General features: G+C 71.9%; 51 protein-coding genes (1 of these 51 only partly in view). 19 read left to right on the top strand and 32 right to left on the bottom strand.

The features are described 5' to 3' along the window. Positions 1-144 precede the first annotated feature (144 nt). From ACFKCF_RS02155 to ACFKCF_RS02170, 4 genes are all read right to left on the bottom strand, one after another. On the bottom strand, positions 145-1,302 hold the full coding sequence (locus tag ACFKCF_RS02155; RefSeq protein WP_394490040.1) for a DegT/DnrJ/EryC1/StrS family aminotransferase: 1,158 nt from the start codon (positions 1,300-1,302) through the stop codon (positions 145-147). 105 nt (positions 1,303-1,407) lie between these two features. Further along, positions 1,408-2,121 carry an amidohydrolase family protein gene (locus ACFKCF_RS02160; RefSeq protein WP_394490042.1) on the bottom strand — a complete coding sequence of 238 codons (714 nt, stop codon included), beginning with the start codon at positions 2,119-2,121 and terminating at the stop codon, positions 1,408-1,410. Next, positions 2,118-2,807 (bottom strand): amidohydrolase family protein, encoded by a 690-nt coding sequence (locus ACFKCF_RS02165; RefSeq protein ID WP_394490044.1) that lies wholly within the window; start codon positions 2,805-2,807, stop codon positions 2,118-2,120. The genes ACFKCF_RS02160 and ACFKCF_RS02165 overlap by 4 nt, the downstream gene beginning before the upstream one ends. A gap of 18 nt (positions 2,808-2,825) precedes the next feature. After that, on the bottom strand, positions 2,826-4,793 hold the full coding sequence (locus ACFKCF_RS02170) for a PQQ-binding-like beta-propeller repeat protein (protein ID WP_394490046.1): 1,968 nt from the start codon (positions 4,791-4,793) through the stop codon (positions 2,826-2,828). Between the two features lie 85 nt (positions 4,794-4,878). Between ACFKCF_RS02170 and ACFKCF_RS02175 the strand changes: the two genes are divergently transcribed. The 3 genes from ACFKCF_RS02175 to ACFKCF_RS02185 are packed head-to-tail and all read left to right on the top strand — an operon-like array spanning position 4,879 to position 8,455. Then, positions 4,879-5,730: an amidohydrolase family protein gene (locus ACFKCF_RS02175; protein WP_394490048.1), complete on the top strand. Its 852-nt coding sequence runs from the start codon at positions 4,879-4,881 to the stop codon at positions 5,728-5,730. Further along, on the top strand, positions 5,727-6,455 hold the full coding sequence (locus ACFKCF_RS02180) for an amidohydrolase family protein (protein WP_394490050.1): 729 nt from the start codon (positions 5,727-5,729) through the stop codon (positions 6,453-6,455). The genes ACFKCF_RS02175 and ACFKCF_RS02180 overlap by 4 nt, the downstream gene beginning before the upstream one ends. Positions 6,456-6,499: 44 nt before the next feature. Further along, positions 6,500-8,455, top strand: coding sequence for a hypothetical protein (locus ACFKCF_RS02185; RefSeq protein ID WP_394490052.1), 1,956 nt, complete (start codon positions 6,500-6,502; stop codon positions 8,453-8,455). Positions 8,456-8,524: 69 nt separating this feature from the next. Here the strand turns inward: ACFKCF_RS02185 and ACFKCF_RS02190 are convergent, their stop codons facing one another. From ACFKCF_RS02190 to ACFKCF_RS02210, 5 genes are all read right to left on the bottom strand, one after another. Then, positions 8,525-9,421 (bottom strand): dihydrodipicolinate synthase family protein, encoded by an 897-nt coding sequence (locus ACFKCF_RS02190; protein ID WP_394490054.1) that lies wholly within the window; start codon positions 9,419-9,421, stop codon positions 8,525-8,527. A gap of 10 nt (positions 9,422-9,431) precedes the next feature. Beyond that, complete coding sequence (locus ACFKCF_RS02195) at positions 9,432-10,298, bottom strand: carbohydrate ABC transporter permease (RefSeq protein ID WP_394490056.1); 867 nt, start codon at positions 10,296-10,298, stop codon at positions 9,432-9,434. Then, a complete protein-coding gene (locus ACFKCF_RS02200; protein WP_192786420.1) occupies positions 10,295-11,161 on the bottom strand; it encodes a carbohydrate ABC transporter permease in 867 nt (288 codons plus the stop codon). The genes ACFKCF_RS02195 and ACFKCF_RS02200 overlap by 4 nt, the downstream gene beginning before the upstream one ends. A gap of 33 nt (positions 11,162-11,194) precedes the next feature. After that, on the bottom strand, positions 11,195-12,439 hold the full coding sequence (locus tag ACFKCF_RS02205) for an ABC transporter substrate-binding protein (protein ID WP_394490058.1): 1,245 nt from the start codon (positions 12,437-12,439) through the stop codon (positions 11,195-11,197). An 87-nt stretch (positions 12,440-12,526) separates the two neighbouring features. Beyond that, positions 12,527-13,663, bottom strand: coding sequence for a DegT/DnrJ/EryC1/StrS family aminotransferase (locus tag ACFKCF_RS02210; protein ID WP_394490060.1), 1,137 nt, complete (start codon positions 13,661-13,663; stop codon positions 12,527-12,529). 74 nt (positions 13,664-13,737) lie between these two features. Between ACFKCF_RS02210 and ACFKCF_RS02215 the strand changes: the two genes are divergently transcribed. Further along, on the top strand, positions 13,738-14,943 hold the full coding sequence (locus ACFKCF_RS02215; RefSeq protein ID WP_394490062.1) for a hypothetical protein: 1,206 nt from the start codon (positions 13,738-13,740) through the stop codon (positions 14,941-14,943). A gap of 364 nt (positions 14,944-15,307) precedes the next feature. On the opposite strand, the gene ACFKCF_RS02220 is transcribed toward ACFKCF_RS02215, so the two are convergent. From ACFKCF_RS02220 to ACFKCF_RS02240, 5 genes are all read right to left on the bottom strand, one after another. Next, positions 15,308-16,363 (bottom strand): dihydrodipicolinate synthase family protein, encoded by a 1,056-nt coding sequence (locus ACFKCF_RS02220; RefSeq protein ID WP_394490064.1) that lies wholly within the window; start codon positions 16,361-16,363, stop codon positions 15,308-15,310. 57 nt (positions 16,364-16,420) lie between these two features. Then, the gene (locus ACFKCF_RS02225) at positions 16,421-17,428 is read right to left on the bottom strand and encodes an NAD-dependent epimerase/dehydratase family protein (RefSeq protein ID WP_394490066.1); all 1,008 of its coding nucleotides are present in this window, start codon (positions 17,426-17,428) and stop codon (positions 16,421-16,423) included. An 83-nt stretch (positions 17,429-17,511) separates the two neighbouring features. Continuing rightward, entirely contained in the window at positions 17,512-18,396 is an 885-nt protein-coding gene (locus ACFKCF_RS02230; protein ID WP_394490068.1) for a Gfo/Idh/MocA family protein, read from the bottom strand. A gap of 12 nt (positions 18,397-18,408) precedes the next feature. Continuing rightward, positions 18,409-20,289 carry a hydantoinase B/oxoprolinase family protein gene (locus tag ACFKCF_RS02235; protein WP_394490070.1) on the bottom strand — a complete coding sequence of 627 codons (1,881 nt, stop codon included), beginning with the start codon at positions 20,287-20,289 and terminating at the stop codon, positions 18,409-18,411. Further along, positions 20,282-22,282, bottom strand: coding sequence for a hydantoinase/oxoprolinase family protein (locus ACFKCF_RS02240; RefSeq protein ID WP_394490072.1), 2,001 nt, complete (start codon positions 22,280-22,282; stop codon positions 20,282-20,284). The genes ACFKCF_RS02235 and ACFKCF_RS02240 overlap by 8 nt, the downstream gene beginning before the upstream one ends. Positions 22,283-22,431: 149 nt before the next feature. Here ACFKCF_RS02240 and ACFKCF_RS02245 point away from each other — a divergent pair, with 149 nt between their 5' ends. Next, positions 22,432-23,052: a thymidine kinase gene (locus ACFKCF_RS02245; protein ID WP_394490074.1), complete on the top strand. Its 621-nt coding sequence runs from the start codon at positions 22,432-22,434 to the stop codon at positions 23,050-23,052. Here ACFKCF_RS02245 and ACFKCF_RS02250 read toward each other — a convergent pair. From ACFKCF_RS02250 to ACFKCF_RS02260, 3 genes are read right to left on the bottom strand one after another with little or no spacing between them, the layout of a single operon-like run. Beyond that, on the bottom strand, positions 23,024-23,428 hold the full coding sequence (locus ACFKCF_RS02250) for a MarR family winged helix-turn-helix transcriptional regulator (RefSeq protein WP_394490076.1): 405 nt from the start codon (positions 23,426-23,428) through the stop codon (positions 23,024-23,026). The genes ACFKCF_RS02245 and ACFKCF_RS02250 overlap by 29 nt on opposite strands. A gap of 34 nt (positions 23,429-23,462) precedes the next feature. Further along, the gene (locus ACFKCF_RS02255; protein WP_394490078.1) at positions 23,463-24,359 is read right to left on the bottom strand and encodes a hypothetical protein; all 897 of its coding nucleotides are present in this window, start codon (positions 24,357-24,359) and stop codon (positions 23,463-23,465) included. A 42-nt stretch (positions 24,360-24,401) separates the two neighbouring features. Continuing rightward, positions 24,402-25,040 (bottom strand): carbon monoxide dehydrogenase subunit G, encoded by a 639-nt coding sequence (locus tag ACFKCF_RS02260; RefSeq protein WP_394490079.1) that lies wholly within the window; start codon positions 25,038-25,040, stop codon positions 24,402-24,404. A 95-nt stretch (positions 25,041-25,135) separates the two neighbouring features. Between ACFKCF_RS02260 and ACFKCF_RS02265 the strand changes: the two genes are divergently transcribed. From ACFKCF_RS02265 to cydB, 3 genes are all read left to right on the top strand, one after another. Continuing rightward, positions 25,136-25,999 (top strand): polysaccharide deacetylase family protein, encoded by an 864-nt coding sequence (locus ACFKCF_RS02265; RefSeq protein WP_394490081.1) that lies wholly within the window; start codon positions 25,136-25,138, stop codon positions 25,997-25,999. A 179-nt stretch (positions 26,000-26,178) separates the two neighbouring features. After that, positions 26,179-27,525: a cytochrome ubiquinol oxidase subunit I gene (locus tag ACFKCF_RS02270; RefSeq protein ID WP_394490083.1), complete on the top strand. Its 1,347-nt coding sequence runs from the start codon at positions 26,179-26,181 to the stop codon at positions 27,523-27,525. Positions 27,526-27,536: 11 nt separating this feature from the next. Then, complete coding sequence (gene cydB / locus ACFKCF_RS02275) at positions 27,537-28,433, top strand: cytochrome d ubiquinol oxidase subunit II (RefSeq protein WP_394490085.1); 897 nt, start codon at positions 27,537-27,539, stop codon at positions 28,431-28,433. On the opposite strand, the gene ACFKCF_RS02280 is transcribed toward cydB, so the two are convergent. From ACFKCF_RS02280 to ACFKCF_RS02300, 5 genes are read right to left on the bottom strand one after another with little or no spacing between them, the layout of a single operon-like run. After that, positions 28,430-29,161 (bottom strand): ABC transporter ATP-binding protein, encoded by a 732-nt coding sequence (locus tag ACFKCF_RS02280; protein ID WP_394490087.1) that lies wholly within the window; start codon positions 29,159-29,161, stop codon positions 28,430-28,432. The genes cydB and ACFKCF_RS02280 overlap by 4 nt on opposite strands. Then, positions 29,154-29,885 carry an ABC transporter ATP-binding protein gene (locus ACFKCF_RS02285; protein ID WP_394490089.1) on the bottom strand — a complete coding sequence of 244 codons (732 nt, stop codon included), beginning with the start codon at positions 29,883-29,885 and terminating at the stop codon, positions 29,154-29,156. The genes ACFKCF_RS02280 and ACFKCF_RS02285 overlap by 8 nt, the downstream gene beginning before the upstream one ends. Continuing rightward, a complete protein-coding gene (locus tag ACFKCF_RS02290; protein ID WP_394490091.1) occupies positions 29,882-30,871 on the bottom strand; it encodes a branched-chain amino acid ABC transporter permease in 990 nt (329 codons plus the stop codon). Before ACFKCF_RS02290 ends, ACFKCF_RS02285 begins: the two co-directional genes overlap by 4 nt. After that, a complete protein-coding gene (locus ACFKCF_RS02295) occupies positions 30,855-31,736 on the bottom strand; it encodes a branched-chain amino acid ABC transporter permease (protein WP_394490093.1) in 882 nt (293 codons plus the stop codon). The genes ACFKCF_RS02290 and ACFKCF_RS02295 overlap by 17 nt, the downstream gene beginning before the upstream one ends. After that, positions 31,730-32,959, bottom strand: a complete 1,230-nt coding sequence (locus tag ACFKCF_RS02300) for an amino acid ABC transporter substrate-binding protein (protein ID WP_394490095.1) — start codon at positions 32,957-32,959, stop codon at positions 31,730-31,732. Before ACFKCF_RS02300 ends, ACFKCF_RS02295 begins: the two co-directional genes overlap by 7 nt. Before the next feature lie 103 nt (positions 32,960-33,062). Here ACFKCF_RS02300 and ACFKCF_RS02305 point away from each other — a divergent pair, with 103 nt between their 5' ends. The 3 genes from ACFKCF_RS02305 (at position 33,063) to ACFKCF_RS02315 (ending at position 37,272) form a co-directional block, all read left to right on the top strand. After that, entirely contained in the window at positions 33,063-34,094 is a 1,032-nt protein-coding gene (locus ACFKCF_RS02305) for a LacI family DNA-binding transcriptional regulator (RefSeq protein ID WP_394490097.1), read from the top strand. Positions 34,095-34,210: 116 nt separating this feature from the next. Further along, a complete protein-coding gene (locus tag ACFKCF_RS02310; protein ID WP_394490099.1) occupies positions 34,211-34,933 on the top strand; it encodes a hypothetical protein in 723 nt (240 codons plus the stop codon). A gap of 29 nt (positions 34,934-34,962) precedes the next feature. After that, complete coding sequence (locus tag ACFKCF_RS02315) at positions 34,963-37,272, top strand: PQQ-dependent sugar dehydrogenase (protein WP_394490101.1); 2,310 nt, start codon at positions 34,963-34,965, stop codon at positions 37,270-37,272. On the opposite strand, the gene ACFKCF_RS02320 is transcribed toward ACFKCF_RS02315, so the two are convergent. The 9 genes from ACFKCF_RS02320 to ACFKCF_RS02360 form a co-directional block, all read right to left on the bottom strand. Continuing rightward, positions 37,269-37,688 (bottom strand): hypothetical protein, encoded by a 420-nt coding sequence (locus ACFKCF_RS02320; protein ID WP_394490103.1) that lies wholly within the window; start codon positions 37,686-37,688, stop codon positions 37,269-37,271. The genes ACFKCF_RS02315 and ACFKCF_RS02320 overlap by 4 nt on opposite strands. Before the next feature lie 50 nt (positions 37,689-37,738). Beyond that, positions 37,739-38,161: a hypothetical protein gene (locus ACFKCF_RS02325; RefSeq protein WP_350722606.1), complete on the bottom strand. Its 423-nt coding sequence runs from the start codon at positions 38,159-38,161 to the stop codon at positions 37,739-37,741. 67 nt (positions 38,162-38,228) lie between these two features. Beyond that, positions 38,229-39,236 carry a leucine-rich repeat domain-containing protein gene (locus ACFKCF_RS02330; RefSeq protein ID WP_394490105.1) on the bottom strand — a complete coding sequence of 336 codons (1,008 nt, stop codon included), beginning with the start codon at positions 39,234-39,236 and terminating at the stop codon, positions 38,229-38,231. Between the two features lie 25 nt (positions 39,237-39,261). Continuing rightward, complete coding sequence (cutA, locus tag ACFKCF_RS02335; protein ID WP_394490107.1) at positions 39,262-41,619, bottom strand: aerobic carbon-monoxide dehydrogenase large subunit; 2,358 nt, start codon at positions 41,617-41,619, stop codon at positions 39,262-39,264. After that, positions 41,616-42,092, bottom strand: coding sequence for a (2Fe-2S)-binding protein (locus tag ACFKCF_RS02340; RefSeq protein ID WP_394490109.1), 477 nt, complete (start codon positions 42,090-42,092; stop codon positions 41,616-41,618). Before ACFKCF_RS02340 ends, cutA begins: the two co-directional genes overlap by 4 nt. Further along, entirely contained in the window at positions 42,082-42,912 is an 831-nt protein-coding gene (locus ACFKCF_RS02345) for an FAD binding domain-containing protein (protein ID WP_394490111.1), read from the bottom strand. The genes ACFKCF_RS02340 and ACFKCF_RS02345 overlap by 11 nt, the downstream gene beginning before the upstream one ends. Beyond that, entirely contained in the window at positions 42,909-44,321 is a 1,413-nt protein-coding gene (locus ACFKCF_RS02350; protein ID WP_394490113.1) for a uracil-xanthine permease family protein, read from the bottom strand. The genes ACFKCF_RS02345 and ACFKCF_RS02350 overlap by 4 nt, the downstream gene beginning before the upstream one ends. A gap of 192 nt (positions 44,322-44,513) precedes the next feature. Then, positions 44,514-44,717 carry an RNA-binding S4 domain-containing protein gene (locus tag ACFKCF_RS02355; protein WP_355367490.1) on the bottom strand — a complete coding sequence of 68 codons (204 nt, stop codon included), beginning with the start codon at positions 44,715-44,717 and terminating at the stop codon, positions 44,514-44,516. A gap of 10 nt (positions 44,718-44,727) precedes the next feature. Beyond that, positions 44,728-46,329 (bottom strand): PucR family transcriptional regulator ligand-binding domain-containing protein, encoded by a 1,602-nt coding sequence (locus ACFKCF_RS02360; protein WP_394490115.1) that lies wholly within the window; start codon positions 46,327-46,329, stop codon positions 44,728-44,730. A 130-nt stretch (positions 46,330-46,459) separates the two neighbouring features. Here ACFKCF_RS02360 and ACFKCF_RS02365 point away from each other — a divergent pair, with 130 nt between their 5' ends. The 8 genes from ACFKCF_RS02365 to ACFKCF_RS02400 all read left to right on the top strand — a co-directional run bounded on the left by ACFKCF_RS02365 (position 46,460) and on the right by ACFKCF_RS02400 (position 56,157). Further along, positions 46,460-47,314 (top strand): DUF2877 domain-containing protein, encoded by an 855-nt coding sequence (locus ACFKCF_RS02365; RefSeq protein WP_394490117.1) that lies wholly within the window; start codon positions 46,460-46,462, stop codon positions 47,312-47,314. Then, a complete protein-coding gene (locus ACFKCF_RS02370) occupies positions 47,311-48,651 on the top strand; it encodes an FdrA family protein (protein ID WP_394490119.1) in 1,341 nt (446 codons plus the stop codon). The genes ACFKCF_RS02365 and ACFKCF_RS02370 overlap by 4 nt, the downstream gene beginning before the upstream one ends. Then, entirely contained in the window at positions 48,648-50,024 is a 1,377-nt protein-coding gene (locus ACFKCF_RS02375) for a DUF1116 domain-containing protein (RefSeq protein WP_394490121.1), read from the top strand. Before ACFKCF_RS02370 ends, ACFKCF_RS02375 begins: the two co-directional genes overlap by 4 nt. Positions 50,025-50,145: 121 nt before the next feature. Further along, positions 50,146-52,179, top strand: coding sequence for a protein kinase (locus ACFKCF_RS02380; RefSeq protein ID WP_394490123.1), 2,034 nt, complete (start codon positions 50,146-50,148; stop codon positions 52,177-52,179). A gap of 41 nt (positions 52,180-52,220) precedes the next feature. Next, the gene (locus tag ACFKCF_RS02385; RefSeq protein ID WP_394490125.1) at positions 52,221-52,793 is read left to right on the top strand and encodes a TetR/AcrR family transcriptional regulator; all 573 of its coding nucleotides are present in this window, start codon (positions 52,221-52,223) and stop codon (positions 52,791-52,793) included. 51 nt (positions 52,794-52,844) lie between these two features. Further along, complete coding sequence (locus ACFKCF_RS02390; protein ID WP_394490127.1) at positions 52,845-54,029, top strand: Cmx/CmrA family chloramphenicol efflux MFS transporter; 1,185 nt, start codon at positions 52,845-52,847, stop codon at positions 54,027-54,029. Continuing rightward, positions 54,026-54,841 carry an MOSC domain-containing protein gene (locus ACFKCF_RS02395; RefSeq protein ID WP_394490129.1) on the top strand — a complete coding sequence of 272 codons (816 nt, stop codon included), beginning with the start codon at positions 54,026-54,028 and terminating at the stop codon, positions 54,839-54,841. The genes ACFKCF_RS02390 and ACFKCF_RS02395 overlap by 4 nt, the downstream gene beginning before the upstream one ends. A 152-nt stretch (positions 54,842-54,993) precedes the next feature. Next, positions 54,994-56,157 carry an MFS transporter gene (locus tag ACFKCF_RS02400; RefSeq protein WP_394490131.1) on the top strand — a complete coding sequence of 388 codons (1,164 nt, stop codon included), beginning with the start codon at positions 54,994-54,996 and terminating at the stop codon, positions 56,155-56,157. A 129-nt stretch (positions 56,158-56,286) separates the two neighbouring features. Here the strand turns inward: ACFKCF_RS02400 and ACFKCF_RS02405 are convergent, their stop codons facing one another. Further along, on the bottom strand, positions 56,287-56,808 hold the end of the coding sequence (locus ACFKCF_RS02405; RefSeq protein ID WP_394490133.1) for a bifunctional 3'-5' exonuclease/DNA polymerase. Its footprint extends 1,047 nt past the window's final position; only the last 522 of its 1,569 coding nucleotides appear in the window; the start codon falls outside the window, past its right edge — the gene reads right to left on this strand; its stop codon occupies positions 56,287-56,289.

Below are 56,808 nucleotides of genomic sequence, written 5' to 3' on the forward strand. Positions count from 1 at the left end.
GAGATCCTCCACGCGAGGCGCCGCCGCGACCGCGGGGGCGGCGGCGCCGAGCACGGCGAGGGCGGCCGCCATGCCGCATGCCAGCATGCGCTTGATTAAGATCATGACTGAAACCTCCGCCAATGACGAATTACGGCTAAGGAACTAATTGGAGAGCACCTTCGCGAGGGCCTCGGCGACGTCGCCGGCCGCCTCGGGGGCGTCCATGAGCATGGCCTGGCGTACCCACACCACGGTCGTGGCGGCCTCCTCGGCGCCCGGACAGGGCTCGACGCGGGCGCCCTCGGCGGTGAGGGCGGCCATCGTGCCGAGCGGCGGGTAGCCGGCGTCGAGCGGCACCCCCTCCGCGGCCATGGCGGCCAGCAGGAACTCCCGGTCCATGTCGGTGTCGAGGCGCAGCATCAGCAGGTGGCGCGAGTCGCGCGTCGTGCCCTCCGGCTGCGGCACCACGGTCACCTCAGGGACGTGGTCCAGCTCGCGCTCCAGGGCGGCGCAGAAGGCGTCCCTGCGGCCGATCTCCTCGTCGAGGCGGTCCAGCCAGGGCAGCAGGAGCGCCGCCTGGATCTCGGTGAGGCGCAGGTTCCAGCCGACGGACGGGTGGCCGTACCAGCGGCCGCCGGGCGCGCGGCCGAGGTTGCACACCGACCAGACGCGGTCGTGCACGGCCTGGTCGCGGCAGACGATCAGGCCGCCCTCGCCGGCGGTCATGGCCTTGCTCGCCTGGAAGCTGTAGACCCCGGCGTCGCCCAGTCCGCCCACGGGACGGTCCCGGTACGTGGCGCCGTGCGCCTGGGCGGCGTCCTCGACGACCGCGAGGCCGTGGCGGGCGGCCAGGTCGTTGAGCGGGTCCATGGCGGCGGGGCTGCCCGCCAGGTGCACGGGCATGATCGCCGCGGTCCTGGCGGTCACGGCGTCCCGCACGGCTCGCGGGGACAGGTGCAGGTCGTCCGGGTCCACGTCGGCGATCACGGGGACGGCGCCGGCCAGCAGCACGGCGGTGGCCGAGGCCACGAACGTGTACGCCGGGATGATCACCTCGTCGCCCCTGCCCACGCCGAGGCCGCGCAGCGCGGCGAACAGGCCCAGCGTGGCGTTGCCCACGGCGACGCCGTACGGGACGCCGGAGCGGCGGGCGAACGCGCCGGTCAGGTCCGACACCACGGAACCGCCCTGCGTGGCTCCCCACAGGCCGCTCTCGAGCACCTTGGTGACGAGCTCGCGCTGCGCGGGGTCGAGAGGCGGCGGCCAGGCGGGCCAGGGGGTCGAGCGGACTGGAGTGCCGCCGTGGATGGCGAGCGTCACGGGAGACGTCCCTTCACGAGTGGACCTTCACGGGTGAACCTCGGGTGGGCCTTCACGGGTGAACCTCGGGTGGGTCTGCACGAGCGGACCCCTACGAGCGGGCCTTCACGGGTGGCCGAGCAGGCGGGCCAGGTTGGCGCCCTGGATGAGGGCGCGGTCGGTGTCGGTGAGCGGGGCCAGGGCGACGCGGCCGTAGCCGGTGCGCAGGTCGAGGAAGCAGGCGTCCGAGCCGAACAGCACCCGCTCGGCCCCCGCCAGCGCGGCCAGCCGGGCGATCCACCGCCCGGTCATCTTCGAGCCGCACGTCTCCAGGTAGACGTTCGGGACGTCGGCCACGAGGCGGGCCGCGCGGCCGAACCCGTAGGCCCAGAGCCCGGTGTGACCCATGATCAGCGGCACGTGCGGGTGCCGGGCGGCGACGGCGGCGAACTGGGCGGGGTCGCTCCAGGGCGAGTCCGTCTGGCCGTGCACCAGGACCGGCAGGCCGAGCCGCCAGACCGGCTCGTACGGGGGGTCGTCCAGGCGGCACTGGTGCACGTCGGGGTGGAGCTTGACCCCCCACACGCCGTCGCGGGCGAGCGGGGTGCGGTGGTGCGGGTTGTAGACCTGCCAGACCCCGAACCGGCCGGGGAACCGTCCGGCGATCTCCATGGCGAGCTCGTTGCCGCGCACGGCGTCGGGGCCGACGGCGAGCAGGTGGCTGATGCCCATCGCGGTGACGCCGATGCGGTCCATCGCGGCCACGAGATGCTCGGCGGTGGGATGGGGGATGAGGAAGTCGGGCCAGGTGCCGACGTGGCCGTGGGCGTCGAGGATCACAGCAGCTCCTCCAGCGTCCCGGCGGCGATCCGCTCGACGTCCGCCGGGGGCAGGTCGAGGTGGTCGAGCAGGAAGCGGGGGCCGCAGTCGTCGGCCACCGGCGCGCCCGTGCCGAACACCAGCCGCTCCGCCCCGAACAGCGCCGCCAGCCACTCGACGCCGCCCTGGGTGTTGACGGTGCCGATCTCGGCCCGCACGTTCGGCGCCTCGGCCATCAGCTCGGCCAGCGCGCGCAGCCGGCGGTAGCCGGGGTTGAGCACGAGCACGGGCAGGCTGGGCAGGCGCTCGGCGAGGCGGCGGAGCTGGGCGGGCGAGGTCTCGTCGAGGTCGATCGCGACGGGCAGGCCGATCTCGGCCAGCCACCGCAGGGCCCACGGTCCCGTGAGGTCGAAGCGGTGGCGTTCGGGACAGAGCCTGATCATCCGTACGCCCCACGCCGCCACGTCGTCCGGCCCGTCCGGCTCCCCGGCCCCGGGCACGACGACGGGCACGGGGATGAGCCGGGGGTCGTCGAGCGCGAGCAGCGCGTCGTTGCCCGCCTTCGGGTCGGAGTAGAGGCTGAGCGTGTGGGTGACGCAGGCCCGGTCGATGCCCAGCCGGTCCATCTCGTCCCGGGGGTCCGTCGGCAGGTCGTCGAACGGCACGGGACCGACGAGCCGGTGGGCATCGATCACATATTTCGGCACAGACCGAAACTAGCGAGGTTACGGAGTGACGGTCAAGGCCGGGCAGCGCGGATCGAGCCGGATCCTGGCCAGGTCCCGGCCCACGAGCCCCCATGCCCACCAGGAGCCGGGCTCGAAGTGCAGCTGCGGGTTGGTGTACCACTCGTCGCCGAGCCCGGTGGCCAGCAGCTTGGCCTCGGTGCCCAGCTCGTACGCGTTGCCACCGCCGAAGAACGTGTCAGCGAACACCCTGCCCCGGTGCACGGTCAGCTCGCCGTACCCGGAGAGCTTGCCCTGCCGCACCACCGTCTTGGTGGCCAGGTCCATGGCGATCCAGGTGCCCGAGTCGCGCTTGTAGACGCCGTACAGCAGCCCGTCGTGCACCTTGATGTCCTGGAACGTGCGGTGCCCCGGGATCGGGTCCACCTGCCAGAGCACCTTGCGGGCGCGCAGGTCGAAGGCGGCCACGGACGCCGACGTCTTGACCGGCGGCGTGCCGCCGCCGCCGAGCACGTCGCCGCCCAGGTAGACGACGCCGCCTCGGGGGTCGACCGACAGGCTCATGAGGCTCTGGTCGGGGATGACGCCCTCGTAGACGTCGATGCGGCCGGTGCGGGGGTCGATCACGGACAGGGCGCCGTTCAGCTTGGCGCCGAGCGGGGCGCTGGCGACCACGAGCTTGTCGGTGGCGGGGTCGTACTCGATGTCCCAGGGGCGCTGCTGGCCGTGTCCGAGGTAGCCGAGGCTGCGCACCCGGTCGGTGCGCAGGTCGACGGAGACGATCTGCCCGCTCGGGTAGATGGCGGCGTAGATCTTGTTGCCCTTCCGCACGAGGTCCTTCGGCTCGCCGGGCATCCGGAACCTGCGCTTGTCGCCCGTGCGCAGGTCACGCACCTCCATGGAGAAGTGGCCGCCGACGTAGACGGCGCGGTTCGGCACGACGAGCATGCTCTGCGGCCGCTCCGGCCCGCTGGGCAGGCCGGCGTCGATGAGGTCGACGAACTCGGACTTGCCGGTGCGCAGGTCCAGCCACCACATGCCGCCGCTGCCCGAGAAGCCGAGCAGGGTGTTGTCGTCGAGCTGCTGGATCCGCCTGGTCTCGTCGCCCGGCGACGGCGGTTCGGCGACCTTGGTGAAGGCGGTCTCGCCCGTGCGGTAGCGGTGGACGGCGCCGTCGGGCCGGGAGGTGGCGTAGATCGTGTCGTCGCCCGCCACGGTCAGCATGTCGATCGTGCCGCCGGCCAGGGTCGTCCGGCGCTCGTCGGTGCCGTCCGAGCGGATGTCGATCAGCGTGTCGCCGGCGGCGGCCAGCACCCGGTCGCCGTGCACGGCGATGGCGCCGATGCCGGTCGGGGCGGCGGCCAGCTCCTTCACCGCGCCGTCCGCCCGGGTGATCCGGACCAGCCTGCCCTTGTCGAGCAGCCCCGCGTACACGTAGGTGGCGTCGGCGGCGACCGCGCGCACGTACCGCTCGCCCTGGACCAGCACGCCGAAGTCGCGCACCGCGCCCGTGCCCGGCACGTACTCGCGGACCCGGCCGTCCGGGTAGGTGCCGGCGTAGAGGGTGCCGTCGGGCGCGGCGGCGAGGCTCCAGACGAAGCCGCCGTTCTTCCCGAACGACGCCAGCCGCTCCACCGCGCCCGTGGCCGGGTCGAAGCTGTAGAGGTCGGGCACCGGGTAGGTGCCGGCGTAGATCTTGCCGCCGGACACGGCCGTGGCCCAGGCGCCCTCCGGCTCACCGGCGGCCGGGCCGTCGGGCAGGGTGACGCTCCTGACGACCTTGCGGGTGGCGAGGTCGATGTCGGCCAGCACGGGGGGCTTCAGGCCGCGGGTCACCACGTAGGCGTGCCCGTCGAGCACGGCCGCGCCCACGATGGCGCCGGTGACCGACGCCGGGCCGAACCGCTCCACCGCCGGGGTGTCACAGGCCGTCGCCGCCCGCGCGACCGGGCCGGTGAGGAGCGCGGGTAAGAGCGCCGACAGGATTACCAGGAGGGATCGGAGCATGGGCGCACCTCGCGTTCATTGCTGAGCAATTATGGGCCAGACCGTAACTTTATACGCACAGTTCGTCAATGGCATGATGTCCGGCATGGCGATTGAGGATGGGTCCGGTATTCCGTTCGACGCGTGGCGCCTGGTCGGCGGGCTGGAGGTGGCGCTGGACGTGGACGTGCTGTTCGGGGCGTACCCGGACCGCGACGGCCCGCCCGGCGCCCCGGAGCAGGTGCTGCGGCTGCTGGGCGAGCACCGGATCAGGGCGGCGGCGGTGGCGGGCCTGCGGGCCGCGCTGTTCGACGTGCGCTCGGGCAACGACGAGGTGATCGCGCAGGCATCTCCGGAGGTCGCGCCCTCCGACGCCGCGGACCTGCGATCCCCGGAGGTCCTGGCCGCCGGCGCCGTGGACCCGCGGACGCCGGGGGTCGTGCCCGTCGGGGCCGTGGACCTGCGCGACCCGCTCGGCGCCGCGCGCGAGCTGGAGCGGCTGGCCGCCGAAGGCGTCCGGGCCGTCCGGCTGTTCCCCGACGAGCAGGGCGTCGAGGCGGGCTTCCCGTCCGTCAGGCACGTCGCGCGCCGGGCGGCGCGGCTCGGCCTGGTGGTGCTCACCGGCGGTGACGTGCGCAGGTTCTGGCAGCCCTTCGCGGGGCTCGGGGCGAGCGTGGTCTTCCTCGACACGCACTTCTACCACCTGGGCGACTTCCTGGTGGCGGCCGCGGACGAGCCCGGCTTCCACACCTCCACCCGCCTGCTCAACTCCCCCGACGCGCTGGAGCTCGCCGCCGCCGAACTCGGCGCCGACCGCCTCCTGTACGGCTCGCGCGCCCCCCACTACGAGCCGCTCGTGCCCCTCCTGCGCCTGGCCACCAGCGGGCTGAAGCCGGAGGAGATCGCCGCCGTGGCGGGCGGCAACGCGGAAAGGCTGCTGAGGAGGCCACAGTCATGATCATCGACGTGCACGCCCACTGGGGCCCGTGGTTCTTCACCATGGACGTGGCCGAGGGCAACCTCGCCACCATGGACCGCTACGGCATCGACCGGGCGATCGTCTCGGCCACCGAGGCCGTCATCTACGACGCCGCCACCGGCAACCGCGCCCTGGCCTCCTACCTGGAGACGCAGGAGCGCCTGCTCGGCTACGTCACGGTCAACCCGCGCCGGCTGCGCGAGGCGGAGGCGGACCTGGCGGCGTACCTGCCGGGCGGCCGGTTCGTCGGCGTGAAGATCCACACCGACTACACGGGCTCGCCGGTCGGCTCCGCGCACCTGCGCGAGGCGCTCACGCTGGTGGCCGCGACGGGGCGGCCCGCGCTCGTGCACACCTGGGGCACGTCCGTGCTCGCCCTCGCGGAGGTCTGCGCGGGCATCCCGGACCTGCGGGTGATCGCCGGGCACATGGGCGCCGACGGGTTCCGCCACGCCATCGAGGCCGCGAACGCCTGCGACCGCCTCTATCTGGAGCCCTGCTGGTCGCACTTCCCCGCCGGGCGCATCGCGGAGGTGGTGGCGGCCGTGGACCCGGCGCAGCTGCTGTTCGGCACCGACGCGACGCTGATCGACCCGTCGTCGGCCTTCGGAGCGGTCGCGGCGGCCGGACTCACCGGGGAGACCGCCGAGCGGATCGCCTGGCGCAACGCCGCGGCGCTCTTCGCTCTGGACATTACGGCCTAGCCCGTTATAGCGTGCGGCCCAAACTTCACCAAGGGAGCCCGCGCATGATCCCCCGCCGTCGTTTCCTCCAGGCGGCCGCCGCGACCACGGCGGCCGCCACGTTCACGGCCACCCCGGCCCGCGCCGCGACCCTCGGAACGGCCCCGCCACAGCCCGAGGGCACCCTCACCGACCTTGGGCCGGCGAGCGTCGCCAGCCCGCTGGGCAACGGCGAGTTCGTCGGCGGCGTGCTCTACGCGGGCTCGCGCGGCCTGTCGCCCAACGTGGTCGGCGCGTTCGACCTCGCCCAGGATTCGGTCACGACCCATTTCGACATCCCGACCGGGGTGGGCATCTGGGCGATGTGCAAGGTCGGCACCGACGTCTACGTCGGCACCCACGCGAGATCCGACCTGTACAAGATCGACACCATCGCCGGCCAGGTCACCAAGGTCGCCGAATACCCCGACCACTACATCTGGACCATGGCCTCCTCCCCCGACGGCAAGGTCTACCTGGGCACGTCGGAGCCCGGCCGCGTCTGGGAGTACGACCCGGCCACCGGCACGAGCCGCGACCTGGGCCAGCCCGCCCCCGGAGAGGCGTACGTCCGCAGCATCCAGGCCGACGACACGTACGTCTACGCCGGGATCGGCGCCAACGCCCACCTGATCGCGATCGATCGCAGGACCGGCGAGAAGCGCGAGCTCCTGCCGTCCGCCGTGGCCGACCGCGACTGGGTCTCCAGCATGGGCATGTCGGAGACCCACCTGGCCGGCGGCATGAACTCGCTGGGCGAGCTGCTCGTGCTGGAGAAGGCCGCCCCGCAGAACTACAGGGTCGTCAAGGCCACCGCGGCCGGCGAGAAGTACATCGTCGCGGTCCTGATCCACGACGGGTACGTCTACTTCGCCGGCCGCCCCTCCGGCACGTTCTACCGCTACCACCTGGCAACGGAGAAGCTCGAGGTGCTCGGCGTCCCCTACTTCGAGGCTGCGACCCACCGCCTGCTGGCCCACGAGGGCCGGATCTACGGCATCCAGGACAGCGCGGTCTTCGTCTACGACCCGGCGACCGGCTCGCTCGACTACGTCAACCTCGTCCAGCGCGGCTTCAAGGCGGCCCCCGAGGAGCCGATGTCCGTGCACTCCGACGGCCGGCGCGTCTACGTCGGCGGCAAGGGCGGCGCCGACGTCCACGACCTGGCGACCGGCAAGGTGACCCGGCTCGGCATCTCGGGCGAGCCGAAGACGCTGCTCACCGTCGGCGACACCACGTACCTGGGCGTCTACACCCAGGCGGCCCTGTACGCGCACCACCGCGGCAAGACCGGGGCCGAGCTGATCGCCCGCACCGGCAACCAGCAGGACCGCCCGCGCGACCTCGCCTACGACGCCACGACGGGCCTGATCGTGATGCCCACCCAGCCGGAGCCCGGCCACATGAACGGCGCGCTCTCCCTGTACTCGCCCCGGACCGGCACGTACGAGACGTACCGGCCGGTGGTGGAGCGCCAGACCGTCTACTCGGTCGTCGCCCGGCACGGCGTCGCCTACCTGGGCACCCTGATCCAGGAGGGCCTCGGCCTGCCGCCGGTCACGACGACCGCCCGCCTGGCCGCCTTCGACCTGCGCACGCGCAAGCTGCTCTGGCAGCTGGAGCCGGTCCCCGGCGCCCGCATGATCTCCTCGCTCGCCCTCGGCAGGAACGGCGCCCTGTACGGCATGGCGAGCACCGGCGAGGTGTTCGAGTTCGACGTGCGCAGCAGGAAGGTCACCCGGACGATCAAGGTCGGGACGAAGGGCGGTGAGCTGTTCGTCACCGGCCGGGTGGCGTACTGCACGGACGGCGGCTCGATCTACAAGATCGACCTGGTCGCGTTCACGTCGAAGGCCATCGTGGAGGGGCTGGCCGGGCAGTGGTTCGGCGGCGAGCCCAAGCTGGCGCTCGACCCCTCCCGCCGGGCCCTGTACGCGGTCCGCGCCCGCAACCTCGTCCGGGTGGCCATCACGGGCCGCTGATGCGCCTGGCGCACCACGAGGACCGGGTGGCCACCGCAGCCCGCTGACGAGCCTGGCCGTCGTGGGCCGTCAATGGGCCGCCTGGCTCATCGCGACGATCACGGCCCGCTCCTCCTCCGGGAGGGGCGGGCCGTACGGGTCGTGGGCGTGCGTCGCGGGCACGCGGCCCTCGGCGGCGGCCAGCCAGAGCATGCGCTGCACGTAGCCCTCCATGGGCTCGGTGAACGTGACCTGCGCCAGCCGGTCCAGCCGCCCGGACGCCTCCTCGAACGCGCGCAGGTCCTTGCCCGCGAACGCCTCCAGGACCGCGGCGGTCACCCCCACACTGGCCGCGGCGATGCCGACCAGGGCCGCCTCGGCCCCCCACAGCAGGGACGGGCCGAACATGCGGTCCTCCCCCGTGATCGCCAGCCGGTCCGCCTCCCTGGCCAGCGCGATGGCGCGCTGGCAGCCCATCGCGTCCGACAGCAGCGCCGTCTTCAGCCCCGCCACGCCGGGATGCGCCAGCAGCTCGCGCAGCGTGCCGGCCGGGCACGGGCGCGTGTAGAGGTCGAAGGCGATCATCGGCAGCCGGGCCGCCCGCCACACCTCCTCGTGCAGCGCCACCCGGTCACCGTCCGACGGGAAGACGAGCACGCCGTCCGCGCCCACCTCGGCCGCCACCCGCGCCTGCGCCGCCGGGTCCTCCGCCCCGCCGCCCACGCCCGCCAGCACCGGGACGCCCCCTTCAGCGGCGCAGGCGACCGCGCGCTCGATGACGGCGGCGCGGACGTCGGGGGCGAGGTACGGGCCGCGGCCCGTGTGGGCGAGCACGGCCAGGCCGGTGGCGCCGTCGGCCACCAGGCCGGCGAGGTAGCGGGAGACCAGGTCGAGGTCCACCTCGCCGGATGCGGTCATGGGGGTGGCCGCGGCGGCGATCAGCGCGCCGCGGAGCCGGTGCCGAAGGTTTCGTACAGCGATGTCCACCCGCACGACCCTATTTCAGGCCGGTCATCGCGATGCTGTTGACCAGGTACCGCTGCAGCAGGAAGAACACCAGCAGGCACGGCACCACCGACACGGCCGCCGAGGACATGAGCACCGACAGCTGCAGCTCCTCGGTCCGCAGCGTGGTCAGCCCGACGGTCAGCGTACGGGTGGCGTCGCTCTGGCCCACGACCAGCGGCCACAGGAAGTCGTTCCAGTGCCACAGGAACACGAACACGCCCAGCGTGGCCAGGATCGGCATGGTCAGCGGCACCACGATCGTCCAGTAGACCCGCCACTCGGAGGCCCCGTCGACCTTGGCCGCGTCGAACAGCTCGTCCGGCAGCCCCAGGATGAACTGCCGCATCAGGAAGACGGCCTGCGAGTTGGCCAGCGTCGGCACGATCAGGCCCCAGAACGTGTCCACCCCGCCCAGGCTGTTGACCAGCACGAACGTCGGGATGAGCGTGGCCTGGAACGGCACCATCATGGTGGCGAGGAACGTCCAGAACATGGCCTCGCGGCCGGGGAAGCGCTTCTTGGCGAACGCGTACCCGGCCATGGACGAGGTGAGCAGGATGATCACCACGGAGACCACGGCGTAGATCAGCGAGTTGATCGTCCACGTGACGAACCCCGACGACTCGAGCACCCGCGTGATGTTGTCGAGCGTGAGCGATTCCGGCCACTGGACCGGCACGGTCGGCCGGCCGGCCGGCGAGAGCGCCACGATGAACATGGCCACGAACGGGCTGACGGTCAGCACCGACAGCAGCGCGAGCAGGGCGGCCAGCGGCCACTTGCCCCGCCACCACCGGCGGCGGGCCGCGCGGTCCGCCCGCACCTCGGTGACGGGCCGGGAGGCGGTGATCGTCATGTGTTACCCCGATCCAGGAAGCGGCGCTGGACCAGCGACACGATCAGCACGATCGCGAACAGCACCATGCCCCACGTGGCGGCGTAGCCGAAGTCGAACGATCGGAAGCCGTGGTCGTAGATGCCGAAGATGAGCGTGTAGGTGGCCCTGGCCGGGCCGCCGCCCGTCATCACGTACACGGTGTCGAAGGTCTGGAAGGCGCTGATCGTCTCGATCACCACGACGAAGAAGATCGTGGGCTTGAGCAGTGGCAGCGTGATCCTGCGGAAGCGCTGCCACGCGCTCGCCCCGTCCACCGTGGCCGCCTCCAGGTAGGAGGACGGGATCGACTTCAGCCCGGCCAGCAGGATCAGCATCGAGTAGCCGAACCCCTTCCACACCGACACCACGGCCAGCGCGGGCAGGATCACGGCCGACTGCTCCAGGAACGCCACCGGGCCGAGGTCCGCCTTGGCCAGCAGGCCGTTGATCAGCCCGTCGAACTCGTAGATCCAGCGCCAGATGATGCCCGCCAGTACGAAGCTGGTCACGTACGGCAGGAACAGCATGCCGCGGAACAGCCCGCGCATGAAGACCACCTGGTTGAGCAGCAGCGCCGTGCCGAGCGCCACGAGCAGCGTGAGCGGCACGTAGATCGCCACGTACACGAGCGTGACCCGCAGGCTCAACCAGAAGTTCACGTCGTCGAGCAGCCGGGCGTAGTTGTCCGCGCCGATGAATTCCCAGTCGCCGCCGATGTTCCAGTTCGTCAGGCTCATCCCCGCCGCGCCCAGCGACGGGAAGATCCGGAAGATCAGGAACAGCACGAGCACGGGCAGCACGAACAGCAGGCCGGTGACCGGGTCACGCAGGCGTTGACGCACCAGGTGTTTCCTTTCTGGCGGGGGTGCGAGGGCTCAGCCGCCGCTGCCGAGCAGCTGGTTGGCCTCCTTGGCGGCCGCGTCGAGAGCGGTCTTGGCGTCCTCCTTGCCGAGCAGCGCCGCCTGGATGTGCGGCGCGAGCACGCCCATGACCTGGCGGGCCTTGGGGTGGGTGTCGCCGGGGAAGGCGTACTGCAGGGACTTGGCGAACTCCTTGGAGGCCGCCGACTGGTCGGGCACGGTCACGTCCGTGCGGGCGGGGAAGAAGCCCGACTCCTTGGCCAGCGCGCCGGACACCTCGGGCGAGGCCAGGTAGGTGGCGAACTTCTTGGCGGCGTCCTTGTTCTCGGTGTGCTTTGCCAGCACCAGGGCGCCGGGGATGCCGAACGCGACCCGCTTGGTCCCTTCGAGCGGCAGGCCGATGCCGACGTTGTCGGCCCCGATGGCGGCGCCGAGCTGGTCGGCCATGCCCGCGGTGGCCGCGTGGTACATGGCGGTCTTGCCGGCGGCCAGCGGGCCGCCCTCGATGTCGTTGCCCTTGCTCGCGGTGTTCTCCGGCAGTCCGCCGGCGGCCTTGAGGTCGAGCAGGAACTGCAGGCTGGCCACGCCCTCCTGGCCGTTGAACGCGACGCTCTTGCCGTCGGCGGAGAAGACCGAGCCGCCGTTGGCCCACAGGATCGGGTAGAAGCTCTGGTTGAGGCTGACGTCGGGCTTGCCCGGGTAGTCCAGTACGGCGACCTTCTTGGCGGCCAGCTTGGGCGCGGCCTCCTTCAGCTCCGCCAGCGTCTCCGGCGCCTTCTCGACGCCCGCCTCGGCGAACAGCTTCTTGTTGTAGATGGGCGCGGTGATCGTCTGGTAGATCGGGACGCCGTACAGCTTGCCGCTGACGGTGAGGGCGGCCAGGGAGTTGGGCAGGTAGGAGGCCTTGGCCGGGGCGACGATGTCGTCCACCGCCTCGACCGTGCCCTGCTGGGCGTACTGGGGGATCTGGTCGGGACCGAGCACCACCAGGTCGAAGCCCTTCTTCGAGACCAGTGCGGTGGTGACCTTCTCCTGGCGGCCCTCCCAGGGCTGCTGGTCGATCTTGACGTCGATCGTGGGGTTGGCGGCTTCGAAGTCCTTCTCCACCTTGCCCCAGAACGCCTGGCCCTTGGCCTGGTCCGCGATGACGGGATACATCCACAGGGTCACGGTGCTCTTGTCCGAGCCGCTGCTGGATCCGCACCCGGCGGCCGCGAGGCTCAGGGCGGCCGCGAGGCCGACTGCCGCTGCCTTCTTCATCGGCGGCTTCCTTTCGACTAATACCGGTCCTGACCGAAACCTAATGAGCGCGTCTCGACCGGGTCAATCCCTGATACATGAACGTAACTACGGTCGAGCCCGAAATTTCGAGATTTCCTGGGCGATCAGCTCGACGTGCCCGGGGGTGTAGTTCTCGTTCCAGTCGATGATCAGCAGCGTACGGTCCACCATGAGCTCCGCCTGCGGGCAGGGGTTGGGCCGGTAGCCTTCGAGCGGGTAGCGGGAGGAGCCGTAGATGGCAGCCTCCCACACGGGCGCCCTGTTCAGCGGTTGTGCGAGGTAACCGGCCCGCGCGGGGATCCCGGCCGCGGCCAGGTGCGCGGCCAGCTCGGGCGCGTCGCCGTCCGGGCACACGATCGGGAACACCCACCAGGCGTGGCCGTCCGGGCGCGGCAGGCCTACCCCTGGGAGGCCCTTCAGGGCGTCCAGGAGCTGCCCGGCGGTGCGGCGGCGGGCCGCGAGAACGCCGGGGAGTTTCGCGAGCTGAGCGCGGGCCACGGCGGCCTGGAGCTCGGTCATGCGGTAGTTAACCCCGAAGGCGGCGTGCGACCTCCCGGCCGCGCGGTCCCAGCCCTTGTCCGAGAACAGCCGCATCCGCCTGGCCAGCTCGTCGTCGTCGGTGATCGTCACCCCGCCGTCGCCGCAGGTGATGTGCTTCCACTGCTGCAGGCTGAGGCAGCCGACCTGGCCTGCCGTGCCCGCGAGCCCGCCGTCGGGCAGCTCGGTCAGCCAGGCCTGCGCGCAGTCCTCGATCAGCGTCAGTCCGTGCTCGTCGGCGAGCGCGCGCAGCTCGCCGACCCTGGCCGGCGCACCGAACAGGTGGACCGCCATGATCGCCTTCGTACGGGGACCGATGAGCGCGGCCACCGCGTCCGGATCGAGATTGCCGTCGGAGGGATCCACATCGGCGAAGACAGGGACGGCGTTCTGCGCCAAGATGGGGGCCACGGTCCCGAAATCCGTGATCGGCGTCGTGATGACCTCGTCTCCGGGGTCCGGCGCGGCCGCGACGACCGACAGGTGGAGGGCCGCGGTGCCGGAGCTGCAGGTGATCGCGTGACGGGAGCCGTAGACGCGGGCGATCTCACGCTCCAACGCCCGCGCCTCGGTCCCCCAGACGGAGTTGAGCATGCCCGAGCGGATCACCCGCTCGGCGGCGGCCACCTCCTCGTCGCCGAGCGTACGGCCGTCCGCTTCTGCCATGGACGGGAACTTCACCGGGCACCTCACAAGATATGATTGCGGTCTTGACCGAAAATAGCGAGAGGGAGGCGTGGGTGGGAATCGTCATCGGGGTCGTCGGCCCGCACGACCTGGTCGACGACGTCGCGGCCGTCTGCGAGGAGCAGCCGGGCGTCAGCACGCTGCGCCTCGACTACGACCACGAGTCTCAGGCGCCCGCGATCGTCGAGGCGCACGCCTCCTCCGTGGAGGGGTGGCTGTTCACCGGCATAGTGCCCTACATGCTCTCGCGCGACGCCGACGCGCTCACCCGCCCGGCGGCGTTCGTCGACTATTCGGGCGCGACGCTGCTCAGCGCCCTCGTACGCCTCCAGCACGAGGGCCAGGACATCACCCGGCTGTCGATCGACACGCTGTCGGCCGCCGACGTCCAGGCCACGTTCGCCGAGGCCGGGCTGCCCACCGCCGACCTGCGCACGCTCCCGTACCGGCCGGAGATGACCTCCAAGAAGGCCGTCACCTTCCACCGGAAGGGGGCCGCGCACGCGGTGATCACCTGCCTGAGCTCCGTGCACGAGGCCCTGCGCGACGAGCTCCACGTGCTGCGCCTGGTGCCCTCCGTCCATTCGGTACGGGTGGCGCTGCGCCAGCTCATGCTGACCGCCGAGGGCCAGGCGCAGGAGGATGCCCAGATCGCCATCGGGCTCGTCGAGGTGGCCAACGAGGAGGGCCTGCTGCGCGAGGCCACGGCGCTCGGCGGCACCCTGGCGGCCTTCCGCGGCGGCACGCACCTGCTGGTGACCACCCGCGGCCCGCTCCACGACGCCACGGGCGGCTTCACCGCGCTGCCCATGCTGGCGCGGCTGGCCGCCCAGAACGACGTCGTACGCGTCGGCTTCGGCCTGGGCCGCAGCGCGGCGGAGGCCGAGAGCCTGGCCCGCCGCGCCCTGGCCAGGGCCCGCCGGATCGGCGAGGTGGCCGCGGTCCTGTCGCTGCGGGCGGACACGGACATCGTCCTGGAGTCGGTCACCCCGGCGCCGACGGGGGCGCAGAACCTGTCGGTCATCGCCCGCCGCGTCGGGCTGTCGGTGCCCACGCTGGAGAAGCTCCTGGAGGCGCGGGCGGCGGCGGGGGACGAGCCGCTGACGACCCGCGAGATCGCCGAGCGGCTGGCCGTCCAGCAGCGCACGGCCCGGCGCATGCTCCATCGGCTGGAGCTCGCGGGCCTGGCCGAGCGCACCGGCAACCTCACCAGCGGCACCAGCGGCCGCCCCCTGACCCTCTACCGCCTGACTCTCTGATCCCCGCGCCCCGGCCCCCGGGCCAGGCCTCCCCCACCCGTCACCGCTCACCACGACACCGCCCGCTCGGACGAGGCGCGCCCTTGCGCCCCCGACGCGCGACGCGGCTGTTCCGGTGCGCACCTCGCGGGGCACCGCCCGTCCCACACCGCGCAGGCAAGCGCCTCGTGCGCCGTCACCCCTGAAGGACCCGCATCTCCCGCACACCACCCGGCGCCGTTGCGGCGAGCGGCAGGACGGCGGCGACCGGCGCAACGCGCACGCGCGTTCAGGGGGAAGCCGGGCGCGACGCAAGCGGGCGGCACGGGAGTGGCGGGCGTGGGGACGGCGGGCCTGAGGGTGGTGGGGCGCGGGGGCATGGGGGTCAGGAGAGCCAGCGATCGAGCCCGGCCGAGACGAAGTCGTCGTCCCGGAGCCACGGATACGCGCCCCAGATCCGATCGATCTCCGCGAGCTGCCCCGGCGAAAGCTCCTCCTCCGGGTCGAGGCACCACCGCCCCGCCAGCAGCCCCTGCCGCCGCAGCACCTCGTGGATGCCCGGGATGCACCCGTGGAACCCGTTGGCCGAGTCGAAGATGGCCGCGTTGGCGTCGGTCAGGTGCCCGTCCAGCGTGAGCAGCCGCCGTACCACCGCGTCGTCCCCGCCCCGGGCGAGCTTGGCCTCCTCCAGCAGCTCCACGGCCCGTCGCACCCACACGGCCCACTGGCCGAGCAGCCCCCCGACGAACTCGACCTCCACCTCGCGCCCGTCCACGACCACCCGGTGCGAGGTGATGAGGTCGGCCAGGATGTGGTCGTCGTTGCCCGTGTAGAGCGCCACCTCCCCGGCCCGCCCCGCCCGTACGACGCCGTGCAGCACGTCCAGCGTGCGATACCGGTCGAAGGGCGCGACCTTGATGCCCACGACGGACTCCACGGCGGCCAGCCGCGTCCAGAAGTCACGGGACAGGGTGCGCCCGCCCACCGCCGGCTGCAGGTAGAAGCCGATCACCGGCAGCACCTCGCCCACGGCCCTGGCCCGCTCGATGAGCGCGTTCTCGTCGAGCTCCCGGTAGGGGCTCAGCAGCACCATGTGGTATCCGAGCGACCTGGCCAGCTCCGCCTCGGCCACCGCCTGGGCGGTGGGCCCGGTCGCCCCGGCCACCAGCACCACCTCGCGCTCGACCTCCTTGGCGGTGCGGGCCGCCAGTTCGAGCACGGGCGGCAGCAGGCCGGTGCCGTGGATGGCGAACTGCGTCGTGTGCACGCCCACCGCCAGCCCGCCCGCGCCCGCCTCGACGTAGTAGCGGGTCAGCGCCCGCTGGCGGCGCTCGTCCAGCTTCCTGTCCTCGGTGAGCGCGAGCGGGTGGGCCGGGATCACCAGGCCGCGCCTGAACAGGTCGCGAACGGACGTCTGCGCCTGTGGAGCCGTGCTGAGCACGTGAGGTCCCCCTTGTTCGTCGATGTGGCGTGCGGAGTGGCAGGGTGGCGGAGCCGGTCAGAAGCGGCCGTCACGGCGTTCGAACTTGGTGGGTTTGCCGAGCAGCGGCCCGCCCTCGGCCACCCAACGCGCCGTGTGCTCGATGAGCTCGGCGGGCGTGAGCTCGGGGTAGCCGAACAGGCGGTGGCAGCGCCCCGCGTTGGACAGCAGCGCGGTCGGCGCCTCCTCCCCGGTGAACACGGGCTCCTTGCCCAGCGCCGCGCCGAGGTCCAGGGCGATCTGCCGCACCGAGAGCAGCTCGGGCCCGGTCACGTTGAGGATGTACGGCGGCGCGGAGGCCAGGGCCAGCGACCGGAGCGTGACCTCGTTCGCGTAGCCCTGCCAGACCACGTTGACCTGGCCGGTCGACAGGTCGACGGGCTCCCCGGCGAGGACCTTCTGCGCCAGGTCGACGAGCACGCCGTAGCGCAGCTCGACCGCGTAGTTGAGGCGGACGAGCGACAGCGGCGTGCCGTACGTCTCGGAGAAGTGCGTCAGCACCCGCTCGCGCCCCAGGCAGCTCATGGCGTAGTCGCCCACGGGCCCCGTCGGGGAGTCCTCCGTGCTGCCGCCGCTGGTGACGGGGACGAGCGGGTAGACGTTCCCGGTGGACAGGGCGGCGATCCGGCTGTGCCGGAAGCGGTCGGCGACCCTCCCGGGCAGGTACGCGTTGGTGAACCAGGTGGCGTGCTCGCGCCCCTGCGTGCCGAACTTGGCGCCGACCAGGAAGACCACGTTCGGCGCGTCAGGCAGGTCGCGCAGCGCCTGCTCGTCGGCCACGTCGGCGGACACCACCGTCGCGCCGTCCGCGGCCAGCGACTCGGCGAGCCCCGGCTCGGAGAAGCGCGAGACCGCGATGATCCGCCGGTCCCCGTTCGTGGCGTTGAGCGCCAGCCGTACCAGGCTCGGCCCCAGCTTGCCGCCGGCGCCCAGGATCAGGATGTCGCCGTCGAGCCCGCTGAGATCGTCCACCAGCCCGGCGCCGGGCCGGGCCAGCCGCTGCTCGAGTTCCGCTGTCGTGCGCACGCGGGCATCTCCTCCGTCTGTTATTTACGGTCCAGACCGTAACTGGCACAGACTTCGGCTGTCAACGGGTACGCACAACTGCGTCAGGCGACCTCACGGGCTGTGACCAGCACATCGAGGATCGCCCTGGTCTGCTCCCACGGCACCGGGCTGGGCGCGCCGCCCACCATGGAGAGGAACGCGTCGATGGTCCCCTCGTACCCGAGCCCCTTGACCGGGTCGTCGCCGCTCTCGATCACGATCGACTCGGAGCCGTCGCGCCTGTGCACCGTGACGGTGTAGGCCTCGCCCTCGGAGACGCCGAGGATCTCCACCGTCCCCGTGACGCCGCTCCCCCACCGCAGCGCCATCACGCCGGTGTCCTCGGAGCGCAGGCCCTGGTAGTGCCGCTTGGCCCCGGCGGCGCCCACCAGCCGCACATCCGGCCCCAGCAGGGCGACCAGCAGCTCGACGCCGTGGATGCCCATGGTCACCATGGTCCCGCCGCCCTCGCCGGGCGTGTCCTGCCAGGCGTTGTAGCCGTCGGCCCACAACCCCACGTCGTGCCGTACGGTGGCCCGCACGGCCAGCACCTCTCCGGGATCGACCCGGACCCCGGCGAACGCGGGGGCGAACCTCAGCACCGAGCTCGACAGCACCCGATCGCCGATCGCCAGCCGGTCGAGCGCGTCGAGCTGGGCCCGGCTGGCGGCGGCCGGCTTGTTCACGAAGCAGGGCGCGCCGGTCTCCAGGACCCGCGCCAGCGCCTCGGGCACCTGCGGGCCGGGCACGGTCAGCACCACGCCGTCGGGCCCGGTGGCCAGCGCCTCGCCGAGGCTGCCGGTCACCTTGGCCGCCGGGTGCTCGTCGGTGAAGCGCCGCAGCCGCTCGGGGTCCTGCTCCCACACCACCAGCTCCGCGTGGCGGGCCAGGGTGCGGGCGTCGGTGTACGGGTGGCTGGTGGCCAGCCCGGCGAGGACAACACGCACGACGGTATCTCCCTAAAGCTCGTCCACCTCGGCGTACGCGCGTCCGCCCGACAACTTCGCGTACCCGGGCCCACGGTCGAAGAAGCGGTCGCCCGGCGGGCGCAGGCGGGCGCGGAGCTCGGCGGTGCCCTGCTCGTCGATGCGGTCGCCGTCGAGCACCACGCCGTAGTCGCCCAGCGCGCCCGCGATCGACACCTTCCCGTCCCGCACGTCGGCCGCCACCGCCCGGGGATCGCGGTCGTACGGGGAGCCCCAGCCTCCACCCCCGGTCGTACGGATGCGGATCAGCTCACCGGCCTGCACCGGATGGTCGTCGACCAGCCCCTCCATCTCCTTGCCCGCGATCTCCACCCGGAACGGCCGCCCCGCGAGGCCGCCGTTGACGCCCCAGCAGGACAGGATCGAGCGGTCGGCGATCGACATGTAGGAGGCGTCCCTGAGCATCCTGATGTGCTTGTCGTAGCCCAGCCCGCCCCTGAACATGCCGGGCCCGCCGGAGTCGCAGGCCAGCGCCAGCCGCTCCACCCGGAACGGCCAGCGCGCCTCGGCGAACTCCACCGGGATGTTGCGCGAGTCGGGCACCACGTGGATGGTGTCCTCGCCGTCGGCGTACCAGCGCCCGCCCGAGCCGCCGCCCAGGACCTCGCGCATCAGGTACGGCTGGTCGTCGGCGTCCGTGCCGTACACGCCGGTGTAGCGGATGGTCTCCTGGTCGGCGGGCATGCGGCCGCCCGTGGCCTTGGCCAGCACGCCGGCAAGGACGCCGAGCAGGCGCAGGATGACGAACGTGCGGGCGTTGGTGGGGGCCGGGAAGACCGGGGTGAGCAGGGTGCCCTTCTCCGGGAAGATCATCTTGATGAGGGGCACGACGCCCTCGTTGACGTCCAGCTCGGCCATCCGCTCGGGCGTGTCGGCCAGGTTGCGCAGCACCGGGGCCAGCCACTTCTTCAGGAAGACGCCGTCGGCGTAGTCGCCCGCGTGGTTGATCGGCCCCTTGGCCTGCGGCGACGTGCCGGTGAAGTCGATGGTGAGCGGGGCGTGTTCATCGTCGCGCCCGCTTCGCTCCTCGTTGGCTCCTTCGTCGCTCTCTCGTCGCGAGCTCCTGCGCTCGAGGGCGCCGTGGTCGACGGTGAGCGTGATCCGCTGGGCGTGCAGGCGGGGCTCGTCCACGCCGTCGTGCTCGGCGTAGTCCTCCCACACGTAGGTTCCCTCGGGGATCTTGGCCAGCAGCTCCCTGCGGAACGTCTCGGTGGTCTTGGAGATGATCGCGTCGAAGCACTCCTCGACGGCCTGCCTGCCGTACCGGTCGAACAGCTCGCCCAGCCGCCGCGCCCCCATCAGGCAGGCCGAGCACTCGGCGTCGAGGTCGCCGGCCAGCGAGTCGGGCATGCGGGAGTTGCGGGTCATGATGCGCAGGGCGGCCTCGTTCGGCACGCCCTGGTCCCACAGCTTGATCGGCGGCACCATCAGGCCCTCTTCGTACACCGACCGGGCATGCGAGGGCATGGAGCCGGGCACGGACCCGCCGATGTCGTCATGGTGGCCGAACGCCTGCACGAACGCCACGACGGCGCCCTCGTGGAAGACGGGCACGGTCACGCACAGGTCGGGCAGGTGGCCGATGCCGCCCTCGGAGAGGTAGACGTCGTTGTGGAAGTAGACGTCGCCGGGCTTCATCGTCTCGACCGGGAAGTCGCGCACCACCGGCTGGACGAGCGCGCTGTAGGAGCGGCCGGTGAGCTTGCGCAGCCGTACGTCGTGGATGCCCGCGCGGAAGTCGTGCGCGTCGCGGATCATCGGCGAGCGGGCCGTACGGGCGATGGCCGTCTCGACCTCCTTCTCGACGGACGCTAGCGTGCCCTCGACGATCTCCACCAAGATGGGATCAGTCACGACGGACCTCCACATTTCCGTACTCGTCCACCTTCGCGGTGAAGCCTGGGTGGATGGGGATCGTCGAGCCGTACTCCTCGATCACGGCCGGCCCGGTCACCGTGGCGCCGGGGCCGAGGGCGGAGCGCTGGTGGATCGCGGTGTCGCGGGTCTCGTCGAAATGCACGGGGCGCACCGAGGTGGCGCCCTCGCCGGCCTTGTGCAGGCGGCGGACGGCCGGGCGGGTGATGGGGCCGATGCCGGAGACGCGCAGGTTCACCCATTCGACGCCGTGTCGGGGATCGTCGCGGTAGGCGTACCCGTACAGCTTCTCGTGGGCCGTGTGGAAGCGGTCGATCACCTCGGCCTGCCAGTCCTCGTCGATCTCGCCCGCCGGGGCCGGCACGCGCACCTCGTACGCCTGGCCGTAATAGCGCAGGTCGGCGCTGCGCAGGTAGACCGGGTCGTCGAAGCCCTCGCGGTCGAGCGCCTCGCCCGCCTGATGCTCCAGGTCGTGGAAGATCTCGACGGCCTTGCCGAGCGAGAGGTCGCGGGTGACGTACGTGCGGACATAGTCGTTCTTGACGTCCACCGTCAGCAGCCCGAACGCTGAAACGTTCCCAGGGTCGCGCGGGATGATCACGGCCGGCAGGCCGAGGATGTCGATCAGCCGGCACGCCAGCAGCGGTCCGGACCCGCCGAAGGTCACCAGCGGGAAGTCGCGCACGTCCAGCCCGCGCTTGACGGTGAGCTGCCTGATCGCGTTGCTCTGGTTGAACGCGCTGATCTCCAGGATGCCCGTCGCCGTGCGCTCGGGGGTGAGGCCGAGCTTGTCGGCCAGCGCCTCGATGCCGCCGCGCGCGGCGTCGGCGTCCAGCGGGATCTCACCGCCGAGCAGGTGCGGCGGGATCCGGCCGAGGAACACGTGCGCGTCGGTGACCGTCACCTCCGTCCCGCCCTTGCCGTAGCAGATGGGGCCGGGGTCGGCGCCCGCGGACCTGGGGCCGACCTTGAGCGTGCCCTCGGGCGAGATCCACGCGATCGAGCCGCCGCCCGCGCCGACGGTGATGATGTCGATCATCGGGATCTTGCACGGGTAGCGGCCCACGGAGCCCTCGGTGGTGATCGAGGGCTCGCCGTCGATCACCACGGCCACGTCGGTCGAGGTGCCGCCGCCGTCCAGCGTGATCACCGACGGGTGCCCCGCCGTGGAGGCGATGAGCGCCGCGCCGAGCGCGCCCGCCGCCGGGCCCGACAGGACGGTGCTGATCGGCTGGTTGACGACCTCGCGGGCCGACAGGATGCCGCCGTTGGACTTCATGACGGAGAACGGCTTGCCGAGGCGGTTGGACAGGCTCGCGATGTAGCCGCGCATGGCGGGCTTGACGGCGGCGTCCACCAGCGTGGTGACCGAGCGCTCGTACTCGCGGTATTCGCGCAGCACGTCGCTCGACAGCGAGATCACCGCCTCCGGGTGCTCGCGCCAGAGCACCTCGCGCATGCGGCGCTCGTGCTCGGGGTTGGCGTAGGAGTGCAGGAAGCAGACGCCGATCGCGTTGATCCCCTTGGCCCGGAACCAGCGGGCCACCTCCACGGCCTGCTCCTCCGAGAACGGCCACACCTCCTGCCCCAGGTGGTCGAGCCGCCCCCCGACGGTCTTCACCAGGTGCACGGGAACGATCCTGGGCGGCTTGACCCAGAAGTAGGAGTTGCCGTAGCCGTCGGGCACGCTCTGCCTGGCGATCTCCAGGACGAACTCGAACCCCTCGGTCGTGATGAACCCGAGGTTGGAGATCCGGTCCTCCAGCAGCTGGTTCGTGGCCACCGTGGTGCCGTGGACGATCGACCCGATGTCGAGCTCGCCGAGCTTCTCGATGCCCGCGACGAACCCGTCCGCCGGGTTCGCGGGCGTCGAGGGGGTCTTGGTAGTGAGGATCTCACCGGTCTCTTCGTCCACCGCGACCACGTCGGTGAACGTACCTCCGGTGTCCACTCCGATACGCACGCTACGCATGGCTCCTCAGCTCGGTGACCACAGTTCCTCCTGCGAACTCCAGAGGAGAAATGTCCCACGAGGTCATGGAACAAGCCAAGCCACTAAGCTGGCCCCCCGTGACTGAACTGTCTGCCTTGTCTGCCGTGCCGTCTGGCGCCCGGGATGCCGTGCTCAAGTTTTACTTCGGCCCCATGGACTGCGGGAAGTCCACATTGGCGCTCCAGATGAACTACAACCACGGACGCCAGGGTAGGCGCGGACTGGTGCTGACCAAGCACGACCGCTCCGGCGGCCCCAAGATCACCAGCCGGATCGGGCTCGGCCTGGAGGCCATCGAGGTGGAGGACTCCCTCGACATCGTGGAGCTCGTCACCTCCCACGACCGCATCGACTACCTCATCTGCGACGAGGCCTGCTTCTACACCGTCCCGCAGATCGAGCAGCTCGCGGACCTGGTGGACGAGCACGGCGTGGACGTGTACGCGTTCGGGCTGGCCTCGGACTTCCGCTCGGTGATGTTCCCGGCGGCGCAGCGGCTGTTCGAGCTGGCGGACGAGGTGTGCCGGCTGCAGGTCGAGGTGCTGTGCTGGTGCGGCCGTCCCGGGCAGCTCAACGCCAGGGTGGTGGGCGGGGCCATGGCGCGTACGGGCGAGCAGGTCGTGATCGGCGACACCGACGCCTCGCCGGTGCGCTACCAGGTGCTCTGCCGCCGCCACCACCGCACCGGCCGGCTCGGCGAGGGCGCGAACCAGGCCCTGCTCACACCAAGCGGTCCAGCAGCTCTCTGAACAGCCGCCGCTCCTCCTCCGGCAGGCCGGCCAGGAACTCCTCCTCCGCCACGCCCACGGCGCGGGTGGCCGCCTCCAGGACCTCGCGCCCGTGGCCGGTCAGCTCCACCATGTTCTTGCGCCGGTCGGCGGGATGCGGCCGGCGCCCGACGAGCTTCTTGCGCTCCAGCCCGTCCAGCAGCGCCACCATCGTCGTCCGGTCGATGCCCAGCCGCTGGGCGGCCTCCAGCTGGGAGAGCGGCTCCGGCGTGCGGAGCACCGACATCACCCCGAACTCCCGCCCGTCGATCTCGTACGGCTCCAGCGCCGGCCCCGTCAGCTCCGTCAGGCGCAGGTTGGCGTGCTTGAGCAGGTAACCGAGGCGACGTCGCGACACGCCTCGATTGTCACACACCCCGTTCGCCGGGCGGCTATCCGGCGGCCAGCTCCTCCAGGCGGTAGGGCAGGTACGCCGAGTCGTCCACGAGCGCCGAGGCGCCCCGCCACCACCCGAACCACTCCCCGCTGCGCCACATCCAGTCCACGCGTTCGATGGCGGCCACCACGTCGCCGACCGTCTGCCACCGCTCGCCGAGCTGCTCCCGCGTGGCGCCGTGCCGCACCGCCCAGGCCCGCAGGACTCCCCCGGCGGCGGCCGGGACCTCGCGGGCGTACGGGTCGGGGTCCTCGCCGGGCAGCCGGTGCGGCCCGAGCCCGGCCGCCACCCCCCAGCTCCATTGCGCCTCGGCGGGCCGGGAGTAACGCAGGGAGTGGAAGTCGAGGTTGGACCCGAGGTCGTCGTCGGGCCTGCGGGTGACGACCGCGTCGAGCCGCCCGCCGGCGTCGAAGTGGACGACCAGCCGCTGCCCCGGCTTGGCCCCGGGCGGGAGCCGGAAGCGGTCCTCGGCCTGCCAGGAGTTGAGATCGACCTCGGCGACGGGCCGCCCCCACATCTGGTCGGCGGCGTCGTCGGAGATCCAGGCGGCCAGCATCTCCAGCGCGGTCAGATCGGTCCACGGCTCGATCGCGACCGCCGTGCGCACCACCTCGTCGGGGGCCGGCAGCTTGCCGCCCCTGGGCCGGCTCCACCACTCCTCGCCCAGCTCGCGGGTGCCGACGAGCAGCGCGGCGATGGCGGCCAGCTCGGCCGAGCGCCGGGTGAGCGAGGCCCCGAGCGCGAGCTCCAGCGTCCGCTCGGTCCGCTCGTCCCCGAGCACCGGGCGCACGTCGGCGATCAAGGTCTCGGCTGTGGGGCGCTCGTCGCCCAGCAGGTTGCGAACGACTCTCCTGGCTTCGGTCCTTGCGTCTTCCGCGTGTGCCTGCCGCATACCAGCCACGCTACGCCTGGAGATCCTTTTCCGCGAGAGCCCTCAGGGGCGCTGACGCCGCGAGCGTCCGAGCAGCCACCCCACCGCGACACCCGCGAGCGCGACGCCCGCCCCCATCCCGAACGACGCCAGCATCACCCACGGCCGCGTCTGCGTGTGCTGCCTGGGGACCCGCCCGTACACGGCACCGCCCATCGGGCTCCCCGCTTCCGCCTGGGCCGCCTGGACACCGGCGGGAGCCTCCGCCGCGCGCAGGTGATCCTCGACGGCCGCGAAGAACTCCCCCGCCGTCCGCTTGGCCACCGACCCCAGCATGCGCTGCCCGACCCCGCCGATCATCCCGCCGATCACCGCGTCGGCGTCGTAGTCGACCCGGGTCCCGCCGTCGACCTCGCTCAGCCGCACCACGACGGTGGCGTCCACCGTCCCGGGCGCGCCCTGTCCCCGCGCCTTGAGCGTGAAGCTCTCGGGCGCCAGCGGGTCGCTCAGCGCCACCTCCCCCTGGTAGACGCCCTTGACGGACGCGACGCCCGCGTTCACGGTCATCCGGTACGTGTCCGGCCCCGTCTCCTCAAGGCGCTCGCACCCGGGAATGGTGCTCACCAGCACCGCCGGATCCTGGAGCGCGGCCCACACCCGATCCCTCTCAACGCCGATCACGGCAGTACCCGCCACTTTCATGTCGCCACTCTAAGCAGCCGCGACCAGGCGGATAAGGGCAACACCTGCCAGAGGAAGACAAGACTTGAGGATCATGCCTGGCAAGATGGGGCCCCATGCGCGCGTTGAAGATCAAGCCCCGTCCGGCCGCCGTCGCCTGCGTGCTGGCCCTCGTCGCCGCGTGCAGCCCCGCCGGGACGGCGAGCGTCCGCCGGCCCGGCACCCCCTCCTCGGGTTCCCCGAGCACGTCGGCAAGCCCCAAGATCACCCGGCACGGCCCGCCGGGCGAGCGGCCGCGCGCGGGCGAGGTGCGCCCGGTCGAGCGCACCAGCGGCCTGCCGCCCGTGATCAGCTCGATCCCCACCAGGCGCAAGGTCGTCTTCCTGACCATCGACGACGGCTGGGAGCAGGATCCGGGCTTCGTCAAGCAGGTCCGCGACCAGCGCATCCCCATCACCGCCTTCGCCATGCGCGACGCCGTGGAGGCCAAGGGCACCCCGGACCCGGCCGGCGGCCCAGGGAAATACGTAGGTGCCGGTAAATGGGGATATTTCCGGCAGCTCCGTAACGCCGACGTCCCCATCGAGAACCACACCCTCACCCACCCCAACCTCCGGCTGCTCTCCCAGGACGCCCAGCGCCGGGAGATCTGCGGCTCCTCCCAGGTCATCAGGAAGGAGCTGGGCACCAGGCCCACGCTGTTCAGGCCCCCGTTCGGCAACTACAACACCGGCACGCTCAGGGCCGCCAAGAGCTGCGGCATCGACGCGGTCCTCCTCTGGACGGCCACCGTCCAGCCGGGCGGCAAGATCGCCTATCAGGTGCCCGACAAGCGCCTGCGCCCGGGCGACATCCTGCTCCTGCACTTCCGCCCCAACCTGGCCAGGGACTTCCGCATCCTGGTCGACAAGATCAAGCGCCGCGGATACGAGCTGGGCAACCTCCAGGCGTACCTGGCCGCCATGGCTGTCGACCGGTAGGCGTACCCCCGTATCACCCCGGCGGCGGACGCGCCGGGGCGCTTCCGCACGGGATCCTCGATGCGGCAACAACAACGGGGAGCGGTGTGACCAAGCTCGCATCGCATTGCTCTACGGGCTGTAGTACTACTTCAAGTAGATAAACTACAAGCTGTAGAGCTCAGGGAGTCGGCGGGGAGATGGACGCACTTGACCTGGCACGGTGGCAGTTCGGGGTGACCACCGTGTACCACTTTCTGTTCGTGCCCTTGACCATCGGTCTGGGGATCTTCGTGGCGGGCCTGCAGACGGCCTGGCACCGGACGGGGAAAGAGCACTACCTGAAGCTCACGAAGTTCTTCGGGAAGCTGTTCCTGATCAACTTCGCCATGGGCGTGGTCACCGGCATCGTGCAGGAGTTCCAGTTCGGGATGAACTGGAGTGAATACTCCACCTTCGTCGGCGACGTCTTCGGGGCGCCGCTGGCCATGGAGGCGCTGCTGGCCTTCTTCATGGAGTCCACGTTCCTGGGGTTGTGGATCTTCGGATGGGAGCGGCTGCCGAAGAAGGTGCACCTGGCGTGCATCTGGGCGGCCGCCATCGGGTCCAATCTGTCGGCGTATTTCATCCTCGCGGCCAACGCCTGGATGAAGCACCCCGTCGGCTACGAGGTCGTGGACGGCAGGGCCAGGATGACCGACCTGTGGGCCGTGCTGACCAACTCCACGGCGGTGGCCCAGGTGCCCCATGTGATCGGGGCGGCGTTCATCGTGGCGGGCGGTTTCGTGCTGGCCGTGAGCGGCTACTGGCTGCTCAGGACGCGCGCCCCGATGTGGCGCGCCGCGGCCCGCGCCGCCCTCGTCATGACGGCCCTCGCGGGCGCCGTCGTCGCGGGCACCGGCGACATGTCGGCCAGGCTGATGTACGAGCAGCAGCCCATGAAGCTGGCCTCCGCCGAGGGTCTGGAGCGCGACACGGCCGGCGCGGCGTTCTCCCTGGTCCCCGGCATCGAGATCCCCAAGGTCCTCAGCTTCCTGTCCGCCCACGACCCGAACGCCACCGTCCAGGGCACCGAGGACCTGCAGCGCCGCTTCGAGCAGCAGTTCGGCCCGGGCGACTACCGGCCGAACCAGCCGGTCGTGTTCTGGTCGTTCCGGGTGATGATGGGGTTCGGGATGGCCACGGTGGGCCTGTCGGTGCTCGGCCTCTGGCTGACCCGGCGCAGGCGCGAGTTCCCGAGGTGGCTGTCGCGGGCGATGCTGCTGGCGTTGCCGCTGCCACTGGTCTCGGTGATCGCCGGGTGGCTGCTGAGCGAGATCGGCCGCCAGCCGTGGACGGTCGCGGGCGAGCTGCTCACCGCCTCCAGCGTGTCGCCGGGCGTGAGCCTGGCCGAGGTGGCCACGTCCCTGACGATCTTCACGCTCCTGTACGGCGCGCTCGCCGTGGCCGAGGTCGTCCTGCTGACCAGGCATGTCCGCAAGGGTGTCGAGGAGCAGGCGCCCGTCCCCGCCGCCGCCGAGCGGCGTGAGCCGTCGCTGATGTACTGAGGGAGCAGACAATGATCGAGTTGTGGTTCGTCATCATCGCCTTCCTCTGGACGGGCTACTTCGTGCTGGAGGGCTTCGACTTCGGCGTGGGCATGCTGGCCCCGCTCGTCAGCCGCAACCCCGGCGAGCAGCGGCAGAGCCTGCAGACCATCGGCCCGGTGTGGGACGGCAACGAGGTGTGGCTGATCACCGCCGTCGGCGCCATGTTCGCCGCGTTCCCCGCCTGGTACGCGGGCGTGTTCAGCGCCTTCTACCTGCCGGTGACGCTCGTCCTGGTCGGCCTGATCGTGCGCGGCGTCGGCCTGGAGTGGCGCGGCAAGGTGAGCGACCCGCGCTGGTGCGACCTGGGCATCGTGGTGGGCAGCGCGCTCCCGGCGTTCCTGTGGGGGGCGGTCTTCGCCGACCTGCTGTTCGACAGCGTGCCGGCGGCCCTGCTGGGGGGCGCGTTCTCGCTGGCGGTGTGCGCCCTGCACGGCGCCGTCTTCCTGGCGCTCAAGACCACGGGCCCGGTGCGCCGCCGCGCCCGCGTCGTGGCGATGGCCGCCAGCGGCGTGGCCGTTCCGGTGGCCGTGGCCGCCCTGTCGGGCCTGGGCACGTTCCCCGCGCTGGCCGCCATGGCGGCGCTGGCGGCGGCCACGGCGCTGATCTGGCGCCGCCGCGAGGGCTGGGCCTTCGCGGCCACGGCGGCGGCGATCGTGCTGTCGACCCTGGCGGTCTTCATGGAGCTGCGCCTGCGCCCGTTCCCCGGCCTGACGCTGGCGGAGGCGGCCTCCGGGCCGTACACGCTGACGATGCTGAGCTGGATCGGCCTGATCACTCTCCCGTTCGTGCTGGTCTACCAGGGGTGGACGTACTGGGTGTTCAGGAAGCGCGTCCGGGTGGAGGGCACCCTCCTCACGCACGGCTAGGTGGCGGGGGCGCCGCCGAGGTAGAGGCGGCCGAGGCGGGGGTCGGCGGCCAGCTCGCCGGCGGGGCCGGAGATGTGGACGCGGCCGAGGTCGAGCACGCACCCGACGTCGGCCATCTCCAGGGCCCTGCGCGCGTTCTGCTCCACCAGCAGCACGGCGACGCCCGTGCGGCGCATCAGGTCGATCTGGTCGAAGACCACCTGCGTGTTGCGCGGGTCGAGCCCCATCGACGGCTCGTCCAGCAGCACCACGGAGGGCGCCAGCATGAGCGCCCGCGCGAACTCCACCTGCTTCTGCTGCCCGCCCGACAGCAGCCCGGCCATGCTCCCCCACCGCTCGCCCACCATGGGGAACAGCTCCTTGACCGCCTCCATCCGGGCCTGGAGCTTCGCGGGGTCGCGCACGGTGAAGCCGCCGAGCCGCACGTTCTCGGCCACGGTCATCTCGCGGAACACGCTGTGCCCCTGCAGCACGTGGGCGAGCCCGAGCCCGAGCAGGCGCTGCGGCGACAGGCCCGTCACGTCCTGACCGGCCAGCAGGACCCGCCCCGACCGGGGCGCGAGCAGCCCGCTGGCGACCTTGAGCGCGGTGGACTTGCCCGCGCCGTTCGGCCCCACCAGGCAGACGACCTCGCCGGCGCGCACGGTCACGGTCAGGCCGCGCAGCACCGGCGCCGCCCTGCCGTAGCCGGCCTCGACGTCTTCCAGCGCCAGGATGGTCTCAGACACCGAGGTACGCCTCCAGCACGCGCGGGTCGTTCCGCACCTCGGCGGGCGGGCCGGCCGCGATGGGCGCTCCCCGGTCGAAGACGATCACGTGGTCGCACATGCCCATCACCATGTCCATGTTGTGCTCGACGACGAGGAACGTGCGGCCCTCCGCGTTGAGGTCGCGTACGAGCGAGACGATCCGGTCGATCAGCGCCGGGTTGACCCCGCCGGCCGGCTCGTCCAGCAGCACCAGCTCGGGCTCGGCCATGAGGACGGCGGCCAGCTCCAGCAGCTTCTGCTGGCCGTAGGACAGGTCGCGGGCCTCGGCGTCCTCCAGGTGCTCGATGCCCATGCGCCGCAGCCAGTGCCGGGCCCGCTCGACCTCTCCCTGGTCCCGCAGCCCGGCCAGCAGCTCGCGCAGGCGGGTGCGGCGGACGGCGACCAGCATGTTCTCCAGCACGGTCAGGCGCGGGAAGACGCGGCAGAGCTGGAAGGTGCGGCCGATGCCGGCGTGCGCGACGCGGTGCGGCGAGTGGCGGGTGATGTCGCGGTCGCGGTAGAGCACCCGGCCGGAGTCCGGCTTGATCATGCCGGTGACGATGTTGAAGAACGTGGTCTTGCCGGAGCCGTTGGGGCCGATCAGCCCGTTGATCCTGCCCTCCTGCAGCTCGACGCTCGCGCCGTCCACGGCGAGCACGCCGCCGAACGACCTGGTCAGTCCCTCGGTGCGCAAGGAGCTCATCGGGCCACCCCCTGGAGCCGCTGTTCGGCCGTCTCGTCCGGGATGGAGGGCCCGGCGCGCCTCCTGGTGAGCCGGGCGAGGATGCCGTCCGGCATGAACAGCACGACCAGCACGAGCAGCAGGCCCGTGGCGGTCAGGTGGATCTGCGTCTCGCCCAGCGCGATCAGGAAGTATTCGCCCGCCGGGGCCACGATGAGCGCCCCGAGCAGCGGTCCGAACAGGTGCCTGACCCCGCCGAGCAGGCTCATCAGCACCATGTACGACCCGATGAGGATGGAGAAGACGAAGATCGGGTCGAGGCTGCCGAACCAGACCGCGTAGAGCCCTCCGGCGAGCGACACGAAGAGGGCGGACAGGGCGAAGGCCGTCACCTTGTACGCCCCCGTCGGCACCCCGAGCGACTCGGCCTTGTCCTCGTCCTCCCTGATCGCCCGCAGGCCGGCGCCGAACCGGGAACGCGAGACGTACCACCAGGACAGCAGCGCGAGCCCGAGCAGCGCCAGGAACAGGTAGAAGAACACGATGTGCGTCTGCCCCCGGTGCAGGCCGGGGAAGGGAGAGGGGACCTGCAGGCCGGTGGAGCCGCCGGTGAGCGAGCGCCAGCCCTGCACGACGAGGTTCATCATCGACACGAGCGCGATCGACACGATGACGAACGACGCGCCGCGCACCCGCACGGCCGCGACGCCGACGAACACGGCGAACACCGTCACGGCGACGGCCGACACCAGCAGGGCCGCGACCCACGGCACGCCCAGGCGCACGACGAGCAGGCCGGTCCCGTACGCGCCGAGGCCGAAGAACGCCGAGTGGCCGAGCGAGACGTAGCCGGTGAAACCGCCCAGGAGGTTCCAGGACGTGGACATGGCCGCGTACATGACGGTCAGCGCGCCCGCGTACACGAGGTAGTAGTTGGGGACCAGCCACGGATAGGCCAGCGCCAGGCAGGCGACCAGCAGCGGGATCCCTCTAGAAGCGATGCGCAAGCCGGCCTCCGAAGAACCCCTGGGGGCGCGCGAGCAGCGTCAGGAAGAGGAAGACGTAGAACATCATCGTGGCCCAGGTCGCGTCCACGGTCACCAGCACGAGGCCCTCGACCACGCCGAGCATGACGGCCGCCAGCGCCGCGCCGATCACGCTTCCCAGCCCTCCGACCACGATGATGGCCATGAGCTTGCCGATCCACACCCAGTGCGAGGCGGGGAAGAACGGCGTGATGAGCGCGAGCACGGTGCCGCCGACGGCGGCGGTGGCCAGGCCGACGCCGAAGCCGTACCCGGCGACCCGCTCGGTCTGGATGCCGACGAGCCGGGCCGCCTCCCGGTGCTGGATGGTGGCCCGCAGCGCCTGCCCGAACCGGCTCTTGATCAGCACCGCGAACAGCACCGCGAGGGTGAGCGCCGCGACGAAGAAGGCGATGATCTTGTCGTACGGGAGGTGCACGCCGCCGATCGTCAGCGACCTGGTCGCGTAGCCCATGCTGACCGACTTGTAGGAGCCGGTGTAGATCGTCCCGAGCAGCCCCTCGATCGTCAGCGCGATTCCGAACGTCAGCAGCACCGACATCATCGCCAGGTTGTCCGGCGGCAGCCGCGCGATGAGCAGCCGCTGCACCGCCACGCCCAGCGCGAAGAACAGCGGCACGGTGACGGGCAGCGCCAGGAACGGGTCCACGCCGAGCGCCGTGTGCACGGTGTAGGTCAGATAGGCCGCCAGGAACAGGAACGCCGGGTGGGCCACCATGACCACCCGCATCACGCCGAAGTACAGCGACAGGCCGGAGGCCAGCAGCGCGTAGAGGCCGCCGGTCAGCACGCCCAGGGCCAGCCCCTGCAGGAGCAGGCTCACCATTCCTTCTTCGGGTAGACGAGGTCGGCCGTCCTGGCCTGCTCGGGAAGCACGATCTCGACCTTTCCGCCGACGTACTGCTGGATCATGTGCGCCTGCTCGGGCCTGCCCTGGTCGTCGAAGGAGAGCTTGCCGACGACCGTGTCGAACGTGCCCTGCCTGATGTGGTCGGCCAGCTTGTCCTGGCACTCCTTGGTGGCGTCGACGCACTTGACGGCGTTCACGGCGGCCTCGACGACCTGGCCGACGGTGAAGCCGTTGGCGGTGTCCTCGTTCGCCTCGCCCTTGAACATCTCCTTGTGGCGTTTGATCATCTCCTGGTTGCCGGTGAAGGTGGCCGTGGCCGACCAGCCGACGGGCGAGATGATGTTCTCGGCCGCCCCCTTCACCGCGGCGGGGAACTCCGGCTCCGTCGGCCCGGTCGAGAAGGCCGCCAGCTTGGGCTGCACCTTCAGCTCCTGCAGCGCGCGCACCAGGCCCACGGAGTCCTCGAACTGCGTGCCGCCCACCACGATGTCCGGCTTGGCCGCGGCGATCTTGGCGGCGATGGGCGAGAAGTCGGTGGTCTCGGGCGGGTAGACCTCGTCCACGACCGTCTTGATCCCGGCCGCGGCCAGCTTGTCCCGCAGCCCGTACGCGGTGCCCTGCGCGAACGGGTCGTCCAGGCTCGCGTACGCCGCCGTCTTCGGCCGCTTGTCGGCCGGCAGCTTGATGATGTAGTCGGCCAGGTAGTTGTAGTGGTCGCCGGCGATCGCGGGCGCCGCGTAGAACAGCCGCTTGAAGCCCTGCTCGAAGACCTCCTTGGCGGCCCCGGCCGGCTCCACGAACAGCATGTTGTACGACTCCGCGACCTTCGCCGCGGGAATCACCAGCCGCGACGAGAACGGCCCGAAGACCAGGTTGACCTTGTCCTGAGTGATGAGCGACTCGTAGTCGGAGCTGACCCGGTTGGGGTCGGAGGCGTCGTCGCGGAAGATCAGCTCGACCTTCCTGCCCAGCAGTCCGCCCTTGGCGTTCACCTGGTCGGCCCAGACCTGGTAGCCGTCCTTGATGCCGTTGCCGGGCTCGGCGAAGTCGCCCGTGAGCGGGAGGGAGATGCCGATCCTGACCGGACCCTGCTGCTGTCCCGCCGGCTGAGCCGTCCCCGGCTCGTCGGTCTTGGCGCAGGCGGTCAGGGCTAAAGCGCAGATCGAGGTGATCGTCAGGCTCTTGAGAACTCTTGCCATCGAGGAGACCCCCGTCAGAAGAGGCGCCGCGAAAGCGCTTACGTAAGCGCTTTCGGTTACGATTACACGAGATCCAGCCCCGGACAAGGGGGGTTCGCAGCGCATGACCGAGCGATCTCATCTTCCCCGCCTCGTCGACGTGGCCAAGGCCGCGGGGGTCTCGCTGGCCACGGCCTCCCGGGCCCTGACGGGCAGCACCGGCGTGAGCGCCGAGGTCGCCGCCCACGTCCAGGCGGTCGCCTCCCAGGTCGGCTACGTGCCCAACAGCCACGCGCGGGCCCTGGCCGGCGGGCAGGCGTCCATGGTCGGGCTGATCGTGCACGACGTCGGCGACCCCTACTTCGGCGAGATCGCCAGGGGCGTGCTGCGCGAGACCGAGAGCCGTGGCTACATGGCGCTCATCAGCCAGACCGAGCGCGACCCGCGTGCCGAGCTGGCCAGGGTCCGGGCGTTGCGCGCCCACCGCGTGACCTCGATCGTGCTGGCCGGATCCGGCTACGTCGAGGCGGGGACCGAGGCCGACACCGCCACCGAGGTGCGCTCGTTCACGGCGGCGGGCGGCCGGGTGGCCGTCATCGGCCGCCACCACCTGCCGGTGGACGCCGTGCTGCCCGACAACGCGGCCGGCGGCTCCACGCTCATGCACCACCTGCTCGACCTGGGCCACCGCCGCCTCGGCGTGCTCGGCGGGCCGGCCAACCTGACCACGGTCGAGGACCGGCTGGCCGGGCTGCGGGCGGCGCTCGCCGCGGCCGGGCTCGACTGGCGCTCGTTCCCCGTCGTGCACGGCGACTTCACCAGGGAGGGCGGCGCGGCGGCCACGGCCCGGCTGATGCGGGCGCACCCCGACCTGACGGCGGTGGTCGCGCTCAACGACCCCATGGCGGTGGGCGCGCTGTCGTGGCTGCTCAACAACGGGCGCAGGGTGCCCGGAGAGATCTCGGTGGCCGGGTTCGACGACGTGCCGGTGGCGCGTGACGTCTATCCGGCGCTCACCACGATCAGGCTGCCCATGGTCGAGATGGGCAAGCAAGCGCTTGAACTGGTGCTCAAGCCGCCCGCCTCGCGCCCGCGCCGCCGCCGTACCTCGCACGAGCTGGTCGTACGCGCCTCCACGGCCCCACCGCCGCCTTGACACCGGCTCACCGGGCCCCTTGACAGCCTGATCCCCCGGGTTAAGATCCGCTCGAAGTTCAAAAGAAAGCGCTTTCGGAAGCGCTTACGAGAGCGCACCCGGCGAGAGGATCCCGGATGTCAGCCTTTCGCACCCTCCTCCTGACGGCCCTGCTCGCGCTGTCCGTACCGATCCCCGCGCAGGCCGCCACCACCATCGCCACCGACACCGCGGCTCCTGACTGCGGCCCCGGCCGCGCCCGGGTGAAGCACGTCAACGACGGGCGCAACTGGGCGCCCGTGACGCCCGCCAAGTGGCAGTTCCCCGGCGACCAGGTGATCCTCGCCGAGGCCGGCGTCGCCCGCCCGGGCCCGCGGCGGCCCTTCGAGTACGCGGTGCTGAGGACGGGCCCCGAGTTCGGCTCGGTGCGGATCGACGCGCAGGTCCGCCTGGACACCCCGACCAGCGTCAGCAACCGTGACGTGATCATCGTGTTCGGCTACCGGTCGGACACGGAGTTCTACTACGTCCACCTCTCGCAGGACAACACCATCTACCCGCACAACGGGATCTTCGTCGTCGACAACGCGGACCGGCTGCGCATCGACGACCAGTGGAACGGCCAGGTGGGCGCGCCGCCCGCGGTCACCGACACGGAGTGGCACCGCGTCCGCGTCACCCACTGCGCCGAGACCGGCCGCATCGCGGTCTACATGGACGGCTCCACCACGCCGCTGATCACGGCCACCGACCGCACGTTCGCGTCGGGCCGGGTCGGCTTCGGCTCGTTCGACAACATCGGCAGGATGCGCGACATGACCGTCAAGGGCACCCCTGCCTGCGACGGCGCCGACCAATAGCCCCCCGACTCCCCTGGTGGTGAACAGGTATGCCGAAACCCCTCCGGTGCCTGATCGCCGCGGTGCTGGTGACCGCGTTGTGCGCGCCGCCGGCAGCCGCGCAGGCCGACCCGACCCCCATCGACGACCCCATCCCCGAGAAACCCGCCGCCTCGGGGCTGACGCTGACGCTGGAGGAGTTCGCCTCGTTCCCGAAGACGGAGACGACTCCCGATCCGGTCGACACCCGCCTGGTCCGGTGGGCGAGGATCAACTACCTGGGCGAGCTGCCCGACGGCTCGCGCCGCCTGTTCGTCAACGACCTCAACGGCAAGCTCTACTTCCTCGACAAGGGCCGGCCGCGCGAGTACCTGGACGTCGGCGCCGCCTTCGCACCCGACTTCGTCTCCGGGCGCGGCCTGGGCAGCGGGTTCGGCTTCGCCACCTTCCACCCCGAATTCGCCAGGAACGGCAAGTTCTACACCGTCCACACCGAGTGGGGCGACGCGCTGACCACGAAGACGCCCGACCTGACGCCGCAGCCCGGCACCAGGTTCCACGGCGTCATCACCGAGTGGACGGCCACCGACCCGAAGGCGAACGTCTTCTCCGGCACCCGCAGGGAGATGCTGCGGCTCGGCTTCAGCGGCCAGATCCACGGCATCCAGCAGATCGACTTCAACCCGACGGCGCGCAGGGGCGACAAGGACTACGGCCTGCTGTACGTCGCCGCGGGTGACGGCGGCCGCGGCTCGTCCAGCGACGACCCGCAGAACCTGGCCATACCGCAGGGCAAGATCCTCAGGATCGACCCGGCCGGCACGAACGGCGCCAACGGCAGGTACGGCATCCCGGCCGCGAACCCGTTCGCCGGCCAGGCCGGCAAGCTGGGCGAGATCTACGCGTACGGCATGCGCGACCCGCACCGCTTCAGCTGGGACCCGCAGGCCGGCAACCGGCTGTTCCTCGGCCACATCGGCGAGCACGCCATCGAGGCCATCTACGACGTCGGCGCCGGCGACAACCTGGGCTGGAGCGAGCGCGAGGGCGCGTTCGTGTTCAACAAGGCCGACCGCTGCCACCTGTACACGCTGCCGGACGACGACGCGCAGTACGGCTACACGTACCCGGTGGCCGCCTACGACCACGACCCGCCGCCCGGCCACTCCTGCACCTCCGACAGCGGCCACGCCGTCACCGGCGGGTTCGTCTACCGCGGGCAGAAGCTGCCGCTGCTGTACGGCAAGTACCTGTTCGGCGACATCGTGGACGGCCAGGTCTTCTTCACCGTCGCCGCCGAGATGAACGAGCGCAGCGGCCGCCGGGCCACGATCCACAAGCCGCGGCTGGTGGACACCTCCGGCAAGCAGCTGACCATGCGGGACCTGGCCGGCAGCACCCGCGTGGACCTGCGCTTCGGCCAGGACGGCGCGGGCGAGCTCTACGTGCTGTCCAAGGCGAACGGGAAGATCTGGAAGATCACCAAGGCCGGCTGGACCCCGCCGGACGTGCTGCCGACCCTGCGCGGCCACGTGGTGGCCGCCTACGACTTCGAGCACCCGCTGCCGGCCGACCCGGCCCAGGAGCAGGACCAGGGCCTGTCCGGCACGAACATCACGCTGGTCAACGGCGGCGCCGCCATGCGCGTGGCCGACCAGGCCTACCGGGGCAGCACGTACGCGCTGCAGACCCGCCAGGTCGACCCGGTCACGACCGGCAACGACGACTGGAAGGCCGGCGTCTACGGCGCGGACGGCGTGCCGACGCTGCGCGCGTTCAACGCCGTCAAGGGCGTGACGGTCATGGGCTGGTTCAAGATGCTGGGCGACGGCCCGGCGCCCAACTCCAACACCGAGGACCCGGCCGACTTCTTCAACGCGATCGGCCTGGCCGGGGTGCTCAGCGGCAACTCCCAGGGGCACGACGTGCGGGCGCTGCTGGAGCTCATCACGGTCAACGGCGAGCTGCGGGTCGTGGCGCTCGCCCGGCGCGTGGACGGCGGCGCCTCCCAGACGTTCGCCGCGAACAAGCCCTGGCGCGAGGTGCTGCCGCGCGACCAGTGGGTGTTCCTGGCCGCGACGTTCGACTTCGACACGGGGACGATGAAGCTCTACAGGAACGGCCGCCCGCTCGACGGGTTCTACTCGGTCACCGGCGACCCGTGGGGCGTCGAAGGGGACCCCGAGCCGGACGCCACCTCGGCGACGGACCCGAGAGGCATCAAGATCGGCGGGAGCTACCCGCAGAACACCAGGGAGCAGAACCCCTGCGACTGCCGGATGGACGGCCTGATGTTCCTGGACAGGGTCGCGACCCCGGTCGAGGTCTGGGCCCAGTACGAGCTGGCCAGGGCCCGCTAGCCGACGGTCTTCATCTGCTTCGTACGGTGATCAGTGAGGTGGAGGTCGCCGCCGAGCCGCTCCTTGAGCAGGTCGAGCACCTTGCGACTGGACAGCACGGTCCAGAGGTTGCCGACCAGGTGGGGGTTGTACTCGGGGGCGGCGTCCATCCAGGCGTCCTTGCCCGCCTGGGTCTTGAACGTCGTGACGAAGAACTCGCCATCGGGGGTCTTGCAGTAGCCGGTGCGGATCTCGGCGGCGTTGACCTGCATCTTCGGCTTGCAGCCGACCTTGGCCGAGAGCTGCTCGACGGTGAGGGGGGCGGCGTGGCCCTGCTTTCCGGCTGCTGCGACATAGCCGCCCGCGCCCCCTGAGGAGCATCCGGCGACCAGTCCGGCCAGCAGCGCGAAAGCGGCCAGACGTGGAAGTGTCGTCATGTGCGAAGGTACGCGGGCCCACCGGCCCCGGTTCACCCCATACCGATTGGTTACTTCGGTGGCGCCGGCGTCTGGGAGACCCTGTGGTCCATCAGGTGCAGATCCCCGCTGAGCGGCTCCTTCAGCTGCTCCAGCACCGGGAGCGGGCCCAGGACGGTCCACTGCGGGCCGACCAGGTGCGGGTTGTACTCCGGCGCCCGGTCCATCCACTCGTCCTTGAGCTTCTCGCTGGCGAACGTGTTGACGAAGAACTGGCCGGCCTTGGTCTTGCAGTAGCCGGTGCGGAGGTCGGAGGCCTCGACCTGCATCTTCGGCTTGCAGCCGACCTTGGCGGACAGTTGCTCGACGGTGAGGATTGCCGCTGGTTTCTGCGTTTCGCCCGCTGCGACGTAGTCGCCCCAGCCCCCTGAGGAGCATCCGGCGACCAGTCCGGCCAGCAGCGCGAAAGCGGCCAGACGTGGAAATGTCGTCATGTGCGGAGGTACGCACCCTCGATCAGCCCGGTTCACCCCGGTTCACCCCAAAACCGGAGCGATTTCCTCAGCGCAGGATGACGCAGCCCTGATCGCGGAGCCGTCGCAGCACCTCCGGCTCGCCGTCGAGCTTGTTCCACCGCAGGTCGAGCTTCTCCAGCGGGGGCAGATCAGCGGGCAGCTCGCGCAGCCGGTTGTTGCGCAGATCGAGGTGCCTGAGCCCGGGCGGCAGGCGGTCCGGCAGCTCGCGGAGCTGGTTGTCACGCAGGTCGAGCACGCGCAACTCGCCCAGCTCGGCGATGGACGCGGGCAGGCGGGTCAGCCGGTTGCCCTGCGCGTGCAGCTCCCTTAGCCCGGCCAGGCCGCCGATGGCCTCGGGCAGCGACTCCAGCCGGTTGTTGTAGAGCCGCAGCTCCACCAGCGCGGCCATCCGCCCCAGCGACTCGGGCAGCCGGGTGAGCCGGTTGTCGGTGAGGTTGAGGTAGGTGAGCCGGTCCAGCCGCCCGATCGCCTCCGGCACCTCGGTGAACTGGTTGTCGCTCAGGTAGAGGTAGTCGGTCAGGTCGAGGTCGCCCAGCTCGGGCGGGATGGAGGTGAGCCGGTTGTGCCCGAGGTCCAGCATGCGCAGCCGGGTCAGCCCGCCGATCGTGGCCGGGACCTCGGTGAGCGCGTTCTCGGCGAGGTTGAGGGATTCGAGGCCGGTCAGCTTCCAGAGCGAGCCTGGCACGCCGGTCAGCCCGTTGCCGCCCGCCGCGAGGTGCCGCAGGGCGGGGCTCAGCCGGTCGGGGATCGCGCCGACGCGGTTGCCGTACAGGAAGAGCACCTCCAGGCCCGGAGGGCAGCCGGGGAAGGACGTCAGCTCGTTGCCGTCCAGGTGCAGCGCGCGCAGCGCGGTGAGCCCCGAGAGGTCCGGCAGCGAGCGCAGCCGGTTGCCGTCGAGCCTGAGCTCCTCCAGCGCGGTGAGCCCGGCCACCCAGGCGGGCACCTCGGCGAGGTCGTTCCAGGCCAGATCGATCAGGCGGACGTCGGCGGGGACGGCGGGGAATTCGGTCAGACCGGAAGCGGGCGCACGCATGGCACCGATCATCGCACGGCGTGGATCACCGTCCGGCGGCGCGCAGGTCGAAGAGCTCGGACGGGGAGATGGGCATGCGGTCGATCTCGATGCCCTCGGCGTCCTCGATCGCCGAGGCGATGACCGCGGAGACGGGGATCACGCCGGCCTCGCCCGCGCCCTTGACGCCGAGCGGGTTGAGCGGCGACGGCGTCTCCAGGTGGGCGGTCTCGACGTGGGGGATCTCCGTCGCGTACGGCATGAGGAAGTCCATGAAGGAGGCGTTGACGAGCTGGCCGTGCGAGTCGTACACCATGCGCTCGTAGAGCGCCCCGCCGATGCCCTGCGCCACTCCCCCGTGGATCTGGCCCTCCACGATCATCGGGTTGATCAGCCGGCCACAGTCGTGCACGACCGCGTAGCGCACCACCTTGATCTGGGCCGTGTCCGGGTCGGTCTCGACGATCGCCGCGTGCATGCCCGACGCGAACGTGGACCTGATCGGCGAGTAGTAGTCGCGCCCCTCCAGCCCCGGCTCCTCGCCCTCGGCCACCGGCGGCCGGTCGGGCGACGCGGTGCCGGAGAACTGGGTGGCCTTGGCCGTCTCGTCGTCGAAGGCGTAGCGCAGCGGGTTGGCCAGCACCGCCACCGTGGACAGCGGGACGGACGCGCTCGGCGTGCCGGCCACGTGCACCATCCCGTCGGTGATCTCCAGGTCGGCCGGGTCGGCCTCCAGCGCGTCGGCGGCGATCCGCAGCGCCTTCTCGCGTACTTTCCTGCAGGCCAGCGCGATGGCGTTGCCGCTGACGACGGCCGCCCGCGAGGCGAACGTGCCCACGGCGTAGCCGAACCTGCGGGTGTCGCCGGTGACGACGCTCACCCGCTCGATGGGCACGCCCAGCTCGGTCGCGGCGATCTGCGCGAAGGCCGTCTCGTGCCCCTGCCCCTGCGAGGTGAGCCCGGTGGACACGTGCACCCGCCCGTCGGAGGTCACCTGCACGTGCCCGCCCTCGTACGGCCCCACGCCGGTGCCCTCGACGTAGCACCCGACGCCGATGCCCCTGCCGGGCCGCGCCTCGAAGGAGTCCCAGCCGATCAGCTCCTTGACCATGCGGAGCATCTCGGGGTAGTCGCCGCTGTCGTAGATCAGCGGCCGGCCGTCCTGGAAGGTCATCCCCTGGTCGTACGGGAACTCGTCGGGCCCGATGAAGTTGACCTCGCGCACCTCGGTGCGGTCCTTGCCCAGGTGTCGGGCGATCTTGTCCATGGTCCGCTCCATGCAGAACACGCCCTGCGGCCTGCCGGCCCCCCGGTAGGGCGTGACCTGCACGGTGTTGGTGTAGACGGCGGTGAACTCGACCCGGTAGGCCCCGATCTTGTACGGCCCCAGGAGCTGCGTCGAGGTGACGATCGGCACGATGATCCCGTAGGGCGTGTAGGCGCCGTGGTCGTGCAGGATCGTCACGTCCAGGCCGAGCACGCGGCCGTCGTCGTCGAAGCCGACCCGTACGTACTGGACCTGGCCGCGCTCGTGGGCCGAGGAGATGAAGTGCTCCCTGCGGTCCTCCGTCCACTTGATCTCGCGCCCGAGCGTCATGGCGGCCCACGGCACCAGCACCTCCTCGGGCCACGGGTGCACGATCTTCACCCCGAAGCCGCCGCCCACGTCGGGCGCGATCACCTCGACCTGCGGCAGCGGCAGCTCCAGCGCGGCGGCGACGGCCATGCGGACGCTGGTGGAGGTCTGGGTGCTGGAGTAGACGCGCAGGTCCCGGCCGTCCCACCGGGCGTACACGCCGCGCCCCTCCAGCGGCATGCTGGCGCTGCGCTCGATGTCGAGCCGGAAGGCCAGCGTGTGCGGCGCGGTCTCGATCGCCTCCCGGGCGCCGCGCCCGTCCGTCCCGGCGACCTCCTGGACGAGGTGCGCCCCGACGTTGCCCGGCACGTCCTCGTGCACGAGCTGGGCGCCCTGCACGGCCTCCTCCAGGCCGACGACCGGCTTGAGGAGCTCGTAGTCGACCTGGATGAGCGCGCAGGCGTCCTCGGCGGCGTACCTGTCCTTCGCCACCACCATGACCACCGGCTCGCCGACGTGCCTGACGACGTCCCTGGCCAGCGGGTACGCGGTGCGCCCGTGGGTGAGCGCCGGGTGCGGGATCAGCAGCGGCAGCGGCCGGCCGACCCGTTCGGGCAGGTCCTCCCAGGTGTAGACGGCGACGAGCCCGTCGACGTCGAGCGCGGGGTCCACGTCGATGTCGCGGATGCGGGCGTGCGCGTGCGGCGAGCGTACGAACGCGACGGCCAGCGCGTCCGGGCCCAGGTCGTCGAGGTAGCGGCCGCCGCCGGTGAGCAGCCTGGGGTCCTCCCGCCGCTGCACGGGCTCCCCGAACAGCCTCGTCGTCATGCTTCCTCCGCCAGCAGCTCGGCTGCCCGGTGGACGGCCTTGACGATGTTCTGGTAGCCGGTGCACCGGCACAGGTTGCCCGAGATGCCCTCCAGCACCTCCTCGTCCGTGGGGGCGGGGTTGTCGCGCAGCAGGGCGGTCACCGTGCACAGGAACCCCGGCGTGCAGAACCCGCACTGCAGTCCATGACACTCGGCGAAAGCCCTCTGGACCGGCGACAACGTGTCCGCGGTGCCCAGCCCCTCGACGGTGGTGACCTCGGACCCGTCCACGCTGACCGCGAACGTCAGGCACGACCGGATCGGCTCCCCGTCGAGCAGGACGGTGCAGCAGCCGCAGACGCCGTGCTCGCAGCCGACGTGGGTGCCGGTCAGGCCGAGGTCGTGGCGCAGGCAGTCGGACAGCAGGCGGCGGGCGGGCACGCTGACCCGCCTGGCCGTGCCGTTCACGACGAGCGTGATCTCATGCTCCACGGTCCTGTGCCTCCCTGGTCGCGTTCCGCACGGCCCGCTCGGCCAGCACGCCGACGAGGTGGCGGCGGTAGGCGGCCGAGGCGTGGATGTCGCCCTCGGGTTCGACCCGGTCGCGTACGATCCGCGCCGCGTCCGCGGGGCTCTCCGTCACGTCCACGACGACCGGCACGTGGCCGACGCCGATGCAGGCGAGCCTGGCGGCCTCGACGCGGCCGTCCTCGCCGAGCGTGACGACGGCGCAGACGCCGGCCAGGGCGTAGTCGCCGTGCCGCCGGGCCACCTCCTCGAAAGCTGCCCCGGTACGCGGACCCAATGCCGGGAAATATGCCGACACGGCCAGCTCGCCCGGCTGGACCGCCGACTCCATGGGCCCGACGAAGAACTCCTCGGCGCCGACGTCGCGTACCTGCCCCTGCCAGCGGGCGACCCGGACGGAACCGCCCAGGACGGCCAGCACGGCGGGCAGCTCGGCGGCCGGGTCGGCGTGCACGAGGCTGCCCACCACGGTGCCCCGGTTGCGGATCACCGGATGGGCGACCAGCCGCAGCGCCCGGCTCAGCAGCGGATGCGCCCCGGCCCGTTCCGCCCGCGAGTGGCGGACCGCCGCCCCCACCCGGACACCGTCCGGCGCCGCCTCCATGACCGCCAGCCCCTGGACACGGTTGATGTCGACGAGATGCTCGGGAGCGGCCAGCCGCATGTTGAGCATGGGGATCAGGCTCTGCCCTCCGGCCAGCACCTTCCCGCCCACCTCCGCGAGGGTGCGGAGCGCCTCGTCGAGGTCGCGGGGGGCGTGGTACTCGAACGGGGGCGGTTTCACCCGGCCTCGCTCCCGACCGGCCGGGCGGGCCGTCCGGCGATGGCCCGCAGCAGGTGGTACCCGCCCAGCACCACGATGGTGCCGAACGCGATCCCCTCAAGGGTGAAGTCGCCTCCGATGAAGTGCCTCACAGGTCCGATGGCCAGGATGATGCCCGCGCCGATCGGAACCATGTTGACGGGGTCGGAGAAGTCGACGCGGTTCTCGATCCAGATCTTGGCGCCGAGGAGGCCGATCATTCCGTACAGGATGACGGTGACCCCGCCCAGCACGCCGCCCGGGGTCGCGGCGACCAGCGCGCCGAACTTGGGACAGAGCCCGAACAGGATGGCGATGATCGCGGCGATGTAGTAGGCGGCGGTCGAGTAGACCTTGGTGGCCGCCATGACGCCGATGTTCTCGGCGTACGTGGTGGTGGGCGAGCCGCCGACCGCGCTGGCGACCATGGTGCCCACGCCGTCGGCCGCCACCGCCCGGCCCACGTACGGGTCCACGTCGGCCCCGGTCATCTCGCCGACGGCCTTGACGTGCCCGATGTTCTCGGCGATGAGCGCGATGACGGCGGGCAGCACCAGCAGCACGGCGGAGGTCTTGAAGTCGGGGGCGTGGAAGTCCGGCACCCCGAACCAGGGCGCCGACGCCACGGAGTCGAAGTTCACCCGGTCGTGCGGGAAGGCCGTGGCCACGCAGTACGTCCCCTCGGCCGGGCAGCTCGCGCCCGCCGCGTCGCGCAGGTTGGCCCCGGGCAGCACGGATGTGACGGGCCCCGCGGCCTTGTCCAGCACCCACGACAGCACGAACCCCGTGATCAGCCCGACCAGCACCCCGATCCGGCCGACGAACCCCTTGAACAGCACGATCACCACGAACGTGACCAGCATGGTGATGAGCGCGACCCAGTGGTCCTGCGGCCAGTAGACGTCCGCCACCACGTACGCCAGCCCGAACCCGATCAGCATGACGACCGCCCCCGTGACCACGGGCGGGAAGACGCGGTGGATGATCTGCACCCCGAGGAAGTGGATCGCCAGCCCGGCCAGCGCCAGCACGAACCCGGCGACCAGGATCGCGCCGGTCACGATCGCGTCCGCGCCCGCCGTGTCACCGCCATAGGCGGCCCTGATGGCCAGCACCCCGCCGACGAAGGAGGCGCTGGTGCCGAGATAGCTGGGCACCCTCCCCTTCACGATCAGCAGGAACAGGATCGTCGCGACGCCTGACATCATCACGGCGACGTTCGGGTCCAGCCCCATCACCAGGGGGAAGACGAACGTCGCGCCGAACATCGCGATCACGTGCTGCGCCCCGAAGCCCACCATCCTGGGCCAGCTCAGCCGCTCGTCGGGCCTGACCACCTCTCCGGGCGCCAGGTGCTTGCCGTCACCGTGTTTGGTCCATCCCAAAACCATGGAGAGCCCCTCTTGTACTGGGCCGGCGACACGTTCCGTTGCGGGCACATTAGGCCCGCCGTAACGCTCCTACACGGGCATGATCTGCCAAATCTACGCGCGGGGCCAGTGAAAACCTCGCGCACACGCGATCTGTTTCACTGTGAGGATCGGATCGCCTCTTCTTCCGCCGGTCCGTCCGAGACGTTCGCGCTACTCCACCCGGATGGAGAACCCCTCCCCGCTGACCACCTGCCCCGAGCGGATCTTGGCGCGCTTGCGCAGCTCCACCTCGCCGTCCACCAGCACCATCCCCTCGGCGACCAGGTGCTTGGCCATGCCGCCCGTCTCCGTGATCCCGCAGTACTTCAGCAGGTCACACAGCGGGATGTACTCGGAGCGCAGTTCGAAGTCCACACCCCCAACCCTAGATGCCGCGCATCCGCAGCACGTGCAGGGCCAGGGTCAGGTTGAGGCGCAGGTGCGGGTCGTCGGTGAAGTTGCCGAGCAGGCGCTCCAGCTTCCCGATCCGGTAGCGGAGGGTGTTGTAGTGGAAGTGGAGGCGCCGCGCCGTCTCGGCCACGTTCAGGTTGGTCTCCAGGAGCACCTGCAGGGTGCGGCGGAGGTCGGAGTTCTCGGCGTCGGTGTCGGAGGCGAGCGGGCCGAGCGTCTCGCGTACGAAGGCGTGCAGCTCGTCCGTGTCGTTGACCAGGGACAGCAGCCGGTAGACGCCGAGCTGGTCGAAGTGGGCGACGGCGCCGGGCCCGTGCAGCTGGCGGCCCACCCGGGCCGCCTTCAGCGCCTGCGAGTACGCCTCCGGCAGCGTCTCCGCCCCCGGGCTGGGCCGGGAGGTGCCGGTCGAGAACGTCGCGGGCGGCACGTCGGCGAAGGCCGAGGCCGCGTCCTTGGCGACCCGGGTCGCGTCGATCGAGGCGTCCACCACGGCCACCACCTCGTGCGAGAACCCCGCCACCGCCCCGCGCGGGTCGTGCCGGCGCATCGCCGCCGTCCAGCACGCCACCAGCCGGTCCTGCGCGCTGCGCTCGTCGCCGTCCGGGTCCAGCTCGGCCACCAGTACGGTCACGGGCCGCGCGAGGTCCCACCCGAACGCCCGCGCCCTGGCGGTGACCCGCTCCGCCGTGCCCGCCCGGCCGGTGAGCACGTCGCGCAGGAAGTCGGCGCGGTACTTGCTCTCGACGGCGTTGACCGCCTCCTGCCGGGTGACGACCAGCGCGGCCACGGTGGCGGCGCGTTCGAGGATGCCGACGTCGCTGTCGCGGATGGCCCCGGACGGGCTGTAGGCGACGATCCTCCCGTGGTGGTGGCCCCCGGCCAGCACCGGCACCGAGGCGAACGACCGCGCCCGGCCCGGGGCGGGCGTACGGGGCGGGCCCTCCTGGGAGATCGACTCGCGCAGGACGGCCACGTGCTCGGCGGGCCCCGCGGTGGCCAGCATCCGGCCCGAGCCGTCCACGGCCGCCACCGACACGTCGAGCAGCTGGGCCACCTCGGCGGCCACCTCGTTGAGCCCGCCGCCGGCCAGCACCACCTGCACCAGCGCCCGGTGCGCCTCCTCGGCGCGGGCGAGCACGGCGGCCTGGCGGTTGAGGATGTCGGTCAGCACCTGGTTGAGGATGTCGTCGAACCCGACGTCGTTAGGCAGCAGGATGAGCGGGAAGCCGAGCCGGTCGGCCTGCTCGACCATCTCGTCGGGCAGCTCGTCCACATATCGGCCGAGCTTGATCGCCAGCGCCGACAGCCCGCGCTCGTCCAGGTCGGCGACCAGCCGGCCGAGCGACTGCGGCGTGTTGCGCAGCGGGTAGCCGGTGGTCAGCAGCAGCTCGTGCGGCTTGACCCAGGCCAGGATGTCGGGGACCTCCATGACGTTCAGCCGCTGCACGATGCGGCCCAGCCCGCTCTCCCCCGCGATCAGCCGGGCCTCGGCGAGGGTGGAGACGCCGAGCACCTCTCCGACGGAAACACCGTGAATGATCGTCCCGGTGCTGGCGAGACGGACGGGGGGCTCCATGTGGAGATTGTGACCCCAGAAACCGTCTGTCAGGAAGAGCCAACCTTCCCGCTGACTGTTGGCAAATTTACCCGTACGGAGGGTTCCCGGAGCGTTTTACGGTCAGGTCCAAGGTCGGATGGGAGGTTCGGTGACCGTCAGTACTCACGCGAGGCGTACGCGCATCCACGTCACGGGCGCGGCCAGCACGGCGGTACGCCCCGTCCTGGAGTCGCCGCGCCGCCCCGCCCGGGTGCTCGCCGCGTTCCCGGCGGGGGTGTATCTCGAGGTCAGGACGGACCTGGAGCCTTCGGTGATCGCCGTCATCACGGGCGCGGCCACCCGGTTGCCCAACTCCGTGCTGCTGGCCGGCCCGCTGCCGAGCGTCACGGTGGGCGACGACGCCTCTGTGGGCGACCGCAACATCGAGCTGGGCCCGCTGAGCCTGGGCGTGCGCCGCTGGTGGGACCCGGCCCCGCCTCTGGGCCGGATCGATCGGGTCCGGCTCGAACAGGCCGCCGCCCGCTTCGGCGACCCGCCGCAACCGGGGCTGGCCGGAAACGGCGCCGTCGAGCTGCTGGCCGACAGCTGCGCGAAGGGCTGGCTGCTGGGGGCCGTGACGGCGGCCGAACAGCTCATGGGCCTGGGGCCCGGCCTGACGCCGAGCGGCGACGACGTCCTGGCGGGGCTGCTGGTGACGCTGCGGCACCTGGGCGCGGCGGCCGGGGCGGACCGGGCGGTCTGGCTGGCCGACTGGCTGGCGGCGACCGTGACGTTCGACGCGAGGACGCGTACGACGCCCATTTCGGCCACGCTCCTGCACTGCGCCGCCAGGGGCGAGACCAGCCCCGAGGTGACCGCGGTGCTGCGCGGCATCGCGGGCGGGCAGGCCCTCGAACCGGCCCTGCACCGCCTCCACCGCCTCGGCCACACCTCGGGCTCCGACCTGGCCCAGGGCGTCGCCATCGGCCTGACCGCCGTCCTCGCGCTGAGCGGGCCGCGATGAGCGCCGACACGGTGCTGGTACGGAAAGGCGCGTACGTCGACTCCATCTCCCTGATGCGTATAAGTCGGGCGCTGACCGAAATGTCGGGCGTGGAGGCCGCCATGGTCGCCATGGCCACCGAGCTCAACCTCGCCGTCCTCCGCGACCTGGGCTTCACCGTCCCGCAGGCCGGCCCCGGCGACCTCCTGATAGCCGTACGCGCCCGCGACGCCGGCGCGGCCGTCGAGGAGGCCGACCGGCAGCTCGCGACCTTCCGCCGCCCGGAGCCGACCACGGCCGACCAGCCCCCGCTGACCACCCGCGCGGCCGCCGGCACGCCGGCCGACCTGGTCCTGGTCTCCACCCCGGGCGAGCACGCCTTCGCCGAGGCGCTGGACGCCGTCCAGGCGGGGCTCCCCGTCATGATCTTCAGTGACGGCGTCCCCGTGGCCGAGGAACGCCGGCTCAAGGAGCTCGCGGAGGCCGCGGACGTCCTCGTGATGGGCCCCGACTGCGGCACCGCCGTGCTCGGCGGCGTCGGCCTGGGCTTCGCGAACGTCCTCACCCCCGGCCCCGTCGGCGTGGTGGCCGCGTCCGGCACCGGGGCCCAGCAGGTGACGTCCCTGCTCGACTGGGCCGGCACCGGCGTCAGCCACGTGCTCGGGGTGGGCGGAAGGGACCTGTCGGCCGAGGTGGGCGGCCTGTCCACGCTGCGGGCCCTGCGCATGCTGGACGAGGACCCGGCCACCGAGCTGATCGTGCTGATCTCCAAGCCGCCGTCCCCCGAGGTCGCGCAGACCGTACGGGAGGCCGTGGGAGATCTGCGCACGCCGGTGGTGCCCGCGCTGCTCCCCGAGTCCGACCTGACGGAGGCCACCGAGCGGACCCTGCGAGCGCTCGGCCGGCCGGTGCCCGAGTGGCCCTCCTGGCCCGCGTGGTCGGGCAAGCAGAGCCGGGCCAAGACCATCAAGGGCGTCTATTCCGGCGGGACGCTCAGCACCGAGGCCGCTCTGGTAGCCGCCAAGGGCGACTTCGTCGACTACGGCGACGACGTCTACACCAGGGGCAGGGCGCATCCCATGATCGACCCGACCCTGCGTGTGGAGGCGCTGGCCCGCGCCCAGGAGACGGACCTGGTGCTCATGGACGTCGTGCTCGGCCACGGCGCCGACCCCGACCCGGCCGCCTCGCTCGCGCACGCCGTCGCCCGCACCCCCGCCACGGTCGTGATCGCGCTCATCGGCACCGAAGGCGACCCCCAGGACCTGCACCGCCAGGCCGCCGCCTTCCGCGAGGCGGGCGCGGCCGTCTTCACCTCCAACGCCCAGGCCGCCCGGCACGCCAGGAGCCTCGTATGAGCCCGCTGTCCGTCCCGTCCCGCGTCATCACGGTGGGCGCGGGCCTGCTCGACGAGGCGCTCAGGGCGCAGGCCGTCGAGACGACGCCGGTGTCCTGGCGCCCGCCGCTGCCCGGCACCGCCGAGGCCCTGGCCGCGGTGCTCGCCGACCCGCGCAGGCAGGTCGCCAACGAGCTGGCCGTGAGCAGGCTGACCTCGGCCCGCCCGCACCTGGTGGGGGTGCGCCGGGCCTCGGAGGTGCTGGCGGCGGGCACGTTCCTGCACGCGGGCCCGCCCATCACGTGGGAACGCGCGTCGGGCCCGATGCGCGGCGCGCTGATCGGCGCGATGCTGCTGGAGGGCCTGGCGGGCGACGAGCACGAGGCCGGGCGCAGGCTGGCGGCGGGTGAGATCGCGCTGCGGCCGTGCCACGGGCACGCCACTGTGGGCCCGATGGCGGGCGTGGTGAGCCCGTCCATGTGGCTGTTCGAGGTACGCGACGACGAGCACGGCGGCACCGCGTACTGCTCGCTGAACGAGGGCCTGGGCAAGGTGCTCCGGTACGGCGCCTACGGGCCCGAGGTGCTGGAGCGGCTGCGCTGGATGGACGCGGTGCTCGGCCCCGCCCTGGCGGCGACGCTGGAGCGCACGGGGCCGCTCGACCTGCGCTCGCTGATGGCGCAGGCCCTGCAGATGGGCGACGAGCTGCACAACCGCAACCGCGCCGCCACCTCGCTCCTGCTGCGCGAGCTGGCCCCGGCCGTCGTCGAGGCCGCCCCGGGCGCGGCCGCGGAGGTGCTGCGCTTCATCAACGGCAACGACCACTTCTTCCTGAACGCCGCCATGGCCGCCGCCAAGGTCAGCACCGACGCCGCCCGCGACGTGCCCGGCTCGTCCATGGTCGTCGCCATGGCCAGGAACGGCACCGACTTCGGCATCCAGGTCTCGGGGCTGGGCGGGCGGTGGTTCACGGGGCCGGCCGGCGTGCCCGACGGGCTCTACCTCGGCTCGTACGGGCCTGACGACGCGAACCCGGACATCGGCGACTCCACGATCACGGAGACCTCGGGCCTGGGCGGGTTCGCGATGGCGGCGGCGCCGGCCATCGTGCGGTTCGTGGGCGGCGAGGTGGCCGACGCGGTGCGGGCCACCCGTTCCATGTACGAGATCACGCTCGCCGAGCACCCCGCCTACCACATTCCGGGGCTCGGCTTCCGCGGCACGCCGGTGGGCATCGATGTAACTCTCGTCGCGAGAACGGGCCTGCTGCCCGTGGTCAACACCGGCATCGCGGGCCGCGTCGCGGGAACCGGTCAGGTAGGAGCAGGCCTGGTCAAACCCCCTGTAGAGGCATTCACTACTGCATTGATCGCATTGGCGGAACAAGCCATCTGAATGGCGATATTTACGCAGGTCAAGACCTTTGTAAGGTTGCTCCAGCTTCCCTTGCGCATGCCCCGCCGATATCGTAACGAACCACTTTTGATTGCTCGTAGCGCGGGATGGGGGCGGGATCATGGCAGCCGACCGCTTGCTCAGCGGCCCCGGCGCGGAGGGAGGCGCCCCGAGCGGCGCCCCGCAGAGCCAGGGTCGTCTGATCGGCCGGCGTTACCGGCTCATGTCGCCCGTCGGCAGGGGCGGCATGGGCATGGTGTGGCACGCCCACGACGTCCTGCTCGACCGGGACGTGGCGGTCAAGGAGCTGCTCCTCCCGTTCGGGCTCGACCACGCGGGCATGCAGGGGGCCCACCGGCGCGTGCTGCGCGAGGCCAGGTCGGCCGCGCGGCTGACGCATCCCGGCATCGTCACCGTGCACGACGTGGTCGAGGAGGACGGCCGCCCGTGGATCGTGATGGAGCTGGTCCGGGCGTGGTCCCTGGAGCAGGCCGTACGCCAGAGCGGGCCGCTGCCGGTGCTGCAGGCGGCCGAGATCGGCATCCGGGTGCTCGACGCGCTCAGGCACGCGCACTCCGCGGGGATCCTGCACCGCGACATCAAGCCCGGCAACGTGCTGCTGACCCAGGACCGGGTGGTGCTGACCGACTTCGGCATCGCGGCCGTCGAGGGCGACGTGACGATCACGCAGACCGGCCTGCTCATGGGGTCGCCCGCGTACATCCCGCCGGAGCGCCTGTCCGGGCAGCCGATCACGCAGGCGGCCGACCTGTGGTCGTTCGGCGCGACGCTGTACGCGGCCCTTGAGGGGCGGCCGCCGTACGAGGGGCCCGATCCGGTGGCGGTGCTCGGCGCGGTGCTCACCCAGGACCCGATCGCGCCCCAGCGGGCCGGCTCGCTGATGCCGGTGATCGAGGGCCTGCTGCGCAAGGACCCGGCCCAGCGGCTGACCTCCGACCAGGTCATCGAGATGCTGGAGGCGGTGCTGCGCGCGCACGGCTCCGTCCGTCCGCGCCCGGCCGAGACGCTGCCCCCCGGCGGGCCCGCCCCGGGGGACACGCCGGCCTCCGGGCTGCTGGAGTCGCCGTCGGGGCCGATGCCCTCGCGGATCGTGGAGACGCCCTCGGGTCCGATCCGCGTGCCGTACGACCCGCTGACCAGCCCGTCCGGTGGCCACGCGATGCCGTACGACGGCCTGACGAGCCCCTCCGGCAGCCACAGGACCGACCAGCTGGTGCCGCCGCCGCCAGAGTTCGGCGGCCCCTCGGGGGCCCAGTCTGCCTTCGGCATGCCGTCGGGCCCGCACCGGGCCCCGAGGGGCCTCGGCGACGACTCCGGCCCGCAGCCGGCGCCGATCCTGCCGCTGACCACGGACAGCCGTACGTCCGCCGCCACGCCGTGGCCGCTGGCCTCGGCCGAGGACCTGCGCGAGCAGTCGCGCGACCTGTCCCGCGACCTCGGTCACAACCGCCTGGCCACGCTGCCCAGCGCGGCGCCGCGCACCGGCAAGAGCCGGCGCAGGCCCGACGAGGACGAGGGGATGTGGGTGCGCCGCGGGCGGCCGACGCCGCTCACGATCATCAGCGCGATCGTGGCGGTGGCCGTCGTCGTGGCCGCCGTGATGTTCCTCATGCCGGGTGGGCCGCCGCCCCAGCCGGCGGCCACGCCGCAGACCGGGACGTCCTCGCCCGCGAAACCCCAGATCGCCGAGCCCTCGGCGATCCCCTCGGGCTACACCGAGCACGGCACGGCCGGGTTCGCCGCCGCCGTGCCCACGGGCTGGAAGCCGGCCACGTCGGGTGGGGTGACCACGTTCAGCGGGCCGAAGGACTCCGGCATGCGGATCATGGTCCAGAAGGTGAGCCCGCAGACCGACGGAGGGCTGTCCGAGCTGGGCCGCCAGGAGGCCAAGGGCGGTGTGGAGGGCTACATCCAGGTGCAGCTCCAGGCCGTCGACTATCGCGGCTGGCAGGCCGCCGACTGGGAGTACACCTACACCACCTCCAGCGGCGTCCCCATGCACGCGCTCACCCGGTACGTCACGATCGACGACATCACCGCCTACAAGATCACCTTCGACCTGCCCGAGCTCAAGTGGGACGACCAGGCGGAGACCCGCAAGGTGTTCCTGGACACGTTCCGGCGGGACGGCTGACGTATTGCACCACTCATTCCAAAACGGGTAGTGTGCGAGATATGGGGCGACCGAGGAAGTTCGAGGAGGAACGCGCCGTCGAGGCTGCCATGCGCGCGTTCTGGTCCGCGGGCTTCGAGGCCACCTCGACGGCGGACCTGTGCACGGCCACCGGGCTCGGGCGCAGCAGCATCTACAACACCTTCGCCAGCAAGCACGACCTGTTCGTCAAGGCCCTGCGCCGCTACATGGACCAGCGCAACGCCGCGCTCGCCGAGACCCTGGACGCCGACCTGCCGCTCAAGGAGAAGATCAGGACCGTCCTGTGGTGGGCCGTCGACCCCGTCCCCGGCGAGCCGTCCGGGTGCCTGGTGGTCAACTCGATGACCGAGCTCGCCCCGCACGACCCGCAGATCGCCGAGCTGCTGCGGCGCGACAACGACACGCGCCGGGAGATGCTGCGGGCCGCCATCGAGACCGGCCGCTCGCGGGGCGAGATCGACGCGGCGAAGGACCCGCTCGCCCTGGCGCACTTCGTCTTCGCCACCGTCAGCGGCCTGCGCGTGGCCGCGCGGGGCGGGACGGGCCGGGACGGGCTCGAGTCGATCGCGAAAACCGCCCTGGGCGTTTTCTGATCTTTTTTACGCCCTAGTTTTGCACCGATCAATCCAAAAAGGAGAAACGCCATGCCCTTGGCCGTCTACATATTGGGGCTTTCGATCTTCGCGCAGGGCACTTCTGAGCTCATGCTGGCCGGGCTGCTCCCGGAGATGGCCGCCGACCTGCGCGTGTCCGTGCCCGAGGCGGGGCTGCTGATCTCGGCGTTCGCCATGGGGATGCTGGTGGGCGCGCCGGTGCTGGCCGTCCTCACCCTGCGCTGGCCACGCCGTACGGCGTTGCTGACGTTCATCGCGGTCTTCGCCCTGTCGCACGTCGCGGGCGCGCTGACGTCGAGCTACACCGTGGTGTTCGCCACGCGCGTCGTGGGTGCGTTCGTGTACGCGGGCTTCTGGGCCGTGGCGGCGAGCACGGCGGTCGGCCTGGTGCCCGCGAACGCCCGCGGCAAGGCGATGAGCGTGCTCGCCGGCGGCCTGACGGTCGCCACCATCATCGGGCTGTCCCTGGGCACGGTCATCGGCCAGCACCTCGGCTGGCGGGCCGCGTTCTGGGCGGTCGCGGCGCTGTCGGCGCTGGCCGGAGCGGGCGTGCTCGCCACCATCCCGGGCGGCCGCCCGGAGGCCGGCGCGACCCCGCGCGTGTCCGTCGAGCTGCGCTCCATGCTCAACCCCAGGCTCTGGCTCGCGTACGGCACGACCGCGCTGGCCACGGGAGCCCTGCTGGCCTCCTTCAGCTACCTGAGCGTGCTGCTGGTCGACACCACGGGCCTGGAGCCCGCCTGGGTGCCCGCGGTCCTGGCGCTCTACGGCGTCGGCTCGCTGATCGGGATCACCATCGGCGGCCGGACCGCCGACGCGCGGCCGTTCCCCTCCCTGTACCTCGGCGTCGCCGGCCTGATCGTCTGCTCGGTGGCGCTGGCCCTGACCGCGTCCGTCCCCGCGGCGGCCATCGCGACGGTCTTCCTGCTCGGCGCGTTCGGCTTCGGCATGAACCCCGCCCTGAACACCCGCGTCTTCTCCCTGGCCAAGGACGCCCCCACCCTGGCCGCCGCGGTGAACGTCTCCTCCTTCAACGTCGGCATCACCGTCGGCCCCTGGCTCGGCGGGCTGGCCATCGGCGCGGGCCTCGGCTACCCGTCCGTCGCCTGGATCGGGGCCGCGATCGGCGTGCTCGCCCTGGCCACCGTGGCCCTGGCGGGCGCCCTGCACCGCTCGCCGGCTCCGGAGGACAGTCGGGTACCTTCAGCCGTATGAAGCTGGCGAGCATCCACTTTTACCCCGTCAAGTCCACCGCCGGGCACCAGGTTCCCGAGGCCGAGGTGCAGCCGTGGGGGCTCGCCGGCGACCGCCGTTACCTGGTCACCGACGAGCGCGGCGAGCTCCTGACGGCCCGCCAGGAGCCCCGCCTGCTGGCCTGCGTGGCCCGGCTCGACGGCGGCTCGCTCACGCTGACCGGCCCGCACGCCGCCCCGCTGCGGGTCACGCCGACCGCCGCCATGACCACGGTCACCGTGGGGCGCACCCCCGTGGAGCTCACCGACTGCGGCGACGACGCGGCGGACTGGCTGTCCGGGCTGGTGGGCCGACCCGTCCGGCTCAAGTGGCTCGACGACCCGACCCGCCGGCCCGTCAATCCGGAGTACGGGCGGCCGGACGACCGGGTGAGCCTGGCCGACGGCTATCCGCTGCTGCTCACGTCCAGCGCCTCGCTCGCCCTGCTCAACGACTGGATCGTGGAGACCGCGCTGGAGCGCGGCGAGCAGGCGCCCGAGCCGCTGCCCATGCACCGGTTCCGGCCGAACGTGGTGATCGACGGCGTCGGCACGCCGTTCGCCGAGGACGAGTGGAAGCGGGTGCGCATCGGCGCGGTCGACTTCCGGGTGAGCAAGCGGTGCGACCGGTGCGTGCTGACCACGATCGACACGGCCACGTACACGAAGGGCAAGGAGCCCATCAGGACGCTTTCGCGGCATCGCAGGTGGGACGGCAAGGTCTGGTTCGGCATCAACCTGATCCCGGACGTGCCCGGACGCATCGCCCAGGGAGATTCAGTCACCATTCTCTGAAATATCGCCCTTTGGGGTGATGTCAGGGGCTATGCGAGACTTCACAAGTGACCAGTGCCCCCACAACGCCCGCTGTCTCGTCCTCTGACCGAATTCGCTCCGTCCAGCGCCGCACCTTGGGCGTCCTGTCCGCGACGCAGATCGTGAGCGGAGTGGGGGTCGCCGTCGGGCTCGCGCTGAGCTCGGTGGTGGTGGACGAGCTCTCGGGATCCACGGTGATCAGCGGCTTCGCGGGCACCGCCACCGTGCTCGGCGCGGCGCTGCTGGCCCTGCCCACGGCCAAGGCGTCGGGCAGCGGGGGCCGCCGGGCGGGCCTGTCGCTGGCGTACGCGGCGGCGCTGGCGGGCTGCCTGATCTCGGCGCTCGCGATCAGCCTGCGTACGTGGCCGCTGCTGCTGGCGGGGCTGGTGCTCGTGGGCGGCGGGAGCGCGGGCAGCCTGGCCGCGCGTTACTCGGCCACGGACCTGTCGCCCAAGGGCCGCTCGGCCAGGCACCTGTCACTGGTCGTCTGGGCCTCCACGATCGGCTCCGTGGCCGGCCCGAATCTGGCCAAGCCCACCGACCAGATCGGCATGCGGCTGGGGCTGGTGGAGAAGGCGGGGCCGTTCGTGTTCGCGGCGATGGCGTTCGCGGTGGCGCTCGCCCTGATCTTCTGCCTGCTGCGCCCGGACCCGCTCACGCTGGCCCGCTCCCTGAACGACGGCCCCGACACCCGTCGCAGCCCCAAGGGGACGATCCGCACCGCCTGGCAGACCCTCCGCACCACCCCGACGGCCCGCCGCGCCCTCGTCATGATCGCGGTGAGCCACACGGCGATGGTCTCCGTCATGTCCATGACCCCGGTCAAACTCCACCACGACGGCTCGAACCTGGACGTCATCGGCCTCGTGATCAGCCTGCACATCGCGGGCATGTACGTGCTGTCGCCGGTGGTGGGCTGGCTGGCCGACAAGGCGGGCAAGGTGCCGGTGCTCGTGCTCGGCATGGCCCTGCTGCTGGGCGCCGCCACGCTCGCCGGGACGGCGGGGCACCGGATCTGGCAGGTGACGGCCGCGCTGGTGCTGCTCGGCCTCGGCTGGTCGTGCGGCCTGGTGGCGGGCTCCGCCCTGGTCTCGGAGTCCGTCCCGCTCGAAGGCCGCCCCTCCGTCCAGGGACTCTCGGACCTGCTGATGAACGTCTGCGGCGCCACGGGCACGATCGTCGCGGGCGCCATCGTGGGGACGCTCGGCTACGGCGTGCTCGGCCTGGTCGTGGGGGTCATGGCCGCGCTCGCGGGCGTCTGGCTGACGATCACCTGGCGCGCCGACCGCTCCTGACCCGCACCTCGGCACCGCCACGGCGAGCGGGTCGTCACTCGGCGTCGGCGTAGGCCGGGACCACAACGGCGGGCTGGTCGTCACTCGGCGTCGGCGTAGGCCGACACCGCAACGGCGGCGGGGTGGCCGTCACTTCGCGTCGGCGTAGGCCGACACCGCCACCGCCTCCATGGGAAAGCGCACCGGCGTCGCCCCGAACAGCAGCCGGGTGGCCTCGGCCGCGGCCGAGGCCACCGCGGCGATCACCTTCTCCGCCTGCTCCGCCGGGCAGTGCACCATCACCTCGTCGTGCTGGAAGAACACCAGCCGCGCCGGCTCCGGCAGCAGCCCGCGCAGCACCGCCATCAGCGCCAGCGCCCACTCGGCCGCCGTGGCCTGCACCACGAAGTTGCGCGTGAACCGCCCCCGGTCCCGGGCCGCCCGCCCGCCCTCGGGCCCCGACACCAGCTCCTTCCACCGCGGTGAGGGCGGCGGGCTGGTGCGCCCGAGCCAGGAGCGCACGATGCGCCCCTCCTCGCCCGCCTTGGCCGCGTCCTCCACGAACTGGTACGCCTTGGGGAAGCGCTGCCGCATCACCGCCAGCAGCTTGGGCGCGTCACCGCTGGTGCCGCCGTACATGGCGGACAGCATCGCGATCTTGGCGTGGTCACG

Origin of the sequence: Nonomuraea sp. JJY05, from assembly GCF_043496855.1 — a bacterium.
Classification (GTDB): Bacteria; Actinomycetota; Actinomycetes; order Streptosporangiales; family Streptosporangiaceae; genus Nonomuraea.

What these genes read in the sequence shown, in the direction of transcription:
- ACFKCF_RS02170 (WP_394490046.1), bottom strand. Translation starts at nt 4,793, where the DNA reads ATGCTCCGATCCCTCCTGGTAATCCTGTCGGCGCTCTTACCCGCGCTC.
- ACFKCF_RS02175 (WP_394490048.1), top strand. Translation starts at nt 4,879, where the DNA reads ATGGCGATTGAGGATGGGTCCGGTATTCCGTTCGACGCGTGGCGCCTG.
- ACFKCF_RS02180 (WP_394490050.1), top strand. Translation starts at nt 5,727, where the DNA reads ATGATCATCGACGTGCACGCCCACTGGGGCCCGTGGTTCTTCACCATG.
- ACFKCF_RS02185 (WP_394490052.1), top strand. Translation starts at nt 6,500, where the DNA reads ATGATCCCCCGCCGTCGTTTCCTCCAGGCGGCCGCCGCGACCACGGCG.
- ACFKCF_RS02195 (WP_394490056.1), bottom strand. Translation starts at nt 10,298, where the DNA reads ATGACGATCACCGCCTCCCGGCCCGTCACCGAGGTGCGGGCGGACCGC.
- ACFKCF_RS02205 (WP_394490058.1), bottom strand. Translation starts at nt 12,439, where the DNA reads ATGAAGAAGGCAGCGGCAGTCGGCCTCGCGGCCGCCCTGAGCCTCGCG.
- ACFKCF_RS02210 (WP_394490060.1), bottom strand. Translation starts at nt 13,663, where the DNA reads ATGGCAGAAGCGGACGGCCGTACGCTCGGCGACGAGGAGGTGGCCGCC.
- ACFKCF_RS02240 (WP_394490072.1), bottom strand. Translation starts at nt 22,282, where the DNA reads ATGCGTAGCGTGCGTATCGGAGTGGACACCGGAGGTACGTTCACCGAC.
- ACFKCF_RS02255 (WP_394490078.1), bottom strand. Translation starts at nt 24,359, where the DNA reads ATGCGGCAGGCACACGCGGAAGACGCAAGGACCGAAGCCAGGAGAGTC.
- ACFKCF_RS02260 (WP_394490079.1), bottom strand. Translation starts at nt 25,040, where the DNA reads ATGAAAGTGGCGGGTACTGCCGTGATCGGCGTTGAGAGGGATCGGGTG.
- ACFKCF_RS02265 (WP_394490081.1), top strand. Translation starts at nt 25,136, where the DNA reads ATGCGCGCGTTGAAGATCAAGCCCCGTCCGGCCGCCGTCGCCTGCGTG.
- ACFKCF_RS02270 (WP_394490083.1), top strand. Translation starts at nt 26,179, where the DNA reads ATGGACGCACTTGACCTGGCACGGTGGCAGTTCGGGGTGACCACCGTG.
- cydB (WP_394490085.1), top strand. Translation starts at nt 27,537, where the DNA reads ATGATCGAGTTGTGGTTCGTCATCATCGCCTTCCTCTGGACGGGCTAC.
- ACFKCF_RS02285 (WP_394490089.1), bottom strand. Translation starts at nt 29,885, where the DNA reads ATGAGCTCCTTGCGCACCGAGGGACTGACCAGGTCGTTCGGCGGCGTG.
- ACFKCF_RS02295 (WP_394490093.1), bottom strand. Translation starts at nt 31,736, where the DNA reads ATGGTGAGCCTGCTCCTGCAGGGGCTGGCCCTGGGCGTGCTGACCGGC.
- ACFKCF_RS02300 (WP_394490095.1), bottom strand. Translation starts at nt 32,959, where the DNA reads ATGGCAAGAGTTCTCAAGAGCCTGACGATCACCTCGATCTGCGCTTTA.
- ACFKCF_RS02305 (WP_394490097.1), top strand. Translation starts at nt 33,063, where the DNA reads ATGACCGAGCGATCTCATCTTCCCCGCCTCGTCGACGTGGCCAAGGCC.
- ACFKCF_RS02310 (WP_394490099.1), top strand. Translation starts at nt 34,211, where the DNA reads ATGTCAGCCTTTCGCACCCTCCTCCTGACGGCCCTGCTCGCGCTGTCC.
- ACFKCF_RS02315 (WP_394490101.1), top strand. Translation starts at nt 34,963, where the DNA reads ATGCCGAAACCCCTCCGGTGCCTGATCGCCGCGGTGCTGGTGACCGCG.
- ACFKCF_RS02320 (WP_394490103.1), bottom strand. Translation starts at nt 37,688, where the DNA reads ATGACGACACTTCCACGTCTGGCCGCTTTCGCGCTGCTGGCCGGACTG.
- ACFKCF_RS02325 (WP_350722606.1), bottom strand. Translation starts at nt 38,161, where the DNA reads ATGACGACATTTCCACGTCTGGCCGCTTTCGCGCTGCTGGCCGGACTG.
- ACFKCF_RS02330 (WP_394490105.1), bottom strand. Translation starts at nt 39,236, where the DNA reads ATGCGTGCGCCCGCTTCCGGTCTGACCGAATTCCCCGCCGTCCCCGCC.
- cutA (WP_394490107.1), bottom strand. Translation starts at nt 41,619, where the DNA reads ATGACGACGAGGCTGTTCGGGGAGCCCGTGCAGCGGCGGGAGGACCCC.
- ACFKCF_RS02350 (WP_394490113.1), bottom strand. Translation starts at nt 44,321, where the DNA reads ATGGTTTTGGGATGGACCAAACACGGTGACGGCAAGCACCTGGCGCCC.
- ACFKCF_RS02360 (WP_394490115.1), bottom strand. Translation starts at nt 46,329, where the DNA reads ATGGAGCCCCCCGTCCGTCTCGCCAGCACCGGGACGATCATTCACGGT.
- ACFKCF_RS02370 (WP_394490119.1), top strand. Translation starts at nt 47,311, where the DNA reads ATGAGCGCCGACACGGTGCTGGTACGGAAAGGCGCGTACGTCGACTCC.
- ACFKCF_RS02375 (WP_394490121.1), top strand. Translation starts at nt 48,648, where the DNA reads ATGAGCCCGCTGTCCGTCCCGTCCCGCGTCATCACGGTGGGCGCGGGC.
- ACFKCF_RS02380 (WP_394490123.1), top strand. Translation starts at nt 50,146, where the DNA reads ATGGCAGCCGACCGCTTGCTCAGCGGCCCCGGCGCGGAGGGAGGCGCC.
- ACFKCF_RS02385 (WP_394490125.1), top strand. Translation starts at nt 52,221, where the DNA reads ATGGGGCGACCGAGGAAGTTCGAGGAGGAACGCGCCGTCGAGGCTGCC.
- ACFKCF_RS02390 (WP_394490127.1), top strand. Translation starts at nt 52,845, where the DNA reads ATGCCCTTGGCCGTCTACATATTGGGGCTTTCGATCTTCGCGCAGGGC.
- ACFKCF_RS02395 (WP_394490129.1), top strand. Translation starts at nt 54,026, where the DNA reads ATGAAGCTGGCGAGCATCCACTTTTACCCCGTCAAGTCCACCGCCGGG.